Source organism: Kitasatospora sp. Root107, assembly GCF_001424875.1.
Classification (GTDB): domain Bacteria; phylum Actinomycetota; class Actinomycetes; order Streptomycetales; family Streptomycetaceae; genus Kitasatospora.
Map to the genome: position 1 here is coordinate 332,764 of NZ_LMCT01000072.1, position 45,327 is coordinate 378,090.

A 45,327-nucleotide genomic window follows, 5' to 3' on the forward strand; every position below is an offset into this window, starting at 1 on the left:
CATCGTCAACCTCGCCTCGGCCGCCGCCTACCTGCCCTCCAAGGCGCTGGCCGCGTACGCCACCAGCAAGGCGGCCGTCCGGATGCTCTCCGACTGCCTGCGCGCCGAACTCGCCTCCTCGGGCGTCGGGGTCTCGGCGATCTGCCCCGGCCTGGTCAACACCAACATCACCCGCACCTCCACCTTCTCCGCCACCACCGCGGACGAGCAGGCCGCCAAGCAGGACCGCGCCGCGAAGCTGTACGCCCGCCGCAACTTCCCGCCGGAGAAGGTCGCCACCGAGATCGTCCGCGCGGTCCGCCGCAACAAGGCACTGGTCCCGGTGACGGTCGAGGCCAAGGGCGCCCACCTGCTCAGCCGCCTCGCCCCCGGCCTGCTCCGGCTGGCCGCCCGGCTGAACGTCACCTGATCCCCCATCCCCCGGGCGGGGGAGGAGGATCGGTCCGACGCCGGATGTGGGGGCGTACGGGCCCCTGGAACCGTGACTCCTGAGCACGTTTCCCCCAGGAGGTTCACGCGATGTCCGCCAGCACTGCCGCACGGCCCACCGAGGTCCCGCCGCCGCCCCGGTGGGCCGTCCGGGCCGCCTACGCGTCCGCGCTCTCCGCGACGCTCGGCTTCGTCCCGCTGCACACGGTGTGGGCGGTGGGCGTCCCGCTCTGGGCCGACCCGGGGAAGTTCCGCGACTGGTACGCCGAGGGCGGTGGGCCGTACCTGTTCGTGCTCAACGGGATGGCCGCGCTGGCGGGCCTGCTGGCCTTGAGCCTGGTGCGGCCGTGGGGGCTGGTGTTCCCGCGCTGGGCCCCGCTGCTGGCGGGCCGTCAGGTCCCGCGCCGGACCCTCGCGGTCACGGCCTTCGCGGTCGCCGCCTTCCTGCTGCTGTACACCGTCTTCGCGGCCGTGCTGACGGCCGTCCGGTTCGACGAGCCCGGGATCTTCAGTCCGTGGATCGTGGTCTACGGGATTCCGCAGTTCCTGGTCTGGGGCATCGGCCTGCTGGTAGCTGCCCGGTCCTACCGGGCACGGATCGTCTGTCGGTGAGCACCACTGGGTCTGAACCCGGTGGACTACTCGTGATCAGGCGTCAAGGTTGCTGCGTAGTGCCGCTGTACCGAGGCACCGGCCTTCTCGTAGGCAGAAGGTCACGGCCCCGTACTCTTCGCTCATGCATCTTGGAAGATCCATAGCCCTGCTGATCGGTGCATCGGTACTGGTCAGCGCGTGCTCCACCACGTCTGACCCGTCCCCTGCGCGCGCAGGCAGCGCCCCAGCCGGCGCCGCGACTGCGGCTGCCCTGCCCGCAGCGGGTTCTCCAAGCGTGCCGGCCAAGTTGAGCGCTGCCGATCTGCAGGGCCGTTGGTGGACCTGGGCAGGTTCGAGCGTCAGTGACTCGAACCCTGTCTCAGATCGGGACGGCCACCTGTGCGCTCAGGGCCAGACAGCGGGCATCTGGTTCCTGGCCGGCACCTTTGGCGGGACTGTAACGCGCTCGTGCACAGTGCCCGCAGCGGTACCAGTGGCCTTCCCTCTGGTGAACCTCTTCGGCAAAGCGGCTGACTGCTCCGCGTTCATGGCCACGGCGCAGGGGAGCGCCATCCTCGACGGCCAAGCTTTGGAACCCGAACGGTACGAAGCGACAGCCGTGCAGATCAGTGCAGTGGATGGCAATCCGCTCACCCGGAGTGGGGGACACTTCCGAACCCAGGCGTGCGGGCTCTGGGTACAACTGGAATCGCTGGCACCCGGCAGCCACACACTGGCTATCAGGGGATCATCGGGATCCTTTGCCGTCTCCGTGGACTACAAGCTTCAGGTCTCGGCAGGCTGAAGAACGACGGTCACTCCAGCTGCTGATCGTGGTCCCGGGCCTTGACGTCAGCCCAGGTCGGGCCAGCTCAGGAGGTTCTCCAGGGTGGCGCGGTCACCCTCGCTGCGCAGGCTGTCCAGGGGGAGGCGGAGGTGCAGGGCGAGCAGCAGGTCGCTCGCTGATCCGTGCAGGTCGGCGACCGTCTCCGCTTCGTGGCGGCCGTCGACGAGGAGTGATCCCGACGCCGTCAGGTCGACCAGCCACGACCTGCCTTCGGCGGCGTGCAGGCCGATCCGGACCGGCTCGTGCGGCCAGGCGCCGGCGGTGCCGTGGCTGACGCCGATGAACTCGGCAATGCCGTCGAGTGCGACGACCACCGGGACGGGCTGGGGAGTTCCGACGGCCAGCTGGGCGTCGAAGGCGTGGACAGCGGCCTCCTGGACCTGATGGCGAGCCACGGCGCCGCTCGTCATCGGCACGTCGGAGTCTCCCCACCAGGTCCAGCAGTCCATCGCGGGACCGGCGGTGAGCAGGGCGGTGATCAACCCCTCGGTGGCTGCGGCCGAACGGGCCAGCAGACCGCCTGACAGCGTGTCATCGGCCGGCGTCACGGTCGGGGGCTGGTCGCCGGGGCCGGCGGGTTCCGTACCTCCGGCGGTGTCGGCGAGTCCTGGGGCCGTTCCGAGTCGGGCTGCCGATACTCGTCGTACACAGCAGTGAGTCGTTTCGCCTGAAGGAGCGTCAGATGGCCACCGGGACCGTGCAGACCTTCCACACCGACCACGGGTACGGGACGATCGTCCCCGACGGCGGTGGGCCCGAACTGACCTTCTACTACGACTCGATCCTGATCGAGGGCGTGGACCGGGCGCTGCCGGACGGCCAGAAGGTCGAGTACGAGGAGACCGTCCAGGAGGACCGGCCGGTGGCGGAGAAGGTCCGACCGCTAGGGTGACCCGGCATGGGGACAACCACGGCAGTCTGGTCCTTCGCGCTGGTGGTCGGATTGCTCACGCTGACGCCCGGGCTGGACACCGCGCTGATCCTGCGGACCGCCGCGCTCGGTGAGCGGGTCAGGGCCTGGGGCGTGGTCCTCGGCATCGGTACCGGCACGTTGATCTGGGGCACCCTCAGTTCACTCGGCGTCAGCGCCCTGCTCACCGCCTCCCACCTGGCGTACGAGACGCTGCGCTGGGCCGGGGTGGCCTACCTGCTCTGGATGGGCGTGCAGATGCTGCGCAGCAGCGCGCTGTCCGGTCCCGAGCCGGATGTCGGCAGTGGCGGCTTCTGGTCCGGCTGGCGCCGGGGCGCGCTGACCAATCTGCTCAACCCCAAGGTCGGGGTCTTCTACGTCGCGGTGCTTCCGCAGTTCATCCCGGCCGGGGTGCCGCACCTGCCGATGGGTGTCCTGCTCACCTCGGTCCACGTCGCCGAGGGCCTGCTGTGGTCCGCCGTCCTGGTCGCCTTCGCCCGCGCGGTGCGGGGCTGGCTGCGCCGCCCGGCCGCCCGCAAGCTGATGGACCGTCTGACCGGCGTGGTGGTGATCGGCTTCGGCCTGCGCCTGGCCACCACCGACTGAACGCGACGTCGCGAAACCGCCGGTCCTCCCGGGCCGGCGGCGGCAGGCTGGCAGCCATGATGCTACAGATCAACCCCATCGACGCCGACACCTGCACCCGCCTGCGCGAACTGGACGACGCAGGCCGCCCGCCGGTCGAGTCGGTCGACACCACCGGCGGTGCCCCGCTGCGCTGCTGCCTCACCCGGGCCTGCCCCGGCGACCGGATCGCCCTGGTCTCGTACGCCCCGCTCACCCGCTGGGCCGCCGAGACCGGCGCCGACCCGGGCCCGTACGACGAGCGCGGCCCGGTCTTCATCCACGCCACCCCTTGCCCCGGCCCCGCCGAAGGCTGGCCCACCACGATGCACACCGGGCCCCGGGTCCTGCGCGCCTACGACGCGGCCGGCCACATCCTCGGCGRCCGCCTGGTCCAGCCCGCGGAGGCCGCGGTCGGAGCAGCCGAGCTGCTCACCGACCCCGAGGTCGCTGTCCTGCACGTCCGGGCCGTCGAGTTCGGCTGCTTCATGCACGAGGTCCGCCGCGCCTGAGGCGACGTCAGCCGACCACGCTCACGGCACGGTGGCGAGCGCGACGGCCGACGGGCGGCCTGTAGGCAGGAGGCGTCGGCCACCACGACGATCACTCGCGATGGCGCTTGGTGGCCTCGTACGTGCGGGCCTGCTCGGACCGGACCTCCTCGGGGCTGAGCGAGCCGGTGCCGGGGTAGCTGGCGATGAAGAACGGCTCGGCCCAGGCGCGGTTGGCCATGGCCGCGAGGTGGATCGCCTCGCGGATGATCTCTGCTTCCGTAGTTCCCCGGCGGGCGGCGGCTGCCTTGATGACGGCCAGGTCCTCGGCCTCGGCATAGACCGTGGTGCGCTTGAGTGCCATGCACCTACGGTACGGCCGACTTACGGCCGTCGCGCTGACGGTGGGTCAGCTGCCGGAGATGATGCCCAGGCCCTTGGCCAGGTCGTCGGCGTTCATGCAGGGGGTGATGCTGATCTCGGCGTTCAGCTCCCAGAGCGGTTCCAGCATGGGGACCAGGGAGTACTCGTTGGGGAGGTCGACGAACAGGTAGGCGCAGCGGCGGCCGGCCGTGGGGGCGAAGTAGGCGGCCTCGGGCTTGAGGGAGGCCATGATGCCCTGGAGGGCCTTGGGCATGGTGCCGTCGGCGATCAGCCGGTTGGCGGTCTCGGTGTCGAACTCGACCTGGATGAGGGTGCGCATGGTCCTGGCACCTTTCGTCACCTGGGGGCGGTGACGGGCCGACAGGTGAAGGTCGGCCTGTCCTTGCAGACCAGCGTCTCGCGCACGATCCGAGGGCGCCATCCGGGTGAGGTGATTCAGGCAGCCGCAGACGGGACGGCCTCGGCGGCGCGGGCCAGGTCGTGGTGGATCGGTCCTTCGCCGGCCGAGAGCGGGAGGCAGGAGCCGCCGCGGCGGTGGGCGACGATCTCGGCGGCGACCGAGACGGCGGTCTCCTCGGGGGTGCGGGCACCGAGGTCGAGGCCGATCGGGGAGCGCAGGCGGCCGATCTCGGCGTCGGTCAGGCCGACCTCGCGGAGGCGGGCGTTGCGGTCGCGGTGGGTCTTGCGGGAGCCCATCGCGCCGACGAAGGCGACCGGCAGCCGCAGGGCGCGCTCCAGCAGCGGGATGTCGAACTTGGCGTCGTGGGTGAGCACGCACAGCACGGTGCGGCCGTCCAGCAGAGCGAGTTGGGAGTCGAGGTAGCGGTGCGGCCAGTCGACCACCACCTCGTCGGCCTCGGGGAAGCGCCGGGCGGTGGCGAAGACCGGGCGGGCGTCGCAGACGGTGACCCGGTAGCCGAGGAACTTGCCGATCCGCACCACCGCCGCCGCGAAGTCGATCGCGCCGAACACGATCATCCGGGGCGCGGGCACGTACGACTCGATGAAGAAGGTGACCGTGCCCTGGTCGGAGTCGTCACAGGGGCGGCCGTCCAGGCCGAGCACCAGCTGCCCGGTGCGGCCCGCGTCGAGCATGGCCCGCGCCTCGGCGACAGCGGCGCGTTCCAGCAGAATAGTGGTCGAGGGGGCCGGGGTGAGCGAGCCGTGGTGGGTGTCGGCGGTGACCGCGACGGTGGCGCCGAGCAGGCCGGCCGGGCCGGCCACGATCCGGGCCAGCGCGACCGGGGTGCCGGAGGCGATGTAGGTGATGCCCGCGTCGAGCGCGGGGTCGGCGCCGGGGACCACCGGCTGGACGAAGACGTCCAGGATGCCGCCGCAGGTGAGGCCGACCGCGAAGGCGTCCTCGTCGCTGTAGCCGAACCGCTCCAGGACGGGGGTGCCGGAGGCGATCGCCTCCTGGCAGAGCTCGTACACCGCGCCCTCGACGCAGCCGCCGGAGACCGAGCCGATCGCCTCGCCGTCCGCGTCCACCGCGAGCGCTGCGCCCGGGTCGCGCGGCGCGCTGCCGGAGACGCCGACCACGGTGGCCACGGCGAAGGAGCGCCCGGAGGAGTGCCAGGCCAGCAGCTGCTCGGCGATGTCCTGCATTTCGGGGCTCCCAACGGAAGAAGAGGGGTGGAACGGGCCGGCCGCTGTGCGAGGGCTGACCCCCCGCACAGCGGCTCTGGTACTAGTGAACTCCCAGCCAGGCCTTGATCGGAGTCAAGGCGAAGTAGATCAGGAAGACACCGGTGAGGATCCACATCAGCGGACCGGGCTCGCGCCACTTGCCGCGGCCTGCCTTGATCACGCAGTAGGTGACAACACCGGCCGCGACACCGGCGGTGATGCTGTAGGTGAACGGCATCAGGACGCAGGTGAGGAAGGCCGGGATGGCGACCTCGCGGTCGGACCAGTCGATGTGCCGGGCCTGACTCATCATCATGGAGCCGATCACCACCAGGGCGGCCGAGGCCACCTGGACCGGCACGATGCCGGCGAGCGGGGTGAAGAAGAGCATCAGGGTGAAGACGCCACCGGTGACCACGGAGGCCAGGCCGGTACGGGAACCCTCGCCGACGCCGGTCGCGGACTCGACGAAGACGGTCTGCCCGGAGGCACCCGACAGGCCGCCGATGGCGCCACCGGCACCGTCCACGAAGAGCGCCTTGCTCAGGCCGGGCATCCGGCCCTGCTTGTCGGCCAGACCGGCCTCGGTGCCGACGCCGATGATGGTGGCCATCGCGTCGAAGAAGCCGGCCAGCACCAGGGTGAAGACGGCGACCGAGGCGGAGATGGCACCCATGCCCTGGCTGCCGAAGGCACCGAACAGGTCGACGTGACCGAAGAGGCCGAAGTCGGGGGCGGCCACCGGGCCGTCACCGGGCCACTTGGGCACCTGCAGGCCCCAGACCTTGTCGTCCAGACCGGCGGCCGCGTTCACGATGAAGGCGATCGCGGTGCCGGCCGCGAGGCCGATCAGGATCGCGCCCCGGGTGTTGCGGACCAGCAGCACGAAGATGGTCAGCAGGGTGATGCAGAAGATCAGCACGGGCCAGCCGGACAGCTCACCGGTGGGGCCGAGCGAGAGCAGCGGACCCTTGCCTGCGAAGACGAAGCCCGCCTTGTTCAGACCGATCAGAGCGATGAACAGGCCGATGCCTATGGTGATCGCGTGCTTGATCGGCAGCGGGATGCCGTTCATGATCTTCTCGCGCAGACCGGAGACGACCAGCAGCACGATGGCCAGGCCGTAGATCACACAGAGCCCGAAGGCCTGTTCCCAGGTGGTGTGCGGGACGACGATCGCGGAGATCGCGCCGGAGACCGAGAGTCCGGCCGCCGCGGCCAGCGGCACGTTGCCGACCACGCCGAGCAGGATCGTGGTCACGGCGGCGGCGAGCGCGGTGGCCGTGGTGAGCTGCGCGTGGTCCAGGTGCACGCCGTTCTTGTCGGCGCCGCCGAGCAGGATCGGGTTGAGCAACAGGATGTAGGCCATCGCCATGAAGGTGGTGAGGCCACCGCGGAGCTCATTGCCGAAGGTCGAGCCGCGCGCCGATATCTTGAAGTAGGCGTCCAGCTTGTTCTTCGGCGGGTTTGCCTCGGACGGCGTGAGGGTGTCGTCCGTGGCGGGTCTGTCGTCAGTGGTGCCGGGCTCCGTGGAGATCCGGGTCATGTCCACTCCCAAGGTTCAAAGGGGGTTGGGGTGGGCGAGTCGACCTGATTTGCCGGTTGGAGGAGGCACAGGGGGACTGTTCGACTCACGAGGTGCACACTCAAGCGGGTGCGGGGTGGTACGCACTGCTGCAGAACCCCGGCGTGGGAGAGGCGGCAGCGATGGTGCTTGACGGTGCGTCAACTGTTCTGCTGTGTGGTGCGCCCCGGGGCGGCGGGGAAGACGGTCGCCGCCCCGGGGAGGCTTGGTGGCTAGAGCGTTCCGGTGAGGTGCTCCGGCCGGACCGGGATCCGGTTCAGGGCGATCCCCGTGGCGGCCCGGATTGCGGCGACGATCGAGGGCGTGGCGGAGACGGTGGGGGCCTCGCCGACACCGCGCAGCCCGTACGGGGCGTTCGGGTCGGGAAGTTCGAGGATCTCCACCGGGATCGGCGGGGTGTCCAGGATGGTGGGGATCAGGTAGTCGGTGAAGGAGGCGTTGCGCACCTTCCCGTCCTTGACGATGATCTCCTCCATCACGGCCAGGCCGAGCGCCTGGGTGCAGCCACCCTGGATCTGGCCGACCACCGAGAGCGGGTTGAGCGCCTTGCCGACGTCCTGGACGGCGGTCAGCTCGACCACCTTGATCAGACCCAGCTCGACGTCCACGTCGACCACCGCGCGGTTGGCGCAGAAGGTGTACTGGACGTGGCCGAAGCCCTGCCCGGTCTCCTTGTCGAACGGGACGGTCGGGCGGTGGTGGTGCTCGCGGGTGAGGTCGATGGCCTCCTCGCCGAGCAGGTCCACCATCGGCACCAGCGCGCCGGCCGACTCGGAGACCACCTTGCCACCGACCAGGTCGATGTCGTTGTGGGTCCAGCCGTAGCGCCGGCGGCCCTTGGTGATCAGCGCCTGCTTGACCGCCTCGGCGGCCAGCTTCACCGCGCCACCGGTCATGTAGGTCTGCCGCGAGGCGGAGGTCGAACCGGCCGACCCCACCTCGGTGTTGGCCGGGTGGATGGTGACCTGTTCGACGCCGAGCTCGGTCCGGGCGATCTGGGCGTGCACGGTGACGCCGCCCTGGCCGACCTCGGCCATCGCGGTGTGCACCATGGCGACCGGCTCGCCGCCGATGACCTCCAGGCGGACCCGGGCGGTGGAGTAGTCGTCGAAGCCCTCGGAGAAGCCGACGTTCTTGATGCCGACCGAGTAGCCGATGCCGCGGACGATGCCCTCGCCGTGCGAGGTGTTGGACAGCGCGCCGGGGACGGCCCGGATGTCCAGGTTGTCCAGGTCGAGCGGCGGCGGCAGCGGCATGTCCTTGACCCGCTGGAGCAGCTCGGCGACCGGGGCCGGCGAGTCGATCAGCTGGCCGGTGGGCATGTGGTCGCCCTCCGACATCGCGTTCAGCTGCCGCAGCTCGACCGGGTCCATGCCCAGTTCGGCCGCCAGCTTGTCCATCTGCGACTCGTAGCCGAAGGCCGCCTGGACCGCGCCGAAGCCGCGCATCGCGCCGCAGGACGGGTTGTTGCTGTAGAGCGCGATGGCGTGCATCCGCACGTTCGGGATCACGTACGGGCCGTGGCCCAGCGAGGCGGCGTTGCCGACCACGGCGGGGGAGGCGGAGGCGTACGCGCCGCCGTCCAGCACCAGGCGGGCGTCGGCGTAGACCAGCTTGCCGTCGCGGGTGGCGCCGTGCTCGTAGTACATCTTGGCCGGGTGGCGGTGCACGTGGCCGAAGAAGGACTCGTCCCGGGCGTAGACGATCTTGACCGGCTTGCCGGTGTGCATCGCCAGCAGCGAGGCGTGGATCTGCATCGACAGGTCCTCGCGGCCGCCGAAGGCGCCGCCGACACCCGCGAGGGTGAGCCGGACCTTCTCCTCCGGCAGACCCAGTACGGGGGCCATCTGCTGACGGTCCACGTGCAGCCACTGGGTGGCCACGTAGAGGTCGATGCCGCCGTCCTCGGAGGGCACCGCGAGACCGGACTCCGGGCCGAGGAAGGCCTGGTCCTGCATGCCGACCTCGTAGTGGCCGCTGACCACCACGTCGGCCAGCGCGCGGACCTCGTCGGTCACGCCGAGGCCGGAGACCAGCTTCTGCTCGTGGCAGATGTTGTCGTACCCGTGCGACTTGTACTCGTGCGGCTCGTGCACGTAGCCGTGGGTCTGCGGGTCGAGGCACTGCTCCTCGGTGACGATCGGGGTGAGCACCTCGTACTCGACCTTGATCTTCTTCACCGCACGGCGGGCCGTCTCCGGGTGGTCGGCCGCGACCAGCGCGATCGCCTCACCGTGGTAGCGGACCTTGTCGATCGCCAGGGCCGGCTGGTCCTGGATCTCCAGGCCGTAGAACTTCGAGCCCGGGATGTCGTTGTGGGTCAGCACCGCGTAGACGCCGGGCACCTTGAGCGCCTCGGAGATGTCCACGCTCAGCAGGTTGGCCCGGGGGTGCGGCGAGCGCAGCGCCATGCCCCAGAGCATGTCCTCGTGCCACATGTCGGAGGAGTAGGCGAACTCGCCCTTGACCTTCAGATTGCCGTCCGGGCGCAGCGGCGAGCCGCCGATGCCGTCCGGGCTGGAGGTCCGGATGTCCTGCAGGTTCTTCTGACCCTGGATGGTACGAGTGCTCATTCGGAGGCCGCCTTCGCGCACTTGCGGGCGGAAGCGAGCCGCACCGCGTCCATGATCTTCTCGTAACCGGTGCAGCGGCACAGGTTGCCCGACAGCGCCTCGCGGATGTCGTTGTCGCTCGGCTGCGGCTCGTCCGCGAGCAGCGCGTCGGTCTGCACCAGCAGACCGGGGGTGCAGAAGCCGCACTGCACGGCGCCCGCGTCGACGAACGCCTGCTGGACCAGGCCCAGCTCGCCGTTCTCGTCGGTCAGGCCCTCGACGGTGCGGACCTCGCGGTCCTGCACCTGACCGGCCGCGACCAGACAGGAACAGACCGGGGTGCCGTCCAGGTAGACCGTGCAGGAACCGCACTCACCCTGCTCGCAGGCGTTCTTGGAGCCCGGCAGGCCGACCCGCTCGCGCAGCACGTAGAGCAGGCTCTCGCCCTCCCAGACGTCGTCCGCCTCGACGGGCTTGCCGTTGGCGGTGAAAGTGACCCTCATGCCGCGCTCCTGATCTGCTTGCTGTAGTCGTTCCAGGTCCAGGTCAGCGTGCGGCGGGCCATCACGGCCAGCGAGTGCCGCCGGTAGTCGGCGGTGCCCCGGACATCGTCGATCGGCGAGGCGGCGGCCTTCACCAGCTCACCGAACTGCTGGATCACCTCGGCGCCCAGCAGGTCTCCCGACTCCCACAGACCGCGCTCGGCGAGCACGCCCTGCAGGTACTCCTCGGCCTCCACGGCGCGGCGCGGCGTGGGGGCAGCCGAGCCGATCCCGGTACCGACCGTGCCGTTCTTCGGGTGCAGCGCGAAGCCGAACGCACAGACCGCGATGACCATCGCGTTCCGGGTGCCGATCTTCGAGAACTGCTGCGGGCCGTCCGCCACCGGGATGTGGACGGCGCGGATCAGCTCGTCCTGCTCCAGGCTGTTGCGCTTGACGCCGACGTAGAACTCGTCGATCGGGATCATCCGGGTGCCGCGCACCGAGGTGGCCTCGACGAAGACGTCACGGCCGGCGGCGAGCAGCGCGGGGTGCGCGTCACCGGCGGGCGAGGCGCCGCCGAGGTTGCCGCCGACGCCACCGCGGTTGCGGATCTGCGGCGAGCCCACGGTGTGCGAGGCGAGCGCGAGACCGGGGAGGGGCCCGGACAGCTCGTCGATGATCCGGGTGTAGGGGACCGAGGCGCCGAGCCTGACGACGTCGCCGTCGTTCGACCACTCGGTCAGCTCGGTGATGCGGTTCAGGTCGAGAATCGCGGATGGCCGGTGCACGTCGAAGTTCATCTCGACCATGACGTCCGTGCCGCCCGAAATCGGCAGCGCGGTCGGGTACTCAGCCTTCGCCGCGAGCGCCTCGTCCCAGGTACCGGGCCGAAGGAACTCCATGCGGGTCTCTCCTCAAGTCGTCGCCAGCCGGACAATTGGGCACAGTGCCCGGTATTCGGTGTATCGGACCTTGCTACCGCCTCGTTGCCTCGGCGTTGAGTCCTGGTCACCGGGGTGTGTCCGGCGGCGTGTTGCCAGTGAACCGCCGACCGCTCTCCCGGAGGCAGTCACCGATGGCATGAAGCCCTTGCCTCGGTGTCGCCCGGCATCCTGTACGTTCCTCTAAGGCGGACAATTGCCCTGTACAGCGAAGTGCGCGCCACTACTTACGACCGTAATCCGGCCGTGATTCGGACGCTACGGCCCCGTGACCCGGCGTCGGGTTGATACGTAACACCGATCGCCCCGAGTCGGGCACACTGTCCCCCCGAAACCCCTGTTCAGACGAAGGAGTCTGCGGATGCGCGTCCGAGACCTGCTCGCCCCCGGGGCACCGAGGCTGCGGCTGCTCGCTGCCGAGGACGAGCTCGACCGGCAGGTCAGCGGCGTGATGACGACCGACCTGCACGACCCCGGCCGCTACCTGCACGGCGGTGAGCTGGTGCTCACCGGAATGCTCTGGCGGACCGGCCCGGAGGACTCCGAGCGCTTCGTGCGCACCATCGTGGCGGGCGGCGCGGTCGCGCTGGCGGCCGGCGAGGCCGAGGTCGGCCCGGTGCCCGAGGACCTGATCGACGCCTGTCGCCGGCACCGGATGCCGCTGCTCGCCGTGCCCGACGACATCGCCTTCGGCACCGTCACCGAGTTCATCGGCAGACAGGTCTCGGTCGACCGGGCCGCCGACCTGGCCGCGCTGGTCGACCGGCACCGCCTGCTGGTCTCCGCGGCCGGTGGCGGCGGGCTCGACGCGGTGCTGGAGATGCTCGGCGGCGACATCGACCTGGACTGCTGGGTGCTCGCCCCCACCGGCCGGGTGATCGCCGGGCCCGCCGACCGGCTCTCCGCCGAGGACCGCGACCAGCTGGTCCGGGCCCACCTGGCCGCCCAGCGTCAGCGCCGCCGCCCCCCGCACCGGGCCCGCCTCGCCAGCGGCTCGTACTCGCTGATCCCCGCCCCCGCCTCCACCGAGGCGGACGCCTCGCTCGCCGACTGGGTGCTCGCGGTCGCCGGGGACGTCACCGAGTGGACCGGCAAGCGCCAGCAGCTGGCCGACAACCTGGCCCGGCTGGCCGCCGCCGAACGCACCCGAAGGGACGAGGGCCGCCGACTGCGCCGCCGGCTGGCCGACGAGGTGCTGACGCTGCTTCAGCGCGACGCCGACCCGGCCGAGATCAGCCGCACGCTGTACGCCTCCTCCGCGATGGCCGCCCGGTACGAGGGTGCGGCCGAGGGGCCCACGGTGGCCGAGGGGTCCTGGTTGGTGCTGAGCGCGGAAGGGACAGGACTGCCGGAAGGGGCGGTGCGGTCGATCCTGGAGGAAGCTCTCACCGACGCCTCCGACCGCGCGCTGGTGGCCGGCGCCGGTACCGGCGCCGTGGTGGTGCTGCCCGCCCCCGGCACCGCCGTGCCCGCCGACGCGCTCCGCGACCTGCTCGCCCCGCTGGAGGCCGGACTCGGCTCGGAGGGCCGGATCACCCTCGGCGTCTCGGCCCCCGCCGCCGAGGCGGGCGGCCTGCGCGGCGCCCTGGAGGAGGCCCGGCACGCCCGCCGGATCGCCGCCGCCCGGGTCGGCCGGATCTGCGTGGCCGGTCCCGAGGAGCTCGCCTCGCACGTGCTGCTGCTCGCGGCGGTGCCGGACGAGGTCCGCCGAGCCTTCCGCAGCCGGCTGCTGGACAAGGTGATCGCGTACGACATCGAGCACCAGGCCGACCTGGTCCGCACCCTGGAGGCCTTCCTCCGCTCGGACGGCTCCTGGACCCGCTGCGCCGCCCAGCTGCACGTGCACGTCAACACCCTGCGCTACCGGATCGGCCGGATCGAGGAACTGACGGGCCGTGACCTCTCCAGGCTGGAGGACCGGGTGGACTTCTACCTGGCCCTCGAACTGGCCTGAGCCCGTTCCCCGGTCACGCGATGGGCCGCACGGCTTCTCCGCCTCGTACGCCTACGAGTGCGGCGTCAACATCGCTGGTGGCACCGACCAGACGTGTTCGACTGGAAGCAGGACGGAGCTGACGGGCCCGCTTCCGGAGCTGCACCGGATGGCACGGACCTCAACCGTTCCTTCGGTCGGACGGACGGGGTGGTGAGGTTTCCGATGGTCAACTTCAAAGTCCGTTTCGCCGATGGCTCCACTGCCCGCGGTGATGACGGCACCGAAGGTGAGAAGTTCCGCGGCTGGGACGTGTGTGTGCGAGACGGCGACACCCGACTGTGTGCGACCACGGGCAAAGGCGACTGACTCGGGCGGCTGCACCACGCACTACCGGAGGAAAGCATCATGACGGAATCGGGTCGGCCCGGCAGCGTTGGTCCGCAGCAGGCTCTGACGGGGTGTTACCGGGCGGTGTGGCCGCGCGTCGGCAACGGGCCCGGGCATCCGCCCGCTGAGCCGGTTCGCGCGCTGATCGACTTCGCTTTCCGGCCCCCGTCGTCGTGGCGCTTGGAGCGGGGCGGTCGAGTCACCGTCACGGAGGTGACCCGTGCCGAGTGGGAGGCGCCCGGTCTCTCCTTCCCGGCCGGTGAGTGGCCGTGGGCCTTCACGCCCTCGCCGGCCCGCGGGCCGGCTCGGCCACGGTTACGTGGGAGGGGCGTCCTGCCACCGTTCTGGAGATCCCGGGGCCGGACCGGACGCCGCTGCACGTGACGGTCGACGACGAGTCGGGGGTCGTCCTGCGGGCTCATTCGCCCGCCACCGGTTACCTGGAGGAGCTCACCGACCTGCGGGTCCACCGGGCACTGCCGGACAGCCTCTTCGCCGACCCGGTGGACGACGGTTCGGATCGGGCGGAGCTGCGTCGCTACGAGCAGATCCGTGCTCACTACCGGCAGCGGCCGCTCCCGGTGCCCGGAGCGTGGCCGGGAGCGCTGGGCAGTCCGTCGGCGATCGACGGTGACCCGGTCAGCGGGTTCCTGGTGGTGGACCTGGAGGTGCAGCCGTCGGTCGGCCTGCCCACCGGGGCGCAGCTGATCCGGCAGCCCCTTGCGGAGCCGGGCTACGACGGCGGCTGGGCCGCCGACCCGGGCACGTACCTGCACCGTTGGCAGGACGGCCGTTGGCAGTGGACCATCGCTGTCACCGGTCGCCCGCTCACGCCTGCCCAACTCGCCGCCGTCGCCGAGGAACTCGCCACGAGCGTCAGCGGTTGGCCGGGATGATCGTGGTCAGCCACTTGAAGACGTCGGGGACCATCGGCTTCCAGACGTCGCTGGAGTGGGCTCCCATGCTCTCCACCGGGGTGACGGTGGTCGGGGCCTTGGAGGCCGCCTTGAGGGCGAGCGCGGCCTCGTAGCCGTCGCCCTTGTTGCCGCTCAGGTAGAAGGCGACCTTGGGCGGCTGGGCGGCGTTCTTCAGGATGTTGACGGGGTTGGACTTCTCCCGCAGCGCCGGGTCCTTCGCGGTGAGCGAGTCGGGCTCCTGGGCGGGGTCGTTGTAGCCGGAGAGGCTGATGCTGGCGCGGTAGCGGTTGGGGTGCTCGGCGCCGAGCTTGGTGGCGCAGTGGGCGCCGGCCGAGTACCCGGCGACCGCCCAGCGGTCGGGCGAGGGGTCGGCGCGGAAGTTGTCCAGCACCATCTGTGGGACGTCCCGGGAGAGCCAGGTGTCGGCGTTGACCTTGCCGGGGATGTCGGCGCAGCCGGTGTCCTGGCCCTTGTCGAGCAGCAGGGTGCGCGGCGAGACCAGGATGAACGGCGCCACCTGCCCGCTCTCCATCAGCGGCTTGAGCTGCTCGGACACCCGCAGCGTGCCGTACCAGGTGGAGGAGGAGCCGGGGTAGCCGGGGAGCAGCTCGACCACCGGGAACTTCTTGTCCTTGAACTCGGGCTTGTCGTACTGCGGCGGCGTCCAGACCAACACCTCGCCGTCCACACCGGACAGCCGCCCCTTGAGCTCGGTGCGCTTGACGTCACCGGGCACCTTCGGGTCGTCCACGTTCTTGAAGGACTGGATCACCTTCGGCTCGGGGGACTTGCTCGCCTTGCCGCCGCTCGCCGGGTCGTCGGCCGTGACGTTCGGCACGGCCCGGATGTGGTTGCCCGTACCGAGCAGGTCGGACCAGCTGCCGTAGATCAGGTTGGCGTTGTTCACCATCACGAAGACCGTCACCACGGCCGTCACCTGACAGACCAGGATCATCACCAGTCTCGCCAGCACCTGGACCGGCTTCGGCCCGCGCACTCGCCCCCAGAGCAGCAGCGCCGCCGCGATGGAGACCGGCACGAGGATGATCGTGACGATGAGGAAGGGGGTGCCTGTCAGTTGCATCAAGTTCTCGTATCCGGATCGTCCGCCGCCCCGGATCCGCATCGCCCCGGAAGCACTTCGATGGGATCAGACGTTTCCGAACGGGTGATCAGTTGCTCTCCAACCTTGGCGAAAGCTGAGAGGAACATCACGTATTCGGTGAGAATTGTCTGAACGGCCCGGACCAGTGTGCCACTCGCATGGTCGTACTCGTCGAACGGGTACGGCCGACTCCCAGCGAGTCGGCCGGTTCGAACAGTCCCTTGCGGGAAACTGTCGGAGTGTCAGTCCGCCGGTTCCGCCCCGTCCTCCTGCCGCTCGCCGCGCTCCTGCTGGTGACCGCGACGCTGTCCGGGTGCAGCAGCACCGGCGGCCGCCGCGCCGAACAGGCCCGCAGCCGGGCGGCGACGGCGGGCGGTGCGGTCGACACACCGCGCTGGACGGTCGCCATGGTGACCCACGCGGGCGCGGGCGACGCGTTCTGGGACACCGTCCGCAAGGGCGCCGAACAGGCCGCCGCGAAGGACAACATCACCTTCCTGTACTCCAACGACGCGCAGACCCAGAACCAGGTGCAGCTGATCCAGGCCGCGATCGACCAGCGGGTGGACGGGCTGCTGGTCTCGCTGGCCAAGGGCGAGGCGCTGACCGACGTGCTGGCCAAGGCGAAGGCGGCCGGCATCCCGCTGATCAGCATCAACTCGGGCCAGGAGTTCTCGGCCCGGTTCGGCGCGCTCACCCACATCGGGCAGGACGAGAGCACGGCGGGCAAGGCGGCCGGCACCGAGCTGGGCCGGCGCGGGCGCAAGTCGGTGCTCTGCGTGATCCACGAGCAGGGCAACATCGGCCAGGAGCAGCGCTGCGGCGGCGCCAAGGGCGCCTTCGGCGGCACCCTGCAGACCCTGTACGTGGACGGGGTCAACCTGCCCGACGCCCGGGCCGCGATCGCCGCCAAGCTACAGGCCGACCCGGCGGTGGACACCGTCCTCACCCTGAGCGCCCCGCTGGCCGCGACCGGCCTGCAGGCCGTCCAGGACGCCCGCCGGCCGGTCGAGCTGGACACCTTCGACCTCGGCACCCAGGTGGTGACCGGGCTCCAGGCGGGCACGGTCGGCTTCGCGGTGGACCAGCAGCCGTACCTGCAGGGGTACCAGGGCGTCGACCTGCTCTGGCTCTACCGCTACAACCTGGACGTGCTGGGCGGCGGCGGGCCGGTGCTGACCGGCCCGCAGATCCTCACCAAGGACGACGCTGCCGCGCTCGCGGCGTACGTCGCCCGGGGGACCCGATGAGCACCGACCTGCTGGTCTCCCGGCCGCCGGGCAGGCACCGGCGGGCCCGCCCCGAGCTGGGTGCGGCGCTGGCGGCGGTGGCTGTACTGCTGTTCTTCTCGGTGGTGGCCGACAGCTTCCTGCGGGCCTCCTCGATCGGCACCGTGCTGTACGCCGCCTCGACCATCGGCATCATGGCGGTGCCGGTCTCGCTGCTGATGATCGGCGGCGAGTTCGACCTCTCGGCGGGCGTCCTGGTCACCACCGCCGCGCTCACCTCCTCGATGGTCAGCTACCAGCTGACCGCGGTGACCTGGGTCGGCGTCCTGGTCTCGCTGCTGGTGACGCTGGCGGTCAGCGGCTTCAACGGCTGGATGCTCGGCCGCACCCGGCTGCCCAGCTTCATCGTCACGCTCGGCACCTTCCTGATGCTGACCGGCGCCAACCTGGGCCTCACCAAGCTGGTCTCCGGCACCGTCACCACCAAACCGATCGGCGACATGCAGGGCTTCGACTCCTGCCGGTGGCTGTTCGCCTCGGAGTTGACGGTGGGTGGGATGACGCTCAAGGCCACCGTCTGGTGGTGGCTGGGTCTGGTGGTGGTGGGCTCCTGGGTGCTGCTGCGCACCCGGTACGGCAACTGGGTGTTCGCGGTCGGCGGCGACGCGGCGGCGGCCCGCGCGGTCGGTGTCCCGGTCGGGCGGACGAAGATCGGGCTGTACCTCGGGGTCGGCTTCTGCGCCTGGGTGCTCGGGCAGCACCTGCTGTTCTCCTTCGACACCGTGCAGTCCGGTGAGGGGGTCGGCAACGAGCTGATCTACATCGTGGCGGCGGTGATCGGCGGCTGTCTGATCACCGGCGGGTACGGCTCGGTGGTCGGCGGGGCGCTGGGCGCGCTGATCTTCGGCATGGTCAGCAAGGGCATCGTGTACGCCCAGTGGAACCCGGACTGGTTCAAGTTCTTTCTGGGTGCCATGCTGCTGCTGGCCGCGCTGCTCAACTCCTGGGTCAAACAACGGGCGGAGCGCGGCCGGTGAACCTGTTGACACTGGAGGACGTGGGCAAGTCCTACGGCAGCGTCCGGGCGCTGGAAGGGGTCTCGCTGACGGTGCGCCAGGGGGAGATCTCCTGCGTGCTGGGCGACAACGGCGCGGGCAAGTCCACCTTGATCAAAATCATCGCGGGGTTGCACCGGCACGACGAGGGCCGCTATCTGATCGGGGATCAGGAGGTCCGGCTGAGCTCGCCCCGGCAGGCGATCGACCGGGGCATCGCCACGGTCTACCAGGACCTGGCGGTGGTCCCGCTGATGCCGGTCTGGCGGAACTTCTTCCTCGGCGCCGAGCTCGGCAGCCGGCTCCGGCTCGACAGCGCCCGGATGCGCGAGGTCACCCGGGAGGCGCTGGCCAGGATGGGCATCGAACTGGCCGACGTGGACCAGCCGATCGGCACCCTCTCCGGCGGCCAGCGGCAGTGCGTGGCGATCGCCAGGGCGGTGCACTTCGGTGCCCGCGCGCTGGTGCTGGACGAACCGACGGCCGCGCTCGGGGTCAAGCAGTCCGGGGTGGTGCTCAAGTACGTGGCGGCGGCCCGCGCGGAGGGCCTGGGCGTCGTGCTGATCACCCACAACCCGCACCACGCCTACCTGGTGGGCGACCACTTCACCCTGCTCAAGCGAGGCCGGATGGCGGGCAGCCACCCGCGCGCCGAGATCACCCTGGAGCAGCTCACCACCGAGATGGCGGGCGGCTCCGAGCTGGCCGAACTCTCGCACGAACTCGGCCGACCCGGCCCGGAGGCGGACCGCTGACCCGGCGCGGGAGGATGGGCCCCGTACGATTCCGACCCGCTGAAGGAGTACCTGTGAGCACCCCGCAGCGCCCCGCCGTCTTCCCCACCCTGCTCGGCGGCATCGGCCCCCGGGCCGAGCGCCGGCGCCGGGCGCTGCCCGCGAGCATCCTGCGGCTGCCCACGGTCGGGGTGGACATCGGCGGCACCAAGGTGGTGGCGGGCGTGGTGGACGGCGAGGGCCGGGTGCTGGAGCGGCTGCGCACCGACACCCCCGACAAGAGCAAGAGCCCGCAGGTGGTCGAGGACGTGATCGTCGACCTGGTGCTCCAGCTGGCGGACCGTCACGACGTGCACGCGGTCGGCGTCGGCGCGGCGGGCTGGGTGGACGCGGACCGCTCACGCGTTCTGTTCGCCCCGCACCTGAACTGGCGGAACGAGCCGCTGCGGGACGCGCTGAGCGCCCGGCTCCGGTTCCCGGTGGTGGTGGAGAACGACGCCAACGCGGCGGCCTGGGCCGAGTGGCGGTTCGGCGCCGGACGGGGCGAGGAGCACATGGTGATGCTCACCCTGGGCACCGGCATCGGCGGCGCCCAGGTCAGGGACGGGTACGTGGACCGGGGCCGGTACGGGCTGGCCGGGGAGTTCGGGCACATGCAGGTGGTGCCGGGCGGCCACCGCTGCCCGTGCGGCAACCGGGGCTGCTGGGAGCAGTACTCCTCCGGGAACGCGCTGGTCCGGGACGCCCGGGAGCTGGTCGCCGAGGAGTCGCCGGTGGTCCAGCCGCTGCTCGCGCTGGCGGGCGGTACGGCGGCCGGGCTGACCGGCCCGCTGATCACCGAGGCGGCCCGGGGCGGCGACCCGGTGGCGACCGAGCTGCTGTACGACGTGGGCACCTGGCTGGGCGTCGGCATCGCCAACCTGGCGGCGGCGCTGGACCCCGGACGGTTCGTCATCGGCGGCGGGGTCTCGGAGTCGGGGGAGCTGCTGCTCACCCCGGCCCGGAACGCCTTCAAGCGCACGCTGACCGGACGCGGCTTCCGCCCGGAGGCGGAGATCGTGCACGCGGCGCTGGGCAACGACGCCGGTCTGGTCGGTGCGGCCGACCTGGCCCGACAGGTGGCGCGGCGGTTCCGGACCATCAAGCGGCACCGCGTGGAGCGCGCGGTCACCAGGTGACCGGGCTGTTCCCTAACAATTAGGTTTACAGACCTACTGCGCCAGGGAAAGCCCGGCTAGCATCCGGCTTGTGGCAGTGATAGCGAAGCTCCGGCACGGCATTCCCCGGGTGAGCGCCGGGCGGTGGGCAGGTCTGCTGCTCTGTGCCGCCTTCGCGGTGGCCGACGGCCTGCTGCTCGCCGACCGGTCACTGATCGGCGGGCTCGCCCTGCTCCTGCTGCCCGGCGCGGCGGCCCTGCTGCTCGCGGTCGGCACCACGGCGAGGTCCACCCTGCCGGTGTTCCCCGTCCTGTCCGGCGGCCTCGCCTGCGCCCTGCTCGGCCTGCTCCTCGCAGCCGGCAGCCCCGCCCGGTACGCGGCCCTGGCGGCCGCCGTCCTGCTGACCGTCCTGTCGCTCGCGACCGGCCGCCGCGATCGCCACCCCGGCCCGGCCGAGCCGCTCTCCGCCGCCGACCGCGAGGACCTGCACGACGCCTACCCGGCCGCCGTCTGACCCTCCGTCAGCCCGCGAGCCGGTAGCTGCTGCCGTCCCTGGTCCGCTCCAGCAGCCCGGCGATCACCAGATACCGGCGCAGCGCCGAGTAGTCCTCGTGCACCGTCAGCAGCGCCTCGTTGACCTCTCGCTCGACGTACCCCCGCCCCGGCTCGAACAGCGTCCGCGCGAGGTGCGTGAGCAGCTCCTCCCGCCGGGCGGGCTTGCGCGGGATCGCGGTCAGCCGCCCCTGGGCGGTGAACAGCGCGGACACCCCGCGCGACGTGCTTGTACTGGTCTCGGACATGGGCGGCAGCCTCTCCCGGCCGGCGATGCCGGGGCAAGGCGTTTTCCGGGCCGTCCCGACCACGCCCCGGGCGGGCGCGGTGGTCCGGCGCCGAGCGCTACCCGGCCGCACCGATCGCGGTGCCCGTCCGGTACAGCTCCACCAGCAACGGCCGCAGCGCCAGGCCCGTGGCCGTCAGCTCGTACCGGGTGCGGACCGGGAACCCGCGCAGCCGCTGGCGCACCACCAACTGCCGTTCCTCCAGCACCCGCAGGCGTTCCGTCAGGATCTTGGGGCTGATCTCCGGCAGCCGCTCGCGGAGTTCGCCGAAGCCGTGCGGTCCGTGCATCAACTCCCGCAGCACCAAGGTGGTCCACCGGCCCGACACCGCCGCCAGTGCCAGCTCCACCGGGCAACCGCCCTCCGGCCGGCCGGTGCGCCCGCGTGCGTCCGGCACCAACTCGGCGTCCCACCCGCGCTCCGCGTGGGTTTCCCTTTGGTGAGTCACGCCGCTGCCGGGTTCACTGCCGTCATGACCACTTCCGCTCATTCCCCCACTCTCGCCCTGACCACCGACGCCCGGCAACACCCGGCCGTCTTCGCCGCCGCCTTCAACTCCGGGGACCCCGATCTGGTCCAGCAGGTCTACGAGCCGGGCGCCGTCTTCGTCCCCGAGCCGGGCCACCCGGTCACCGGCGCCGGAATCCACGCCGCCATCACCGGGTTCCTCGCACTCGGCCTCCCCATCACCGTCCGGGTCCGGCACGCCTACACCGCCGATGAGATCGCTCTCCTGGTGGTCGACTGGACCATCACCGGTACCGGCCCCGACGGCAGCCCCGTCCACCTCACCGGCACCGCGACGGACGTCGCCCGCCGGGGCCCCGACGGTTACTGGCGCTACCTCATCGACAACCCCTTCGGCACCGCCGGGACCCCGTGACGGCGCTAGCCGCGCAGCGGGATCGAGACCCAGGACGGGTCGGCCGCCGGTGAGGTGAAGGTCAGCGAGGACCAGGCCGGGTTGTGGGTGATGTAGAGCGGGTCGACGGTGTCGACGACCAGGGCGAGGCGGTGGCCGGCCGGGACGTCGTAGGCGGTGGCCTGGAGCGGGAAGTCGGCGGTCAGCGGGGCGGCGTGGTCGAGGAAGGTGTACGGGGCGTGGGTGATCAGCTTGCCGATGCCGAGGGCGTCCACGTCGTAGAGGTACGCGACCAGGCTGCCGCGCGAGGCGGAGGGGGTGACGCCGAGGTGGACCTGGACGGTGCCCCGCAGCTGCTGGCGGGTGGGGTACGCCTCGGACTGCCAGACGGCGGCCACCGGGCGGGGGAGCAGCGGGACGGAGACCAGCGGCGGGAGCTTGAGGAACTGCTCGGCGAGGTTGCTCAGGAAGACCACCCCGCCGTCCGCGCCGGAGTCCAGGCCGGTGGCGATCGGGGTGCGCCAGCCGGTGTCGGTGCCGGCCGCCAGTGAGCCGGTGTTCAGCCAGTTGCGTTCGCCGAGGCCGAGCCGCCGGGTGCTGCCGGTGACGGCCGCCCAGCTGGCGTACTCCTCGTAGCCGTCCTGGAGTTGGGGCTTGAGGCGGACCGGCTTGGCCCGGTCGATGCCGTTGTCGGTGCCCTTGAGGTAGTGGTCGAGCCAGGCGTGGGTGGTGGACCAGACGTCGTTGGGGAGCCCGGCCAGTCCGGTGGCCTCGGCGGTGGCGTGGTCGCCGGGGCGCAGTTCCAGCCGTTTGGGGCCGGTCAACTTCTCGTAGAGGCCCGTCAGTTGGTTCGGCGGGAAGATCGAGTCGCCCCAGGCGTTGGCGAGCAGCACGGCGGCGCCGTTGGCGTTGATCCGGTCCAGGTACGTCGCGGCGGAGCGCTTGGCGGCCCAGGCCCGCAGCTTGGCCTCGTTCTCGAAGTCGCTGCCGAAGAACGCGGTCAGCTGCTCCTGGAGCTCGCTGCCGGGCCGTCCGGTGAGATAGCCCGCGATCGCCAACACCCCGGCGGACTGCAGGTGCTGGGTCTCGTCGCTGAACAGCGAGTCGGCCAGGTCGGCCCAGCCGCTGAGCGCGGCGACGGCCTTGATCCGGGGGTCGAAGGCGGAGCCGAGCAGGCTGATCCCGGCGCCGTACGAGATCCCGGCCGCGCCGATCCTGGCCGGGTCGGCGCTGGTGTTGGCGAGTGCCCAGTCGATCACCTTGGAGAGGTCGGCGACGTCGGGTGGCCCGGCCACCTCGATCTGCCCGCCCGAGCCCCAGAAGCCGCGTGGGGTGTAGCTGACCACCACGTAACCGGCCTCGGCGAGTTGCTTCGCCTGGGCGAGGTACTCCAGGTCGTTGACACCCCAGGACGACGGCAGCACCACCAACGGGTGCCGGGCGGCGCCGTCGGCGGGCTCGTACACGTTGCCCTTGAGGACCACGCCGTCGGAGCCGGGGATGTCGGTGAACCGCAGCCCGGACTGGGCCGTCTGAGTGATCGTCAATGCCTGGGCGGCGGGCGCCAGGGCGAGCGGTGCAGTGGTGAGCAGGGCGGTGGCCAGCGCGAGCGCGGCGGCGCGGTTGCGTACGGGCATGGGGGACTCCTGGCGCTGCGTGGGTGGGGGTGCAGGACCTCGTGACTGGACGGTAGCCAATCAGACACGCTGTCAGTAACTCGTTGGCAGGTACCGGACCGATAACGAATCTACTGGCGGGTAGTGGCGCGAAGACGCGTTGTGCGCGGCCATCCCCTGTGAAAGAACGAGGAGTTGACGCCGTCCCAGGAGGACTCATGCGACTGACCAGGCTCGCCCCGCTCACCCTCGCCGGGGCGCTGATCTGCGCCCTGGCCACTCCCGCGCAGGCGCACGGCGGCCCACCGCCGAAGGTGCCCGAGGCGGTCGGCTGGGGCGGCGCGGTGGCCAGTGTGGACGCCGACGCGACCGCCGTCGGGCTCGAGGTGCTGCGGCGCGGCGGCAACGCGGTGGACGCCGCCGTGGCCACCGCCGCCGCGCTCGGGGTCTCCGAGCCGTACTCGGCGGGCATCGGCGGTGGCGGCTACTTCGTCCACTACGACGCCCGCACCGGGCGGGTGGAGACGCTGGACGGCCGCGAGGTGGCCGGGCGGACGGCGGGCGAGACACTGTTCCAGGAGAACGGCAAGCCACTGGCCTTCGCCGACGCGGTGACCAGCGGGCTGAGCGTCGGCGTGCCAGGCGCACCGGCCACCTGGGCCCAGGCGCTGGAGCTGTGGGGGAGCCGAGGGCTGGACGAGGTTCTCAAGCCCGCCGTCAAGCTGGCGGACCGGGGGTTCACCGTCGACCAGACGTTCGTGGACCAGACGGCGCTGAATGAGACCAGGTTCAGAGCCTTCCCGGACACCAGCAAGCTGTTCCTGCCCGGCGGCAAGCTGCCGGTGCTCGGCTCGACCTTCCGCAACCCCGAACTCGCCGCCACCTATCGTGAGTTGGGCCGCAAGGGTGTCCAGACGCTCTACCGGGGCGAGCTGGCCACCGACATCGTCCGCACCCTCCAGCACCCGCCGGTCGACCCGGCCTCCGGCTGGAACGCCCGGCCGGGCCAGGTGGACCGCAAGGACCTGGCCGACTACCGGGTGATCCGCCGTCAGCCGACCCACGTCGACTACCGGGGCTACGACGTCTACGGGATGGCGCCGTCCTCCTCCGGCGGGACCACGGTCGGCGAGGCGCTCGGCATCCTGGAGCACAGCGACCTGGGCGCGCTGAGCGCCACCCAGTACCTGCACCGCTACCTGGACTCCAGTCGGATCGCGTTCGCCGACCGGGGCCGCTGGGTCGGTGACCCGGCGTTCTCCCAGGTGCCGACCCGTCAGCTGCTGAGCGAGGAGTTCACCGCCGCCCGGGCCTGCCTGATCGACCCGGCACACGCGCTGACCAGCCCGCTGGCGGCGGGCGACCCGTACCACCCGGCCGCCTGCGCCACCGGCGGCCAGGCGGTGCCGGAGACCCACGAGGGTCCGAGCACCACCCACCTGACGGTGGCCGACCGCTGGGGCAACGTGGTGGCGTACACCCTGACCCTGGAGCAGACCGGCGGCAGCGGCCTGACCGTGCCGGGCCGGGGCTTCCTGCTCAACAACGAGCTGACCGACTTCTCCTTCGCCCCCGCCACCGCAGGGGTGCCCGACCCCAACCTGCCCGGGCCCGGCAAGCGGCCGCGCTCCTCGATCTCGCCGACCATCGTGCTCAAGGGCGGCAAGCCGGTGGTCGCGGTCGGCACGCCCGGCGGCTCGACCATCATCACCACCGTGCTGCAGGTGCTGCTCGGCCGCCTGGACCGGGGTCTGACGCTGGAACAGGCGATCACCGCCCCCCGGGCCAGCCAGCGCAACACCGCCGCCAGCCAGGCCGAACCGGCCTTCCTGGCGAGCCCGGAGCGGGCCGGTCTGGAGGCACTCGGCCACAGCTTCGTGCTCAACCCGGAGATCGGCGCCGCGACCGGCGTCGAGCGGCTGCCCGACGGCCGCTGGATCGCGGCGGCCGAGCCGACCCGCCGAGGCGGCGGCTCGGCGGCCGTCGTACACCCGACGCGCTGAGTCCTGTCACTGCCGGGCGGTATGTTCGGAGGTGGGCACCCCTGCGGGTGCCCACCCTCGTCCGAAGCACCCATCGGGAAGGCCGCCCGCCGTGACCGTCCGCATCGCCACCTGGAACATCAACTCCGTCACCGCGCGGCTGCCCAAGCTGCTGGAGTGGCTGGAGTCGGCCAAGCCCGACGTGCTCTGCCTCCAGGAGCTCAAGTGCGCCTCGGACGCCTTCCCGTTCGAGGCGGTCAAGGAGCTCGGCTACGAGACCGCCGCCCACGGCACCGGCCGGTGGAACGGCGTGGCGATCGTCTCCCGGCTCGGCCTGGAGGACGTCGTCCGCGACCTGCCCGAGCAGCCCGGCTTCCTGGCCGACGGCGCGCTGATCCCCGACACCGAGCCCCGGGCGATCGCCGCCACCTGCGGCCCGGTCCGGGTCTGGTCGGTGTACGTGCCGAACGGCCGCGAGGTGGACCACGCGCACTACCAGTACAAGCTGGAGTGGCTGGAGGCCCTGCGCAAGGCCGCCCTGGCGGACGCGGCGGGCGAGCGCCCGTTCGCGGTGCTCGGCGACTTCAACGTGGCCCCCACCGACGAGGACGTCTACGACCCGGCCGTGTTCGCCGGGCTGACCCACGTCACCCCCGCCGAGCGGGCCGCCCTGGCCGCGCTGCGCGAGGCCGGGCTGCAGGACGTCATGCCGCGCGCCCTCAAGTACGACCGCCCGTACACCTTCTGGGACTACCGGGCGCTCGGCTTCCCGAAGAACCTCGGCATGCGGATCGACCTCACCTACGCGAACAAGCCGTTCGCCGACGCGGTGACCGACAGCTACGTGGACCGCGAGGCCCGCAAGGGCAAGGGCACCTCCGACCACGCCCCGGTGGTCGTCGACCTCGACCTCTGAGCCGTGGTGCGCCCCCCGGATGGGCCCGAACGGTGGCCGACCGGACCAGCGCTGCCTAGCGTCACAGCTGACAGGGTGTAGCTGTTCGAATACGGCGACGACGGAGTCCCGCGCTGCGCCCGAGAACCTGGAGGTACGGCATGCGCGCTTCGCGTACGGCCACCACCCTGCTGGGCGCCATCGCCCTGCTCGGGCTCGCCGCACCCCACGCGGCGGCCAAGAGCGTCGAGCCGGCCTGGGTGCACCCCGCCGAGGCGGCGCCCGGCGAGAGCGTGACGATCAGCGTCACCTGCGAGACCAGCTCGGTGAAGACCATCACCGCCAACTCGCAGGCGTTCTCCACCGGCAGCGCGACCCTCACGGTCGGTCCGGACGGCAAGTACAGCGGCAAGGCGCTGCTCGCCTCCAAGGAGGAGTTCGCCTCCAAGGCGGGCAAGAGCTCCAGCTGGGGCATCGACGGCAGCTGCCCGAACCACGACACCTTCACCGGCGCGATCGAGGTCAGGACCGGCTCGCAGGCCGGCGCCCCGGCCGACGGCGGCAAGCTGCCGACCGGCCCGGTGAAGACCGGCGGTCCGGCCGGGCCCGGCCGACCTGGTGGCCGGTGGCGCCCTGGTCGGCGCCGGGGTCGGAGGCTTCTGGCTGCTCCGGCGTCGGACCGCGCTCTGATCCGCCGTCAGCGTCTCTGCTCAGCCGCTCAGCGCCCCGCCGTCGCCAGCGGGGCGCTGAGCGGTACGTTCTCGGGCCGGGTGGCCCGGATGGTGCCCTCGGCCAGCAGGTACTGCGCCGTGACGTAGGTCGCCATGATCCAGAAGCCGTGGCCGGGCAGTGCCTTCCACTCGGCCAGTTCGGTGGCGATCAGGGTGTCCGAGAGCAGGAACAGCGCCCCGCCCAGGCCGGTCCGCCAGCCGAGGCCGGCCGAGCTGACCGCGGTGGAGGAGAGCAGCAGGCTGTAGATCGCGACCGGGATCTTCAGGTCGCCGAGCCCGGGCCAGAGCTGACTGATCATCACGGCCCAGGCCGCCGCGTACGCCAGTGCGGTGAGCGCCGTGCGCCGCCGGTCCTCCAGCGCCCCGAGCTTCACGAACATGGTCACGTAGCAGATGTGCGCCGCCGCGAACGAGCCCATCCCGGCCAGGAACGCGGCCTCCCCGCCGACCTGGAGCAGCACGTCCCCGCCGGTGCTGAACGCCAGCGCGGGCACCAGCAGCTTCGGCGCGTGCTCCGCCCGCGCTGCCACCCACCCCGCCAGCAGCGGCATCAGCGCGGGCTTGGTGGCGTGCTGTACCGCGCTCGCACCGGTGGCGATCGCCCCGAGGTGCACGGCGGAGGTGGCCGCGAAGGTGGTCAGCAGGCCACGGGCGGTGCGGAGTCGGCCGGTGATGGTCATGCGGTGGTGCCCTCCGGGCGGTCGGTGGGGCCCGGCTGCCAGCCGGGGCCGTTGATGAGGTGGCGGACCCGGTCCCGCCAGGTGGTGGCGGCGGCCAGGTCGCGGGCGATCGAGGCGTACTCGTGGGTGGCCACCCGGAGCGGGTTGTGGGTGCTCAGGTTCTTGGTCAGCCCGTAGACCGGCTTGGTGGTCTCGGGGGTGAACGAGCCGAACAGGCGGTCGAACAGGATCAGGATGCCGCCGAAGTTCCGGTCCAGGTAGCCGCCCTGCGAGGCGTGGTGCACCCGGTGATGTGACGGGGTGTTGAAGACGAACTCCAGCGGGCGGGGCAGCCGGTCGATCCGCTCGGTGTGGATCCAGAACTGGTAGACCAGGTTGGCCGATGAGCAGAACGCCAGCGCCGCGGGGTGCACCCCGGCCAGGATCATCGGGACGTAGAACACCCAGGTGGTCGCGCTGGTCCAGGGCTGCCGCAGCGCGGTGGAGAGGTTGTAGTGCTTGCTGGAGTGGTGCACCACGTGGCAGGCCCAGAGGATCCGGATCACGTGGTGGCCCCGGTGCGACCAGTAGTAGAAGAAGTCCTGCGCCAGCAGCATCAACGGCACCGTCCACCAGAGCACCGGCACCCGGAGCGGCGTCAGCTCGTACAGCGCGGAGTAGATCGCCACGATCGGGATCTTCCAGGCGGTGTCGAAGACCAGGCTGCCCAGTCCCATGGTGAGGCTGGTCGCGGTGTCCTTGGCGGTGTACCCCTGCTCCTCCTCGTCCGGATGGAAGCGGTAGGAGACCACCTCCAGGACGGTGAGCAGCACGAAGGCGGGTATCGACCACAGCACGACGTTGGGCAGGTTCGGCATGCCGAGGACGATAGGTGACAGCGGGCGGCCTGCGGAAGAGGTTGTTACCGACGCGTAGGTGAGAGTACGACGGAAATCGGCCGGATCGGCTGTGGGGCGCCACGGACGGGCTCGGGCACCGTCTAGTCTGGTGGGCGACATGGAGCGGTACGAGGACACGGTCGGAGCCGGGGAGGCACCGACGGTGGCAACGGGTGGACGCGCGACGGGGGTGGGGCGGCTCACCGCCGACGCGATCGCCGGAGTGCCCGCGCAGACCACCGGCCGGGGTGCCGCCGAGCTGCTGGCCGACCGGCTGGCCGCTGCCGACCAGCAGGCCGCCGACGAGCTGTTCACCGCCGCGTTCGGCCTCTACGGTGCCCGGCACCTGGGCGGCGCGCTGCCCGACGGGCCCCGGGCCGGGGCCGAGCTGAGCTGGTGGCACGGCCCGACGGTCCATCACCCGGCAGGCCTGCGCCCCCGGGAGGGCGGCCGCCGGAGCGGGGTGCTGGCCCGGCGTGGCGCACCCGCCGTCAGCGGTCGGCGCGGCCGGCACCGCAAACCCGAGCACTCCCCGGGCAGCACCCCGCAGGAGATCGCGGTCGAGCGCCGCACCGCCGCCCGGCTGCTCGCCGCCCAGCCGCTGGTCACCGCCGACGGGCCGCACGGCGCGGGCTTCCCGCTGATCGTCCGCCATGCCGACTGGCTGACCGAGCGGTTCGCCACCGTGCTCGGCTACCCGCTGACCGTCGGCGCCCGGCACGCCCGCCTGCACAAGGCCCCGCTGCCCGGCCGCGCCCTGGCACCGGTGGCCGACACCGCCTGGACCCCGGGCGGGTACGCCGCCCTGGTGCTCGCTCTCGCGGCCCTGGCCGAGCAGCGGCCGGCCGCGCTGGAGGCGCCGGGGGTCCGTCGGCAACTGACCGAGTGGCAGGTGCTGACAGCCGACGGGGTGCTGGACCCCGAGCTGGCCCGGGCGCTCGCGCCGCTGCCCGCACCGGCGCCGATCGGCCCCGCGCTGGCGGTCCGGCGGCGGCTGGCCGAGACGCCGGTGGTGCTGCTGGACGAACTGACGCCGGAGCAGCGGCGCTGGCTGCAGGGCCGGCTGGAGCCGGAGGCCGAGCTGTTCGCCGAGTTCCTCGGGCTCGAGGCGGAGATCCGGGCCGAGGGCGTCGCCCTGCTGGACCCGGCCGACGAGCTGACCGACCTGGCACTGCCAGGCACCGGCACGGTGGCGCAGGCCGCGCTGCTGCTGGCCGCCCGGCTGGTGGAGGAGCTGCGCCCGCTGTCCGGCGAGGCCGCGCCCCCGGCCGTGTTGATCCCGGACGCCCTGATAGACGGCGCACTCGGCGACGTCACCGACGAGTACGGCCTGCGGTCCGGCTGGCGCCGGGACTACCTGGCCGATCTGACGGCCTTTCGACGAGACGCGCTGGACCTGCTGCACCGGATGCAGCTGATCGCCCCGGCGGGGCGGGCCTGGCTGCTCCGGGCGCCGGCCGCCCGCTACGCGCCGGAGGCGGAGCTCCCGCAGCCGCCCGGCTCGGGGCGGCACTCCCGGCCGCTCGTCGTCGGCTGAGGGGTTGATCCGTCGAGGGCCCGGGTCAGTCCCGGAGCGCCTGCTCGATCAGGGCGACGGTGGCGCGCGGATCGGTGACCTCGACCACCAGGCGGGTGTACTTCTCGTCGGAGAGTTCGACCACCACGGCCAGCTCCGGGTTCTTGACGTCCCAGAAGACCTTCTCGCCGTCACGGTGGAAGGTGCCCGCGACGATCACGCCGGGGAAGTGGGTGCCGGGGGCGCGCAGGCCCTTGGGCTCGCGGGTGATGCCGGGGTCGGCGGTGGCTCCCCGGATGTTGCGGAGCGGGATCTCGATCCGGCTCTTGAGGGCCCAGAGCCTGTCCAGCCCCTCGACCTCGACGGTGAGGGTGTCGCCGGTCACCGAAACATGTGCCATCTGCCCTACTCCTTCAGCTGGTTGGTGAGTGCCAAGGCGGCGTCCGCCCCGGTGCCGCCGCCCGCGCGGGCCCGCAGCCGGAGGCCGAGCACGGTGGCCACCAGTGCGGGGGCCAGGGCCGGATCGCCGAGGGTCCGCTCCAGGGCCGTCAGACCCTCGGTCACCAGGGCGGCGACTTCGGGGTCGTGCGGGGCCCGTTCGGCCGCCGCGAGCAGCAGCAGTCCGGCGGCCGGGCCGCCGTCGAACCCGGTGGCGGCCCGGCTCAGCGCGGTGCCGGGGTGGTCGACCGCGGCCAGGGCGGCGGTCAGCGGCAGGATCTCGTGGTCCAGGTGGTGGCGGAGCGCGGCCAGGTAGAGGCCGCGCTTGCTGCCGAACACCTTGTAGAGGCTGCCCCGGTGGACGCCGAGCCCGTTCACCAGGTCGTCGACGGAGGTCCCGTCGAAGCCCCGGTCGGCGAACAGCCGGGCGGCCGCCCGGACGGTCTCGGCCTCGTCGAAGGCGCGTGGTCTTCCCATGCCGGTCAGTGTAGGCATTCAGGAACGATCGGTCAAGAACAATCATTCCTGAAACCTGTTCTAGGCCAGATGGCGTACGCTGTGCCGCGTGATGGACGCCAGCAGAGTGCCCGAGGCCGGAGAGACGGCCGGTTCCTTCGTCGACCTGCTCCGGATCGAGCAGCTGGATGAGAACCTGTTCCGTGGCAGCTGCCATGCCGGTGCGCCGATGCGCGCGTTCGGCGGCCAGGTCGCCGCGCAGGCGCTCACCGCCGCCGGGCGGACGGTGGACGCGGGGCGGCAGGTGCACTCGCTGCACGGCTACTTCCTCCGCCCGGGGGACCCTCGGCACCCGATCGACTACCAGGTGGACCGGGCCAGGGACGGCTTCTCGTACGCCACTCGTCGGGTGACGGCGGTTCAGCACGACGAGGTGATCTTCACGCTCTCCGCCTCGTTCAAGTATCCGGAGCCCACGCCGGGGGCCAGGCAGTCCGCGATGCCCCGGGTGCCGGGGCCCGAGGAGCTGCCTGACCCGTTCCTGGCCTGGGCGGAGGCCGCGCCGCAGGACTACCTGGCGAGTGCCTTCCGTACCCTGGACCTGCGCTTCGTCCCGGCCGACAGTCCCGGTCTGCCGCCCGAACTGCCGGGCTCCCCGCAGCAGTTCGTCTGGCTGCGGACCGGCAGCCCGCTGCCCGGCGACGATCCGCTGCTGCAGGTCTGCGCGCTGACCTACCTGTCCGACCTGACGCTGGCCTCCACCACCGCGCTGACCGTGCAGCCGCACCGGATCCAGCGCACCGCACCGGCCCGGATCATGCTCGCCTCGCTGGACCACGCGATGTGGTTCCACCGCCCGTTCCGCGCCGACGAGTGGCTGCTGTTCGCCCAGCGCAGCCCGTCCGCCTCGGACGGACGGGGGCTGGCGCACGGCGAGTTCTACGACCGGCAGGGCAACCTGGTGGCCTCCGCCGTCCAGGAGGCACTGGTCCGCGAGCGCCGACCCTAGGGGCTGTCAGGACTGGTCGGCGGCACGGTCCGTGAGCACCACCTCGAACTCCTCCAGGCTGCGGAAGGTCACTCCAGCGGCCGCGACAGCCTTGGCCCGCAGTGCGGCCTGCGGCCCGCGCGAGGCGTCGAGGTCCGCGAAGATCGCGCCCACACTGCCGCGGCCGTCGGTGCGGTTCACGAAGAGTGCGCCCATCATGAAGCCGTCGATCCGCTCGAGGCCGGGTAGGACGTTGTCCCGAACGGTGTTGATCAGCAGGTCGACCTTGCCGGGGTCGAAGTCGAAGCGGGTCATCCGGAAGCCGGCGCCGGGCTCGGCCGGGCGCCGCGGGGTGAACACCGCGGCCTCCCAGTTGTCGACGGTCACCGTGCCGGCGAAGGGTTCCACCAGCGCGGCCCGGCGGTCGCGGAGCTGCTCGTCGCTTGCCTGCCTGGCCTGCTCGGACTCCCACCAGGAACCCATCATGATCTTGCCGACCTTGCGGTCGGCGAACAGCCCGAAACCGCGGTAGCCGGGCTGGGCGGAGAGCAGTCCGACGGCTTCGGCGCGCAGACCGTCGAGGGCCTGGTCGATGGCGGCCGGATCGCCGGTCATGTAGGCGGTGCGGGTGTAGAGCGGGGCAGTCATGAGTGGGTTCCTCTCGTCGTCCGGACGCCGCCGAGGCGCGGTACCCGAGCGGCCAGGTCCCATCCGACGCCCGGGCCCGCACCCGGGCAACACGGCGAGGCCGTTCGGAGCAGCCAGGACCGCGACCCGCAGATGACGAGGAGTCAGGCCCAAGCGGCTGTTCAGGCGTAGTTCGCCCGAGCGATCCCGGCCCGTATCATGGTGCGGGTGACCAAGGTTGACCTGTCACCAAGGCCGGTGGAGGCGATGTCGCCCCGTCAGCTCGAACGCCGCAACAGCCTGATCTCGGCCGCCCTCGCGCTGGTGAACGAGGCCGGCGTGGAGAGACTCCAGATGAAACACGTCTGCGAGCGCTCCGGAGTGGCCCTCGGCACCGCCTACCGGTACTTCTCCTCCAAGGACCATCTGCTCGCCGCCGCCATCGCGGACTGGCACCGCCTGCTGCTCGCCGACCTGGTCGCCGAGCAGCGCGGCTCCCGGCACGGGCAGGCCGAGACCGACCGGGTGGTGCGGTTCGTCCGCAACGGCATGCGCGCCTACCAGCGACAGCCCCAACTGGCCCGGCTCCGGGTCGCGGTGGCCACCTCGACCGACCCGTTCGCCAGCGAGACGCTGCAGTCGCTGGCCCGGGCCGACCGGGCGGCGCTGGACGCGGTCGGTCCCCGGCTGCCCCCGGCCGCCGGTGAGCTGGTGCGGCACATCGTCGGCCACTCCTGGCAGGGCGAGCTGACTGCCTGGGTGACCGGCCGGACCACGCTGGACGACGCCCGACGCCGGCTCGAGGACGTCGTCCGGCTGGTGCTGACGCCGTACGAGGCGGCCTGACCGTCCGTCACCTGGCCCTGCGGCGCGTCCTGCCCGCGCCGGGGCTGGCCGGCGGACATAGTACGAAATGTAGCTATTGTCCGACCGTAGCCCCGCCGGAGTCAGTTGATGAGCAGTCAGCCCGAGGAGCCCAAGGCCACCCTGCCCACCGACAAGGTGGTGTTCGGGGTGAGCGCTGTCGCGGTGCTCGGGGTGGTCGCCTGGGGCGTGTTCGCGGCGGACTCGCTCGGCCGGGTCTCCAGCAGCGCGCTCGGCTGGGTGCTGCACAACTTCGGCTGGCTGTTCGTGGTGGCCGCCGACGTCTTCCTGGTGCTCACCGTGCTGCTGGCGTTCAGCCGGTTCGGCCGGATCAGGCTCGGGCGGGACGACGAGGAGCCGGAGTTCAACACGCTGGCCTGGATCGCGATGATGTTCAGCGCGGGCATGGGCATCGGCCTGATGTTCTACGGCGTCGGCGAGCCGCTCCAGCTGTACGCGGCGCCCCAGCCAGGATCCGGGATCGAGCCGCAGACCCCGGCCGCCGCCCAGTCGGCGCTGGAGTTCTCGCTCTTCCACTGGACCCTGCACCCGTGGGCGATCTACGCGGTCGGCGGCCTGGCGCTGGCGTACACCACCTTCCGCAAGGGCCGGGGCAACCGGATCAGTGCCGCGTTCGTCCCGTTGATCGCCGGCGTACGGTCCGGGGCGAGCCCCGAGAAGCATCCCCCGTCCGAGTGAACTGGGCCGACCGGGGCTGACCGTTCGCCGTCGGAGCGGCCGGCCGGTGTCATCCTGACTGCCGCGCCGGTACCGATATCCGGACGCCCAGCCCCCGTCCAGACTTCACTCTGGCGTCGTCACGGTTTAACAACGCCTTGGAATGCTGACCATCATGAACGCTCGATCCGCCCCGGCCCCGCTGGCCCTGGAAGTTCCGCGCTTCCCGCTCCCCAAGCGGCACCGCCGCTTCATCGCCTGTGCCGCTGTGGCCGCCTCCGTCGCCCTCGGCACCCTCGGCGTCGGCGCGACCGTGGAGACCGTCCAACAGGGCGGCGTCGCCACCGCCAGCCGTTGATCCGTCAGGTCTAGGCTGGCCAGGTGCTGCATCTGCGACTGATCGTCCCCACCGACCTGCGCGACACCGTACTGACCAACCTGGACGGCTGGGTCGGCGTCACCCACGTGGTGCTGCTGCCCGACGCGGCGGTCCGCCCCGCCGGGGACGTGGTGCTCTGCGACGTGGCCCGGGAGGCCGCCGACGAGGTGCTGGCCGGGCTGCGGGCGACGGGGCTGGCGGAGCGCGGGGCGATCGATGTCCAGCAGATGGAGCTGACCATCTCGAAGTCGGCCGACCTGGCTGAGGAGCTGGCCCCGGGGGAGGGCGCGGACGCGCTGGTCTGGGAGGCGGTCGCCGAGATCACCCACGAGGAGTCCACCCTCACCGGCGTGTACCTGGCGTTCATGGCGGTGGCGACCATGCTGGCGGCCTGCGGCGCGGTGCTGGACAGCGCGATCCTGATCGTCGGCGCGATGGTGGTCGGCCCGGAGTTCGGCCCGGTGGCCGGACTCTGCGTGGCACTGGTGCAGCGCAGGCTGCACCCGGCACTGCGGTCGCTGAACGCGCTGCTGGTCGGCTTCGCGGTGGCGATGCTGCTCACCGTGGGGTTCTCGCTGCTGATGGACGGTCTGGGGCTGTTCAGCCAGGACCAGTTCGAGTCGGCCCGGCCCAACACCTCGTTCATCTGGCAGCCCGACGCGATGTCCTTCGTGGTCGCCTTCCTGGCCGGCGTGGCCGGACTGCTCTCGCTCACCTCGGCCAAGGCCGGGGCCCTGGTCGGAGTGGCGATCTCGGTGACCACCGTCCCGGCCGCCGCCAACGCGGCGGTGGCGCTCGGGTACGGGGACTTCGCACAGGCGGGCGGTTCGGCCGTGCAGCTGCTGCTGAACCTGCTCGGCATCGTGCTGGCCGGTGTGCTCACCCTGCTGGTGCAGCACGGGGCCTGGCGGATCGTCCGGTCCAGGCCCCGGCTGTTCACACGGTGACGCCGTCGTCCTCGACGCGGTGGGTCGGGGCAGGCGTGCCGAGGCCCTCGGGGACCAGCAGTTCGGCGCCTCGGGGCATGGCGGCGACCGCCCGCCACCAGAGTTTGAGCGCGGGCGGATCCACTGGCTCGAACGGCTTGCCGGGGCGTGGTGCCACCAACCGGGCGCCGAGCGCACGTGCGGCGGCGACGGTCCGTTCGGCCGGCTCCTCCCAGGGGTGCGGGGCCAGGTTGAAGGTGCCCCAGTGGATCGGCAGCAACAGGTCGCCGCCGAGGTCGAGGTGGGCCCGGACGCCCTCCTCGGGGGTCATGTGCACCTCGGGCCAGAGATCGCTGTACGCGCCGATCTGCATCATCGTCACGTCGAACGGGCCGAACCGGCGGCCGATCTCGGCGAAGCCGGGGAAGTAGCCGGTGTCACCGCTGTGGAACAGGCGGTGCGAGCCGCTCGCCACCACCCAGGAGGCCCAGAGCACCAGCGGGTTGGCCCGGGGGCCGCGGTTGCAGTAGTGGCGAGCGGGGGTGGCGGTCAGGGTCAGCCCGGCCACCTCGGCCGACTCCCACCAGTCCAGTTCGGTGATCCGGTCGGCCGGGACACCCCAGTGCTCCAGGTGCGCGCCGATCCCGAGCGGTACGGCGAAGGCGGCGCCGGAGGCGGCCAGCGTGCGCACGGTGGCGAGGTCGAGGTGGTCGTAGTGGTCGTGCGAGATCACCACCAGGTCCACCGGGCCGAGTTCGGCCAGCGGGATCGGCATCGGGTGCAGCCGCTTCGGTCCGGTCCAGCCGAACGGTGAGCAGCGCTCGCCCCAGACCGGGTCGAACAGCACCCGGCGGCCGTCCAGTTCGGCCAGGACGGTGGCGTGCCCGAGCCAGGTCAGCCGCAGTCCGTCGGCGGGCGGTTCGGCCAGCTCGATCGGCAGCAACCGGTGCAGCGGGACGGCGGCGGCGGGCTGCCTGCGGTGCCGGTTGGCGGCGAACTGCTGGCGGGTCAGCTCCAGCCGGGACCGCCCCCGGGCCAACCGCCGGGTCGGTACCGGGTTCTGGAAACTGCCGTCCGCGAAGTGCGGGGAGTTCAGGATCCGGGCCAGCCGGGCGCCGGTCGGTTCGGTCCCGAAGGACTCGGTACGGACCTGGCGCCAGGCGGCACGGGGCAGTTCACCGATCGGCGGAGTGCCGGTGGCGAGCAGTGCGGTGAGAGCGGCGACCCGGGACGTCCAGGCAGCGGAGCTGGGCACGGCGCCTCCATGAGCGGGGTTGGTCCGTCCCATCGGACATTACCGGCGATATGCCGCACCGACCCGGTGGGGCGAAGGCAGGCGATCCGTTCGGTCTAACCGCCCCGCTGAGCGACCGTCAGACCGGGTAGAACCGGGTGATCGTCTCCGCCACGCAGTGCGGCTTCGGGCTGCCCTCGCTGGTGATGGTGTACCGGACCACGGCCTGCACGCCCCCGGCGACCTGCTCGGCGGAGATCAGCTCGGCGGTGGCCCGGATCGCGGTGCCGACCGGCACCGGGGCGGGGAAGCGGACCTTCTCGGAGCCGTAGTTGAGGGCCATCCTGATCCCCTCGACGGCGTAGCACTCCTTGGCCAGCACCGGGATCAGCGACAGGGTCAGGTAGCCGTGCGCGATCGTGCCGCCGAAGGCGCTCTCCTTGGCCCGGACCGGATCGACGTGGATCCACTGGTGGTCGCCGGTCGCCTCGGCGAACAGGTCCACCCTGGCCTGGTCGATGGTGTGCCACTCGCTGGTGCCGAGCTCGGTGCCGACCGCGGCGGTCAGGTCGGCGAGAGAGGCGTACGTCGTCACGGCTGCTCCTGGTGGGGGGTGCTGACGGGGCACCGGAGAGTATGCCTACTCGCTGGTCACTTGTCAGCGGCCCCAGGGTCTCACTACGCCATCTCACTACGCCCGGTGCAGGCTCTGCCCGGCCGTCAGCAGTCGGCGGCCGCTCACCAGCTCGGGGGTGATCCGGACGAACATCCGCTGCTGCCCGCCGCTGATCCACGGCACCGGACCGCTGCGCAGCAGCCGTTGGAACTCGGCCTCGTCCCGGACCAGCTCGGCGCGGCCGTGGACCAGGACGCTCCAGCCGCTCCGGCCGACCGGGTCGAGCAGGTCGGCCTGGAAGGCCGCCACCGTCCCGTCCAGGGCACGGCTCAGCGTGCTGCCCGCGCGCAGGCCGAGGATCAGTCGGCCGTCGGGGGCCACCTCGAAGGCCACCGGCAGGACGGCCGGGAGCGCGTGCTCGGTGTACACCACGCGCCCGATGGGCACGGTGCGGAGCAGCTGCAGGCACTCGGCCTCGCCCAGGGACTCCACGCGGTCGTCTCGGTCCATACCTCGATGGTGCCGCTCCGGCGGCGGAGTCAATAGGGCCCATGGTCCCTGATGCGCTCTGAATGCTCCCTGACCTGCGTCAATCCGGATGAAAGGCCGCGGCACCGGAAACGGACCGATACCTTGTCCGCGGGAGCGGGCTAGTGAGGGGGGTACCTGTGAGCGGCGGCATCGAACTGGTGGTGATCGGCGCGGACGGCGGGCCGGAGCGGGCCCACGCGGGGTCGGCCCAGGCGGCGGCCGGGGCCCGGCTGCTGGCCGCCGGTCTGCCCGGGCGCTGCTTCGACGCGGGTGCCCGGGGGAGCCGGGTGACCCTGGTGCCGCCGGAGGCCGACGCCAACGCGATGCTCACCGCGCTGCGGGCGGCCGCCCAGCGCCCGGCCCGCTGGCTGGTGGTCTGCCTGCTCGGCCAGCTCGCGGTCGATCCGCGCGGCCGCCGGCTGGCCCTGGTCACGGCCGGTGCCACCCCGGAGAACGCGTACCGGCGCGGGCTGGCCTGGGACTGGGTGGTGAGCACCATGGTGCACGGCGACCAGGAGGAGACCCTGCTGCTGGTGGACGCGGTCGCGGACCGGGACGCCTGGGCTGCGCTGGAGCGGGGCGAGGAGGGCGCGGGCGAGCTGCTCAGCCACTCCCGGGTGCCGCTCTGGGGCCGGGTGGCCAGGTACGCCGGTCCGCGCCGGGGCAGGGAGTCCGTACTGCCGGGCGGCGAGGGCTCGTTCAGCTGGGCGCTGGACCGGGTGCTGGAGCACGGTCTGCCCGGCGCCCCGGCGGCGGTCGCCCCGATGGATCTCCAGCCCGCAGTCGAGCAGGAGCTGGCCTGGGCGGAGTCGGCCTACGGGGCGGGCCAGGTGCGGCTGTTGGTGCCGGGCGAGCACGGGCGGCTGCTGTTGCGCAATCGGGCCGCGGTGCGGGGTGCATTGGCCGGATTGTCGCTTTCTGAGGAACTGTTGGCAGTTCTGTGGCGCGAAAGTGCCCCAACCGATCCGCCTTCCGCGTAAGGTCAGGGGGCCCGAGGTGTTGCCGGGGCGGGGCGAGTTGGCGAAGAATCAATGTCTCGTGAGCAGTGGTTCGGGCGGCGGATATCTGCTGCGGTCGGCGCTCCGTTCGGGTCGGCCGTGATGAGGTGGGGCGAATGCGGCAGCGCGTAATTACAGTGCGCCCTGGGGCGGTTGGGGCCGGTGGGCTGGCACTGCTGCTGCTCACTTCCTGCGGCGCCTCCGAGGGCGGGAGTCCCACCGACCGGCTGCCCGATGTCACCGCGGCCCCAACTGTCCCGGCAGTCACGCCCAGTGGCTCGGCGGTGGTGCAGAACGCGCCCACCGAAGGAGTCGACGGAGCGGTCGGCCGGGTCGTCCTGCGGGCCTATCAGGGCTGGTGGGAGGCGCGGATCACGGTTTTCGGCCAACCCGAGCAGGACCCGGCAGCGGTCCGTGCCTTCGCCGCCGACCAGGCGCTGGGCGACACCCTGATCACGCGTCAGCAACTCCGTGACGCGAAACTGGTGATGGTCGGTACTCCGCGCAACTCACCGTTGGTGAAGTCGATTCGACTCACCGAGAATCCGCCGTCCGCGACCGTCGAGGACTGTGTCGACGTGACGGATTGGCACCAGGCGGATGCCGGCACCAAGGCGTTGCGTGATCCGGCGCAACGGCTGACCCGGTACGTCGCCACAGCCACGCTCCGGAAAGCGGACTCGCGCTGGCTGATCGTGGACTTCAAACGCGAGGAGAGCCGGTCGTGTTGAGAACTTCACCGGGAATCTTGGTTCGTGTCCTGCTGATGATCGGAATGCTGGCGGCGACGATCACCCCGGCCGCCGCCGAGGAGCCGGGCGGCACGGTGACCCCGTGCGCCTCGCGGGACATCTGCGTCAAGGTGACCGAGCCCGGCAGCACCAGCAGCGGACATCCGGGCGGCGGCGGCACGAGCGAGACCGTCGCGGCGAAGTGCTACTCGCACCAGGAGGGCAGGCCGGAAATCGCCTGCTGGGACGACAACCTGGGCTGGTACAGCAACTCCACCGGCTGCTACTACAAGCTGGAGCGCCCCAAGCCCGCCGCGGATGCGCGGGCCTGGGGCGGCCGTGACCCGGCCACCGGTGACATCTATCTGGTCAGCTGCCGGGACGGCGGGTCCGACGTGGACGGCCCGCAGTTCTTCGCCGTCCCCCCGGCCGGAGCGCCGCCGACCGACGACGTGGTGAACCTGCGCAGGGAGGCACTGGCGAAGCTGCAGCTGACCCCGCCGGCCATGCACGCCGCCCCCGGTGGCAGCGCCGTGGTCGGGGCGCCGCTCTGGCTCTGGTACGACCGGAGCCCGGCCAGCGTCGGTCCGCTGACCGCCACGGCCAAGGGCAACGTGATCAGTGTGACCGCCACCGCCGAGGTGCTGAAGGTGACTTGGGACATGGACGACGGACACACCGTCAAGTGTCCCGGGGCCGGCACACCGTACCGGGCCGATCTGGGCCGGACCGAGTCGCCGGACTGCAAGTACCTCTACCGGAGCAGCTCCGCGCATCGCGCCGACGGGACGCTCTACCTGGTGGCCACCGCGATCTGGCACGTCACCGCCACCCGGAGCGACACCAACGCCACGGTCGAGTTCGACTTCCCCGTACCGGCCGCGGCTCCGATGCCGCTCCGGGTCGCCGAGGTCCAGCTGCTCAACTAGCGGGCGCCGCACCGGCGGACCACGCCGACCGGCACCGCACTCGCATCGCCCTGCACCGCACTCGTACGAAAGGCCGAAGCCCGGTGGAGCACCGAACCTTCCCCTCGCCGAGCCCCGGCACCGCGACCGTGGGCTCCGGCCAGTCCGCCCCCGAGCCGGGCCGGACCGCGTCCGGCATCCCGCCGCGGACCCCGCCGCGCACGCTGCGGGCCCGGCGGCGGCGCCCGGCGGTGCTGGCCATGGCGGTGGCCATGGTGGCGGCCGGCGGCCTCGGCGGCGCGGTCCTCTACAACAGCACCGGTCAGCGGATCGCCGTGCTGGCGCTGGCCCGTGACGTACCGAAGGGTCAGGCGATCAGTGCCGAGGACCTGGTGGTGGCCCGGATCGCCTCTGACCCGGTGCTCCGGCCGCTCGGTGCCCAGGAGCGGACCAAGGCGGTCGGGCTGCGGGCCACCGGCGACCTGCGCCGGGGAGCACTGCTGGTGAAGGCCGACCTGACGGACGATCCGCTGGTCGAGGCGGGCCAGACCGTGGTCGGGGTCGCCACCAAGCGGACCCAACTCCCGGCCACCCGGCTGCAACCCGGGGACCGGGTGCTGGTGGTCTCCACCCCGGATTCGGGCCAGGGCGGTTCCACCGTGCGGACCCCGGAGACGCTCGCGGTCCGGGTGGTGGCGGTCGGCAAGGCCGACACCGACGGCAGCGTGGTGATCGACGTGGCCGTGGCGCCCGCCGACGGCACCCGGCTGGCCGCCTGGGTGGCCACCGGCAAGCTGCAGATCATCCTGGCACCGCGGGCCGGCACCGCAGCCGCGGCCCCGACCCCGCCTCCGACCCCGGCTCCGAGCGGGAGCGTGGCCTGATGGCCGTGATCACGGTGGTCGGCGGCCCCGGCGCCCCCGGTGCCACCACCGGCGCGCTCGCCCTGCTGCTGGCCTGGCCGCTGCAGCCGGGCCGCAAGGTCCTGCTGGTGGAGTGTGACCCGGACGGCGGAGCGGTGCTGGCCGGTGCGCTGGAGGGACGGGTCGAGGCGGTCTTCGGGCTGCGCAACCTGGCCGTCGCGGACCGTCGCGGACTGCTCGCCCAGACCCTGTGGGAGCAGCTGATCGACCTCTCCCCGGCCGGCACCGGCGACCGCCTGCTGCTGCCAGGGCTGACCGACCCGGCCCAGGCGCCCGGCCTGGCGTACACCTGGGAGCCACTGCTGGAGGCGCTGCACGGGCTCGAACCGCAGGGCTACGACGTGATCCTCGACCTCGGCCGCTCCGGTGCCCAGGGGCCCGGCGCGGTGCTGGCCCGGCGGGCCGACGTGGTGGCGGTCGCCCTGCGCAGCACGCTGCGCGGACTGAGCGCGACCAGGCCCCGGCTGGCCGCGCTGCGCGAGGACCTGGAGCAGGCGGGGACGGGTGCGGATGGGCTCGGCCTGCTACTGGTCGCCGAGGGTCCGTACCCGGCGGCCGAGGTCTCCCGGCAGTTCGGGGTGCCGGTGCTCGGGGTGCTGCCGTACGTACCGCGCACCGCCCGGCTGCTCTCGGACGGTGGCGACACCACCGACCGGCGGTTCATCCGCTCGGAGCTGATGCGGACCGCCCGGACCACCGCCGACCAGATCCAGCTGCTGGTCCGCCGCCGCCGCCAGCGGCTGGCGCCGACCGCCGCACCGGCGGCCGCGCCGTCGCCGATCGCCGCCCAACCCGCCCCGGAGTCACACCCGTTGGCCTACGCGCAGCAGTCCCACCCGCACCAGCCACACCAGCCGCAGGCCCAGCAGCCCTACCCCCAGGACGCCTACCCGCTGCAGCAGCCGTATCCGGCCCCGCCGGTGCCGCAGCCCGCCGCGCCCGCGCCGTTCCCCGGCCAGTGGGAGTCGCAGCAGCAGTCGCCGCCGGTCTACGGGCAGGTGCTCCGTGCGCGGTAGCCCGCTGTACGACCCGCTGCACAAGCCCGCGAACGCCGATCCGGCCGGGCTGCCCTGGACGGCTGCCCCGCCGGTGATACCGAGCGCGAGCCCGGTCGGCCAGTTCACCACCGGTCCGGTCAACTCCGGTGCGGGGGCCGCTGGTTCGGCGCCGGTGATCCAGCCGGTCGCGGTGAAGCCGGTGGTCGACCAGCAGGTGGCCCGGGAGCTCAAGCGGCAGGTCGCGGCCGAACTGCACCAGCAGCTCACCCGGTTGGCGGACGCCTCCGGGGTGGAGGCGGACCGGGCCACCCGGCGTCAGCGCGGCCGGGCGCTGATCGAGGAGGCAGTGGCCCGCTGGTCCGACGCGTACGCCCAGACCCACGGCATCCCGCCCACCAGGGAGCAGGACCGGGCGCTCGCCGAGACCGTCTACGACCTGCTGTTCCGGGCCGGGCGGCTGCAGCCCTACCTGGACGACCCGGACATCGAGAACATCCTGATCAACGGCTGCGACGACGTGTGGATCTCCAAGGTGCACCAACCGCTGCGCCAGGTCCCGCCGGTGGCCGAGAGCGACGAGGAACTGGTCGAGCTGCTCCAGGACCTGGCCCGGCAGCACGGCGGCGGCGAGCGGAGCCTCTCCACCGCCAGCCCGACCCTGGCGCTGCGGCTGGAGGGCGGGATGCGCCTGCAGGCGCTCACCGAGGTGACGCCCCGACCGTACGTGGCGATCCGGCGGCACCGGGTGGCCTCGGCGACGCTTGCCGACCTGGTCCAACTCGGCACCGTGGACCCCACCTTGGCCGCCTTCCTGGCCTCGGCCATCCGGGCCAGGAAGAACGTGATGATCACCGGCACCCAGGGGGTCGGCAAGACCAGCCTGCTGCGCGCGATGGCCGCCGAGATCCCGCCGGACGAACGGGTCGGCACCCTGGAGTCGGAGTTCGAGCTCTGGCTGCACACCCTGGGCCACCTGCGCCAGGTGGTCCCGATGGAGGCCAGGGAGGGCAACGGCGAGCGGGTGGACGGGCGGGCGGCCGGAGAGCTGACGATCGGTGAACTGATCCCCGCCGCCCTGCGGATGACGCTGTCCCGGATCATCGTCGGCGAGGTCCGCTCCGGCGAGGTGGTCCCGATGCTGCGGGTGATGACCAACGGCGAGGGCGGCTCGATGTGCACCCTGCACGCGCGCGGCCCGCACATGGTGGTCGACCGGATCGCCGAACTCTGCCTGGAGTACGGCTCGCACATGACCGACAGCCTGGCCTACCGGCTGACCGCCAACGCGGTCGACCTGATCGTGCACGTGGCCATGGTGGACGAGACCGCCGTCGGCGGCGGCCGGCACCGCTTCGTCTCGCACGTGCTGGAGATCACCGGCCTCGGTGAGAGCGGCCGCCCGGCCACCAACACCGTGTTCGGCCCGCGTCCCGACCTGGGCGAGCCCCGGGCCGTGCCGCACACCCCGCCGAGCTGCCTGGACGACCTGCGCCGGGCGGGCTTCGACGCGGGGCTGCTGCAGTCCGCGTACGGGAGTTGGCCCGCCCCGCTGAACCTCCGGATCGGAGGGGTGCGCTGATGCTGCTCTTCGTCATGTGCGGGCTGCTGGTGGCAGGCGGCCTGGTGGCCCTGGTGGCCGGGGTGTACGGGAAGGAGCCGGCCGCACCGGAGGCCGCCGCCTGGGCGGTCCGGCTCGCTCCGTCGGCCCGCCGTCGGCTGTCGGTCCAGGTGGCGGTGCTGGTGGTCGGCAGCTGCTGGCTGATCCTGAGCGGCCGGCCACCGGTGGCGATCGGGCTGCTGGCGCTGCTGGACTTCGGCCTGCCCTGGGTGTTCGGCGCCACCCGGGCCGACATGCACCGGATCGACCGGTTGGAGGCGCTCGCCGAGTGGACCCAACGGCTGGGCGACGTCCTGCTGTTGGGGGTCGGGCTGAACCAGGCGATCGTGACCAGCCGACGGACCGCGCCGGCCGCGCTGGAGGCCGAGATCACCGAGCTGAGTGCCCGGCTGCAGTCCCGCTGGCGGCCGGAGGAGGCGCTGCGGGCCTTCGCCGACACGCTGGCCGACGCCACCGCCGACAAGGTGCTGGCCGCCCTGGTGCTGCGCGCGGGCGACAGCGGCCCCGGCCTGGCCCGGACGCTGGCCGATCTGGCCACCTCGGTCCGCGAGGAGGTCCGGCAGCGCCGGGTGATCGAGGCGGACCGGGCCAAGCACCGCACCACCATCCGCTGGCTGCTGGTGATCATCATGCTGGTGCTGGTGGCCGGCTTCTTCAACGCCAGGTACTCCCAGCCGTACTCCACTCTGCTGGGCCAACTGGTGCTCGGGGTGGTGCTGGTGCTGTTCGTGCTGGTGATCGCCTGGATGCGCAAGCTGGCCACCCAGCGTCCGCTGCCGCGCCTGCTGGAGGCGGACCGGCGGAGCAAGGCCCGCCCGCTGCGGGCCGCCCCGGCCGAGGGTGAGCCGGGCGGAGCCGGCCCGGTCGTGGGCCAGTTCGCCAAGGAGGGCACGTGATCTCGATCTGGGCCGTACTGGCCGGTGCCCTGCTGCTCGGCGGCGTGGCCGCGATCGCCGCCGAACTGCGGCCCGCGCCGCCGGACTTGGGGCAGGCGCTGGACCGCCTGCACCGCACCCCGGCCGACCACGCCGAGCTGACCGACCCCGGCGTCAGCTGGATCGACCGGATCGGCCACAGCTCGCTCCGGCTGCCCGGCGCCCGGATCCCCCGGCAGCAGCTGTCCATGATCGGCCGGACCCCGGCGCGGTTCATGGCGCACAAGCTGATGTTCGCGCTGATCGGGCTGATGACGCCCGGCTACCTGGTGCTGATCTCGGCGCTGGTTGACTTCCAACTACCGTGGGTGGTCCCGCTGTTGGCCGGCCCGGCGCTGGCGCTGCTCGGCTGGCTGCTGCCGGACGGCATCGTGGCCGGCGAGGCCAAGGAAGCCCGGACGGAGTACCTGCACGGGATCGCCGCCTACCTGGAGCTGGTCGCGCTGGAGCGGGCCGCCGACTGCGGGCCCGCCGAGGCGCTGCGGCGGG

Annotated in this window: 50 protein-coding genes and 2 pseudogenes; 32 read left to right on the forward strand and 20 right to left on the reverse strand. The window is 72.2% G+C overall.

The genetic code is table 11. The features are described 5' to 3' along the window. The 3 genes from ASC99_RS41595 to ASC99_RS38165 form a co-directional block, all read left to right on the forward strand. A partial coding sequence (locus ASC99_RS41595; RefSeq protein ID WP_235583197.1) for an SDR family NAD(P)-dependent oxidoreductase occupies positions 1 to 409 on the forward strand: 409 nt, incomplete at its 5' end. Positions 410 to 519: 110 nt separating this feature from the next. Continuing rightward, a complete protein-coding gene (locus ASC99_RS34960) occupies positions 520 to 1,041 on the forward strand; it encodes a hypothetical protein (RefSeq protein ID WP_057239737.1) in 522 nt (173 codons plus the stop codon). A gap of 490 nt (positions 1,042 to 1,531) precedes the next feature. Then, positions 1,532 to 1,828, forward strand: coding sequence for a hypothetical protein (locus ASC99_RS38165; RefSeq protein WP_235502947.1), 297 nt, complete (start codon positions 1,532 to 1,534; stop codon positions 1,826 to 1,828). A gap of 47 nt (positions 1,829 to 1,875) precedes the next feature. Here ASC99_RS38165 and ASC99_RS34965 read toward each other — a convergent pair whose 3' ends face one another. Continuing rightward, the gene (locus ASC99_RS34965; protein WP_057239739.1) at positions 1,876 to 2,418 is read right to left on the reverse strand and encodes a maleylpyruvate isomerase N-terminal domain-containing protein; all 543 of its coding nucleotides are present in this window, start codon (positions 2,416 to 2,418) and stop codon (positions 1,876 to 1,878) included. Positions 2,419 to 2,552: 134 nt separating this feature from the next. Here ASC99_RS34965 and ASC99_RS34970 point away from each other — a divergent pair, with 134 nt between their 5' ends. From ASC99_RS34970 to ASC99_RS34980, 3 genes are read left to right on the forward strand one after another with little or no spacing between them, the layout of a single operon-like run. Beyond that, positions 2,553 to 2,762: a cold-shock protein gene (locus tag ASC99_RS34970; RefSeq protein WP_057239740.1), complete on the forward strand. Its 210-nt coding sequence runs from the start codon at positions 2,553 to 2,555 to the stop codon at positions 2,760 to 2,762. Between the two features lie 6 nt (positions 2,763 to 2,768). Continuing rightward, entirely contained in the window at positions 2,769 to 3,386 is a 618-nt protein-coding gene (locus ASC99_RS34975; RefSeq protein WP_057239743.1) for a LysE family translocator, read from the forward strand. Positions 3,387 to 3,442: 56 nt separating this feature from the next. After that, complete coding sequence (locus ASC99_RS34980) at positions 3,443 to 3,916, forward strand: DUF1203 domain-containing protein (RefSeq protein WP_057239745.1); 474 nt, start codon at positions 3,443 to 3,445, stop codon at positions 3,914 to 3,916. A 91-nt stretch (positions 3,917 to 4,007) separates the two neighbouring features. Here ASC99_RS34980 and ASC99_RS34985 read toward each other — a convergent pair whose 3' ends face one another. From ASC99_RS34985 to ASC99_RS35015, 7 genes are all read right to left on the reverse strand, one after another. Next, positions 4,008 to 4,259 carry a CopG family transcriptional regulator gene (locus ASC99_RS34985; RefSeq protein ID WP_057239747.1) on the reverse strand — a complete coding sequence of 84 codons (252 nt, stop codon included), beginning with the start codon at positions 4,257 to 4,259 and terminating at the stop codon, positions 4,008 to 4,010. A gap of 45 nt (positions 4,260 to 4,304) precedes the next feature. Then, a complete protein-coding gene (locus ASC99_RS34990; protein WP_057239748.1) occupies positions 4,305 to 4,598 on the reverse strand; it encodes a hypothetical protein in 294 nt (97 codons plus the stop codon). Between the two features lie 116 nt (positions 4,599 to 4,714). Next, complete coding sequence (locus ASC99_RS34995) at positions 4,715 to 5,887, reverse strand: XdhC family protein (protein ID WP_057239750.1); 1,173 nt, start codon at positions 5,885 to 5,887, stop codon at positions 4,715 to 4,717. Positions 5,888 to 5,969: 82 nt separating this feature from the next. After that, positions 5,970 to 7,454: an NCS2 family permease gene (locus ASC99_RS35000; RefSeq protein ID WP_057239752.1), complete on the reverse strand. Its 1,485-nt coding sequence runs from the start codon at positions 7,452 to 7,454 to the stop codon at positions 5,970 to 5,972. Positions 7,455 to 7,705: 251 nt separating this feature from the next. Further along, positions 7,706 to 10,066, reverse strand: coding sequence for a xanthine dehydrogenase subunit D (pucD, locus tag ASC99_RS35005; protein ID WP_057239754.1), 2,361 nt, complete (start codon positions 10,064 to 10,066; stop codon positions 7,706 to 7,708). Beyond that, positions 10,063 to 10,548, reverse strand: coding sequence for a (2Fe-2S)-binding protein (locus ASC99_RS35010; protein ID WP_057239756.1), 486 nt, complete (start codon positions 10,546 to 10,548; stop codon positions 10,063 to 10,065). The genes pucD and ASC99_RS35010 overlap by 4 nt, the downstream gene beginning before the upstream one ends. Continuing rightward, a complete protein-coding gene (locus ASC99_RS35015) occupies positions 10,545 to 11,432 on the reverse strand; it encodes a xanthine dehydrogenase family protein subunit M (RefSeq protein ID WP_057239757.1) in 888 nt (295 codons plus the stop codon). The genes ASC99_RS35010 and ASC99_RS35015 overlap by 4 nt, the downstream gene beginning before the upstream one ends. A 400-nt stretch (positions 11,433 to 11,832) precedes the next feature. On the opposite strand from ASC99_RS35015, the gene ASC99_RS35020 reads away from it, so the two are divergent. From ASC99_RS35020 to ASC99_RS39245, 3 genes are all read left to right on the forward strand, one after another. Then, complete coding sequence (locus ASC99_RS35020) at positions 11,833 to 13,425, forward strand: PucR family transcriptional regulator (protein ID WP_057239759.1); 1,593 nt, start codon at positions 11,833 to 11,835, stop codon at positions 13,423 to 13,425. 93 nt (positions 13,426 to 13,518) lie between these two features. Then, positions 13,519 to 13,773: a hypothetical protein gene (locus tag ASC99_RS39240; RefSeq protein WP_157531942.1), complete on the forward strand. Its 255-nt coding sequence runs from the start codon at positions 13,519 to 13,521 to the stop codon at positions 13,771 to 13,773. A gap of 401 nt (positions 13,774 to 14,174) precedes the next feature. Next, positions 14,175 to 14,690 carry a hypothetical protein gene (locus ASC99_RS39245; RefSeq protein WP_057239761.1) on the forward strand — a complete coding sequence of 172 codons (516 nt, stop codon included), beginning with the start codon at positions 14,175 to 14,177 and terminating at the stop codon, positions 14,688 to 14,690. Here ASC99_RS39245 and ASC99_RS35030 read toward each other — a convergent pair. Next, complete coding sequence (locus ASC99_RS35030) at positions 14,671 to 15,795, reverse strand: esterase family protein (RefSeq protein ID WP_057239763.1); 1,125 nt, start codon at positions 15,793 to 15,795, stop codon at positions 14,671 to 14,673. The genes ASC99_RS39245 and ASC99_RS35030 overlap by 20 nt on opposite strands. A 260-nt stretch (positions 15,796 to 16,055) precedes the next feature. Here ASC99_RS35030 and ASC99_RS35035 point away from each other — a divergent pair, with 260 nt between their 5' ends. The 5 genes from ASC99_RS35035 to ASC99_RS35055 all read left to right on the forward strand — a co-directional run bounded on the left by ASC99_RS35035 (position 16,056) and on the right by ASC99_RS35055 (position 20,505). Beyond that, positions 16,056 to 17,066, forward strand: coding sequence for a sugar ABC transporter substrate-binding protein (locus ASC99_RS35035; RefSeq protein WP_235502944.1), 1,011 nt, complete (start codon positions 16,056 to 16,058; stop codon positions 17,064 to 17,066). Next, complete coding sequence (locus ASC99_RS35040) at positions 17,063 to 18,082, forward strand: ABC transporter permease (protein ID WP_057239765.1); 1,020 nt, start codon at positions 17,063 to 17,065, stop codon at positions 18,080 to 18,082. The genes ASC99_RS35035 and ASC99_RS35040 overlap by 4 nt, the downstream gene beginning before the upstream one ends. Beyond that, complete coding sequence (locus ASC99_RS35045) at positions 18,049 to 18,855, forward strand: ATP-binding cassette domain-containing protein (protein ID WP_057240038.1); 807 nt, start codon at positions 18,049 to 18,051, stop codon at positions 18,853 to 18,855. Before ASC99_RS35040 ends, ASC99_RS35045 begins: the two co-directional genes overlap by 34 nt. A 14-nt stretch (positions 18,856 to 18,869) precedes the next feature. Further along, a complete protein-coding gene (locus ASC99_RS35050) occupies positions 18,870 to 20,012 on the forward strand; it encodes an ROK family glucokinase (RefSeq protein ID WP_082598884.1) in 1,143 nt (380 codons plus the stop codon). A 70-nt stretch (positions 20,013 to 20,082) separates the two neighbouring features. Then, positions 20,083 to 20,505, forward strand: a complete 423-nt coding sequence (locus ASC99_RS35055; RefSeq protein WP_157531944.1) for a hypothetical protein — start codon at positions 20,083 to 20,085, stop codon at positions 20,503 to 20,505. A 7-nt stretch (positions 20,506 to 20,512) separates the two neighbouring features. Here the strand turns inward: ASC99_RS35055 and ASC99_RS35060 are convergent, their stop codons facing one another. Then, positions 20,513 to 20,791, reverse strand: coding sequence for a DUF2087 domain-containing protein (locus tag ASC99_RS35060; protein WP_057239769.1), 279 nt, complete (start codon positions 20,789 to 20,791; stop codon positions 20,513 to 20,515). 97 nt (positions 20,792 to 20,888) lie between these two features. Beyond that, on the reverse strand, positions 20,889 to 21,227 hold the full coding sequence (locus ASC99_RS35065; protein ID WP_369824399.1) for a winged helix-turn-helix transcriptional regulator: 339 nt from the start codon (positions 21,225 to 21,227) through the stop codon (positions 20,889 to 20,891). A gap of 75 nt (positions 21,228 to 21,302) precedes the next feature. On the opposite strand from ASC99_RS35065, the gene ASC99_RS35070 reads away from it, so the two are divergent. Continuing rightward, complete coding sequence (locus tag ASC99_RS35070; RefSeq protein WP_057239775.1) at positions 21,303 to 21,713, forward strand: DUF4440 domain-containing protein; 411 nt, start codon at positions 21,303 to 21,305, stop codon at positions 21,711 to 21,713. A 5-nt stretch (positions 21,714 to 21,718) separates the two neighbouring features. On the opposite strand, the gene ASC99_RS35075 is transcribed toward ASC99_RS35070, so the two are convergent. Beyond that, positions 21,719 to 23,329, reverse strand: a complete 1,611-nt coding sequence (locus ASC99_RS35075) for a CocE/NonD family hydrolase (protein WP_057239777.1) — start codon at positions 23,327 to 23,329, stop codon at positions 21,719 to 21,721. A gap of 197 nt (positions 23,330 to 23,526) precedes the next feature. On the opposite strand from ASC99_RS35075, the gene ggt reads away from it, so the two are divergent. The 3 genes from ggt (at position 23,527) to ASC99_RS35090 (ending at position 27,003) form a co-directional block, all read left to right on the forward strand. Then, positions 23,527 to 25,311 (forward strand): gamma-glutamyltransferase, encoded by a 1,785-nt coding sequence (gene ggt, locus ASC99_RS35080; protein WP_057239779.1) that lies wholly within the window; start codon positions 23,527 to 23,529, stop codon positions 25,309 to 25,311. A gap of 91 nt (positions 25,312 to 25,402) precedes the next feature. Beyond that, a complete protein-coding gene (locus ASC99_RS35085) occupies positions 25,403 to 26,206 on the forward strand; it encodes an exodeoxyribonuclease III (protein WP_057239781.1) in 804 nt (267 codons plus the stop codon). 140 nt (positions 26,207 to 26,346) lie between these two features. Then, positions 26,347 to 27,003 (forward strand): hypothetical protein, encoded by a 657-nt coding sequence (locus tag ASC99_RS35090; RefSeq protein WP_057239784.1) that lies wholly within the window; start codon positions 26,347 to 26,349, stop codon positions 27,001 to 27,003. Here the strand turns inward: ASC99_RS35090 and ASC99_RS35095 are convergent. Both ASC99_RS35095 and ASC99_RS35100 read right to left on the reverse strand, forming a co-directional pair. Further along, a complete protein-coding gene (locus tag ASC99_RS35095) occupies positions 26,904 to 27,596 on the reverse strand; it encodes a lysoplasmalogenase (protein ID WP_057239786.1) in 693 nt (230 codons plus the stop codon). The genes ASC99_RS35090 and ASC99_RS35095 overlap by 100 nt on opposite strands. Next, complete coding sequence (locus ASC99_RS35100; protein ID WP_057239788.1) at positions 27,593 to 28,453, reverse strand: sterol desaturase family protein; 861 nt, start codon at positions 28,451 to 28,453, stop codon at positions 27,593 to 27,595. The genes ASC99_RS35095 and ASC99_RS35100 overlap by 4 nt, the downstream gene beginning before the upstream one ends. A 139-nt stretch (positions 28,454 to 28,592) precedes the next feature. Between ASC99_RS35100 and ASC99_RS35105 the strand changes: the two genes are divergently transcribed. After that, entirely contained in the window at positions 28,593 to 30,011 is a 1,419-nt protein-coding gene (locus ASC99_RS35105; RefSeq protein ID WP_057239791.1) for a DUF2398 family protein, read from the forward strand. A 25-nt stretch (positions 30,012 to 30,036) separates the two neighbouring features. Here the strand turns inward: ASC99_RS35105 and ASC99_RS35110 are convergent, their stop codons facing one another. Further along, positions 30,037 to 30,390, reverse strand: a complete 354-nt coding sequence (locus ASC99_RS35110) for a hypothetical protein (protein WP_057239793.1) — start codon at positions 30,388 to 30,390, stop codon at positions 30,037 to 30,039. Between the two features lie 5 nt (positions 30,391 to 30,395). Continuing rightward, positions 30,396 to 30,905: a TetR/AcrR family transcriptional regulator gene (locus ASC99_RS35115; protein WP_057240043.1), complete on the reverse strand. Its 510-nt coding sequence runs from the start codon at positions 30,903 to 30,905 to the stop codon at positions 30,396 to 30,398. Positions 30,906 to 30,996: 91 nt separating this feature from the next. Here ASC99_RS35115 and ASC99_RS35120 point away from each other — a divergent pair, with 91 nt between their 5' ends. Next, positions 30,997 to 31,893 carry an acyl-CoA thioesterase II gene (locus ASC99_RS35120; protein WP_057239795.1) on the forward strand — a complete coding sequence of 299 codons (897 nt, stop codon included), beginning with the start codon at positions 30,997 to 30,999 and terminating at the stop codon, positions 31,891 to 31,893. A gap of 6 nt (positions 31,894 to 31,899) precedes the next feature. On the opposite strand, the gene ASC99_RS35125 is transcribed toward ASC99_RS35120, so the two are convergent. Continuing rightward, positions 31,900 to 32,520 carry an antibiotic biosynthesis monooxygenase gene (locus tag ASC99_RS35125; RefSeq protein WP_057239797.1) on the reverse strand — a complete coding sequence of 207 codons (621 nt, stop codon included), beginning with the start codon at positions 32,518 to 32,520 and terminating at the stop codon, positions 31,900 to 31,902. Positions 32,521 to 32,727: 207 nt separating this feature from the next. Between ASC99_RS35125 and ASC99_RS35130 the strand changes: the two genes are divergently transcribed. From ASC99_RS35130 to ASC99_RS35145, 4 genes and pseudogenes are all read left to right on the forward strand, one after another. Continuing rightward, positions 32,728 to 33,345, forward strand: coding sequence for a TetR/AcrR family transcriptional regulator (locus ASC99_RS35130; protein ID WP_162257958.1), 618 nt, complete (start codon positions 32,728 to 32,730; stop codon positions 33,343 to 33,345). A 108-nt stretch (positions 33,346 to 33,453) separates the two neighbouring features. Then, positions 33,454 to 34,026 (forward strand): annotated as a pseudogene (locus ASC99_RS35135) (BCCT family transporter); the annotation flags it as partial. A gap of 190 nt (positions 34,027 to 34,216) precedes the next feature. Continuing rightward, the gene (locus ASC99_RS35140) at positions 34,217 to 34,399 is read left to right on the forward strand and encodes a hypothetical protein (protein WP_157531945.1); all 183 of its coding nucleotides are present in this window, start codon (positions 34,217 to 34,219) and stop codon (positions 34,397 to 34,399) included. A 23-nt stretch (positions 34,400 to 34,422) separates the two neighbouring features. Beyond that, positions 34,423 to 35,367, forward strand: coding sequence for a DUF389 domain-containing protein (locus tag ASC99_RS35145; protein ID WP_057239808.1), 945 nt, complete (start codon positions 34,423 to 34,425; stop codon positions 35,365 to 35,367). On the opposite strand, the gene ASC99_RS35150 is transcribed toward ASC99_RS35145, so the two are convergent. The 3 genes from ASC99_RS35150 to ASC99_RS35160 form a co-directional block, all read right to left on the reverse strand. Beyond that, entirely contained in the window at positions 35,357 to 36,529 is a 1,173-nt protein-coding gene (locus ASC99_RS35150; RefSeq protein ID WP_235502967.1) for an MBL fold metallo-hydrolase, read from the reverse strand. The genes ASC99_RS35145 and ASC99_RS35150 overlap by 11 nt on opposite strands. A gap of 190 nt (positions 36,530 to 36,719) precedes the next feature. Further along, a complete protein-coding gene (locus tag ASC99_RS35155; protein ID WP_057239810.1) occupies positions 36,720 to 37,175 on the reverse strand; it encodes a MaoC family dehydratase in 456 nt (151 codons plus the stop codon). 96 nt (positions 37,176 to 37,271) lie between these two features. Then, positions 37,272 to 37,706 carry a pyridoxamine 5'-phosphate oxidase family protein gene (locus ASC99_RS35160; protein WP_057239813.1) on the reverse strand — a complete coding sequence of 145 codons (435 nt, stop codon included), beginning with the start codon at positions 37,704 to 37,706 and terminating at the stop codon, positions 37,272 to 37,274. A 158-nt stretch (positions 37,707 to 37,864) separates the two neighbouring features. On the opposite strand from ASC99_RS35160, the gene ASC99_RS35165 reads away from it, so the two are divergent. From ASC99_RS35165 to ASC99_RS39590, 8 genes and pseudogenes are all read left to right on the forward strand, one after another. Continuing rightward, a complete protein-coding gene (locus ASC99_RS35165; RefSeq protein ID WP_057239816.1) occupies positions 37,865 to 38,707 on the forward strand; it encodes a hypothetical protein in 843 nt (280 codons plus the stop codon). Between the two features lie 134 nt (positions 38,708 to 38,841). Continuing rightward, positions 38,842 to 39,456, forward strand: a complete 615-nt coding sequence (locus tag ASC99_RS35170; RefSeq protein ID WP_157531946.1) for a hypothetical protein — start codon at positions 38,842 to 38,844, stop codon at positions 39,454 to 39,456. A 35-nt stretch (positions 39,457 to 39,491) separates the two neighbouring features. Then, positions 39,492 to 40,385, forward strand: coding sequence for a hypothetical protein (locus tag ASC99_RS35175; protein WP_157531947.1), 894 nt, complete (start codon positions 39,492 to 39,494; stop codon positions 40,383 to 40,385). An 83-nt stretch (positions 40,386 to 40,468) separates the two neighbouring features. After that, entirely contained in the window at positions 40,469 to 41,248 is a 780-nt protein-coding gene (locus ASC99_RS35180) for an SAF domain-containing protein (RefSeq protein WP_235502941.1), read from the forward strand. Then, positions 41,248 to 42,303, forward strand: coding sequence for a hypothetical protein (locus tag ASC99_RS35185; RefSeq protein ID WP_063857276.1), 1,056 nt, complete (start codon positions 41,248 to 41,250; stop codon positions 42,301 to 42,303). Before ASC99_RS35180 ends, ASC99_RS35185 begins: the two co-directional genes overlap by 1 nt. Next, positions 42,293 to 43,864 (forward strand): CpaF family protein, encoded by a 1,572-nt coding sequence (locus ASC99_RS35190; RefSeq protein WP_057239822.1) that lies wholly within the window; start codon positions 42,293 to 42,295, stop codon positions 43,862 to 43,864. The genes ASC99_RS35185 and ASC99_RS35190 overlap by 11 nt, the downstream gene beginning before the upstream one ends. Further along, complete coding sequence (locus tag ASC99_RS35195; protein ID WP_063857277.1) at positions 43,864 to 44,799, forward strand: type II secretion system F family protein; 936 nt, start codon at positions 43,864 to 43,866, stop codon at positions 44,797 to 44,799. The genes ASC99_RS35190 and ASC99_RS35195 overlap by 1 nt, the downstream gene beginning before the upstream one ends. After that, positions 44,796 to 45,327: pseudogene (locus tag ASC99_RS39590) on the forward strand (hypothetical protein); the annotation flags it as partial. The gene ASC99_RS35195 and the pseudogene ASC99_RS39590, both read left to right, overlap by 4 nt.

Excerpts from the sequence above, each read along its gene's own strand:
- ASC99_RS34960 (WP_057239737.1), top strand. The coding sequence starts at position 520 with ATGTCCGCCAGCACTGCCGCACGGCCCACCGAGGTCCCGCCGCCGCCC.
- ASC99_RS34970 (WP_057239740.1), top strand. The coding sequence starts at position 2,553 with ATGGCCACCGGGACCGTGCAGACCTTCCACACCGACCACGGGTACGGG.
- ASC99_RS34975 (WP_057239743.1), top strand. The coding sequence starts at position 2,769 with ATGGGGACAACCACGGCAGTCTGGTCCTTCGCGCTGGTGGTCGGATTG.
- ASC99_RS34985 (WP_057239747.1), bottom strand. The coding sequence starts at position 4,259 with ATGGCACTCAAGCGCACCACGGTCTATGCCGAGGCCGAGGACCTGGCC.
- ASC99_RS34990 (WP_057239748.1), bottom strand. The coding sequence starts at position 4,598 with ATGCGCACCCTCATCCAGGTCGAGTTCGACACCGAGACCGCCAACCGG.
- ASC99_RS34995 (WP_057239750.1), bottom strand. The coding sequence starts at position 5,887 with ATGCAGGACATCGCCGAGCAGCTGCTGGCCTGGCACTCCTCCGGGCGC.
- ASC99_RS35000 (WP_057239752.1), bottom strand. The coding sequence starts at position 7,454 with ATGACCCGGATCTCCACGGAGCCCGGCACCACTGACGACAGACCCGCC.
- pucD (WP_057239754.1), bottom strand. The coding sequence starts at position 10,066 with ATGAGCACTCGTACCATCCAGGGTCAGAAGAACCTGCAGGACATCCGG.
- ASC99_RS35010 (WP_057239756.1), bottom strand. The coding sequence starts at position 10,548 with ATGAGGGTCACTTTCACCGCCAACGGCAAGCCCGTCGAGGCGGACGAC.
- ASC99_RS35015 (WP_057239757.1), bottom strand. The coding sequence starts at position 11,432 with ATGGAGTTCCTTCGGCCCGGTACCTGGGACGAGGCGCTCGCGGCGAAG.
- ASC99_RS35020 (WP_057239759.1), top strand. The coding sequence starts at position 11,833 with ATGCGCGTCCGAGACCTGCTCGCCCCCGGGGCACCGAGGCTGCGGCTG.
- ASC99_RS35030 (WP_057239763.1), bottom strand. The coding sequence starts at position 15,795 with ATGCAACTGACAGGCACCCCCTTCCTCATCGTCACGATCATCCTCGTG.
- ASC99_RS35040 (WP_057239765.1), top strand. The coding sequence starts at position 17,063 with ATGAGCACCGACCTGCTGGTCTCCCGGCCGCCGGGCAGGCACCGGCGG.
- ASC99_RS35050 (WP_082598884.1), top strand. The coding sequence starts at position 18,870 with ATGGGCCCCGTACGATTCCGACCCGCTGAAGGAGTACCTGTGAGCACC.
- ASC99_RS35060 (WP_057239769.1), bottom strand. The coding sequence starts at position 20,791 with ATGTCCGAGACCAGTACAAGCACGTCGCGCGGGGTGTCCGCGCTGTTC.
- ASC99_RS35070 (WP_057239775.1), top strand. The coding sequence starts at position 21,303 with ATGACCACTTCCGCTCATTCCCCCACTCTCGCCCTGACCACCGACGCC.
- ASC99_RS35075 (WP_057239777.1), bottom strand. The coding sequence starts at position 23,329 with ATGCCCGTACGCAACCGCGCCGCCGCGCTCGCGCTGGCCACCGCCCTG.
- ggt (WP_057239779.1), top strand. The coding sequence starts at position 23,527 with ATGCGACTGACCAGGCTCGCCCCGCTCACCCTCGCCGGGGCGCTGATC.
- ASC99_RS35090 (WP_057239784.1), top strand. The coding sequence starts at position 26,347 with ATGCGCGCTTCGCGTACGGCCACCACCCTGCTGGGCGCCATCGCCCTG.
- ASC99_RS35095 (WP_057239786.1), bottom strand. The coding sequence starts at position 27,596 with ATGACCATCACCGGCCGACTCCGCACCGCCCGTGGCCTGCTGACCACC.
- ASC99_RS35100 (WP_057239788.1), bottom strand. The coding sequence starts at position 28,453 with ATGCCGAACCTGCCCAACGTCGTGCTGTGGTCGATACCCGCCTTCGTG.
- ASC99_RS35105 (WP_057239791.1), top strand. The coding sequence starts at position 28,593 with ATGGAGCGGTACGAGGACACGGTCGGAGCCGGGGAGGCACCGACGGTG.
- ASC99_RS35110 (WP_057239793.1), bottom strand. The coding sequence starts at position 30,390 with ATGGCACATGTTTCGGTGACCGGCGACACCCTCACCGTCGAGGTCGAG.
- ASC99_RS35115 (WP_057240043.1), bottom strand. The coding sequence starts at position 30,905 with ATGGGAAGACCACGCGCCTTCGACGAGGCCGAGACCGTCCGGGCGGCC.
- ASC99_RS35120 (WP_057239795.1), top strand. The coding sequence starts at position 30,997 with ATGGACGCCAGCAGAGTGCCCGAGGCCGGAGAGACGGCCGGTTCCTTC.
- ASC99_RS35125 (WP_057239797.1), bottom strand. The coding sequence starts at position 32,520 with ATGACTGCCCCGCTCTACACCCGCACCGCCTACATGACCGGCGATCCG.
- ASC99_RS35140 (WP_157531945.1), top strand. The coding sequence starts at position 34,217 with ATGAACGCTCGATCCGCCCCGGCCCCGCTGGCCCTGGAAGTTCCGCGC.
- ASC99_RS35160 (WP_057239813.1), bottom strand. The coding sequence starts at position 37,706 with ATGGACCGAGACGACCGCGTGGAGTCCCTGGGCGAGGCCGAGTGCCTG.
- ASC99_RS35170 (WP_157531946.1), top strand. The coding sequence starts at position 38,842 with ATGCGGCAGCGCGTAATTACAGTGCGCCCTGGGGCGGTTGGGGCCGGT.
- ASC99_RS35175 (WP_157531947.1), top strand. The coding sequence starts at position 39,492 with ATGATCGGAATGCTGGCGGCGACGATCACCCCGGCCGCCGCCGAGGAG.
- ASC99_RS35185 (WP_063857276.1), top strand. The coding sequence starts at position 41,248 with ATGGCCGTGATCACGGTGGTCGGCGGCCCCGGCGCCCCCGGTGCCACC.
- ASC99_RS35195 (WP_063857277.1), top strand. The coding sequence starts at position 43,864 with ATGCTGCTCTTCGTCATGTGCGGGCTGCTGGTGGCAGGCGGCCTGGTG.